Here is a 55,153-nt window from a genome sequence, read left to right on the forward strand (position 1 = left end):
CAGGGCCACACCCGCCAGGCCGACTGGCAGGCGCGCTTCGAGCGCTACGCCGAGGCCCACCCGGCACTGGCCCGCGAGTTCCAGCGCCGCCAGAAGGGCCAGCTGCCCAGCGAGATCACCAGCGAGGCGCTGATCGAGCAGGCCCAGGAGAAAGGCGACTCCATCGCCTCGCGCAAGGCCTCTCTCAACTGCCTCAACGAACTCGGCCCGCAGCTCCCCGAGCTGCTCGGCGGCAGCGCCGACCTGGCGCCCTCCAACCTGACCTTCTGGAACGGGGCCAAGGCCATCGCCAAGGACGACGCCGGCGGCAATTACCTGCACTACGGGGTGCGCGAGTTCGGCATGGGCGCGATCATGAACGGCATCGCCCTGCACGGCGGCTTCGTGCCCTATGGCGCCACCTTCCTGATCTTCATGGAGTACATGCGCAATGCGGTGCGCATGGCGGCGCTGATCGGCACCCGGGCGATCTACGTCTTCACCCACGACTCCATCGGCCTGGGCGAGGACGGCCCCACCCACCAGCCCATCGAGCAGCTCACCACCCTGCGTGCGACGCCCAACCTCTGCACCTGGCGCCCCTGCGACGCCGTGGAGACCGCGGCCGCCTGGGATGCCGCGCTGAAGCGCCACGCCGGCCCCACCGCCCTGGTGCTGTCGCGCCAGACCCTGCCGCACCAGGCGCGCAGCAAGCCGCAGCTGGCCGAGATCCAGCGCGGCGGCTACGTCTTGAAGGACTGCGACGGCACCCCCGAGCTGATCCTGATCGCCACCGGCTCCGAGGTCGGCCTGGCCATGGACGCCGCCGCCGAGCTGGAACAGGCGGGCCACGCCGTGCGCGTGGTCTCCATGCCCTCGACCGACCGCTTCGACGCCCAGGACGCCGCCTACCGCGAACGCGTGTTGCCCCGGGCGGTGACCAGGCGCCTGGCCATCGAGGCCGGCCACGTCGATGGCTGGTACAAGTACGTGGGCCTCGACGGCCGGGTGATCGGCATGACCACCTACGGGGAGTCCGGCAAGGCGGAAGACCTGTTCCAGCACTTCGGCTTCACCGTGGAGAACGTCGTCGAGCAAGCCAACGAGCTGCTGAAGGACGACGTCCAACGGCCGCGGAAGGCAACCACCGAGTAACGCGACGACGTCGCAACTGTCTGGCGGCACGACACCGTGCCGGGTAAAATGCACGCGACCGCGGCCAAGCCGCGGTCATTGTTCTCAGGGCGGGGTGAAAGTCCCCACCGGCGGTGATGGCCCCTTTCGCCTCAGCCCGCGAGCGCCCGGCAGCGCACAACCCCAGGGTTGCCAGCGTGCCGGGGTCAGCAGATTCGGTGTGATTCCGAAGCCGACGGTGATAGTCCGGATGGAAGAGAACGGCTCCATTGACGGGTGCTCATGCCCGGCGATTGGTTCCGCATGCCCTGATTCTGGTTATGCAAACGAGGAAGACCATGAATCAGTCCACCCCCAGCCACACCCCACACATCGCCTTCATTCAGGCCGGCTGGCACGACGATATCGTCGGCCAGGCCCGCGAGGCCTTCACCACCACTCTCGCCGAGAGGCACGGCATCGAGGCCGACCGGGTCGAGGTGTTCAGCGTCGCCGGCGCCTACGAGATTCCCCTGCAGGCCAAACTGCTGGCCAAGAGCGGTCGCTATGACGCCATCGTCGGCGCCGGCTTCGTGGTCGATGGCGGCATCTATCGCCACGACTTCGTCGCCCAGGCGGTGATCGACGGCATGATGCGGGTCCAGCTCGACACCGAAGTACCGGTGCTCTCGGTGGTGCTCACCCCGCACCACTTTCACGAGCACGCCACCCACATGTCGTTCTTTCACGAGCACTTCGTGACCAAGGGGCGCGAGGCCGCCGACGCCTGCGCCATGACGCTGGAGAACCTCCGCCAGGCCCGTCGACTGGGCGACTGATGACGGCGCGGTTTCCCACAGCCACCACAACGACCCTGCCCGGCGCAAAGCCGGGCAGTGTCGTATCAGATGGGATGGGCGTGCCCAGGTGTTTCCCCTATTGCTGCGCGAGCACGAAGGGGGCAGTGTAGCGATCCACGTTCTCCGCGGTGACGAGCATGCAGTCGAAGAGCTGTTTCTCATCATCAAGACCGGTCTCGCCAGTGCGGATGAACTCGTCTGCTATGCGAATCGCCTGCTCGGCGAAGATGGCCACCGGCTGCAGGACCGTATAGGCCATCTCGCCGGCCCTGACCGCATCGACCGCGTCGGGCGAACCATCGAACCCACCGACCACCACGTCGTCAAGCTTGCCGGCTTCCTTGAGGGCCGCGATCGCACCGAGCGCCATCTCGTCGTTGCCGCTGATCACCCCCTGAACGTCGGGATTGGCCTGCAGCATGCTTCGCATCTTCTGGTAGCCCTGGGTACGGTCCCAGTTGGCGACATCGAAAGCTGCCTTCTCGAGGTCGGGGTACTGACCGAGCACGGTTTCGTAACCGTTGGAACGCGTCGCGGCGTTGTTGTCGGAGGGTGCTCCCTTGAGTTCGACGTATGTCGCCGCGCCGTTGACCTCTTGTGCCCACTGCTGGGCGCCCAGAGCCGCCCCCTGGGCGTTGTTGGAGACGAGCTGGGCCTTGGCCAGTCCCTGCTGGTTGATCTCCGCATTGACGATGAACACCGGGATACCGGCGTCGACCGCCTTGCGTACGGCCCCGATGGAACCGTCGGCGTTGGCCGGGTCGAGGATGATGGCCTTGGCCTGGTTGGTGATCGCGGTATCGATCTGCCGGCTCTCGGTGTTGGTATCCCCCTTGTGGGAACTCACGTTGGCCACATAGCCCAACTCCTCGGCGGTCTCGCGGGCGATCTTGCCCTCGGTGAACCAATAGGGGTTGGAGGTATCGTTGACGATGATCGAAATGAGCCCCTGATCCTGGGCCGAGGCGGCGCCGGCGAAGAGCGGGGCGCTGATGGCGAGGGCGGCGATCAGCAGGCGCTTTCCAGTCTTGAACATGGTGAACCTTCCTTACTGTTGTGGTTGTGATGCCGATTCATCGGCTGGGCTTGCCACAGCGGTATCCGCACGTCAGGCCGCGGTACCCTGTGGTGAGGAAGACATCTGATGCTGCGAGGAAGACGTCTGGTGTTGTGGGGGTGGCGTCTGACCGCCGGCTGGTACCGAGCGCTTCTTCTTGCGGCCCGAGTATTGAATGCTGTTGAGCAGCACGGCGAGAACGATGACGGCCCCTGTGAATACGGTCTGCCAGTAGGACGAGACGCCGATGATCACCAGCCCGTCGGACAGGAAGCCGATCACGAAGGCCCCGAGCAGCGTGCCCTTCACGGTGCCACGGCCGCCGGTGAGCGCCGCACCGCCGATGACCACGGCAGCGATGGCGGTCAGTTCGTAGGTGGTACCCGCCGTCGGCCCTGCCGAGGTCAGCTGCGACGACAGCACCAGTCCGGCGATGGCGGCGCAGATCCCCGACAGCACATAGACCGCCACCTGCACGCGCTTGACCGGTACCCCGGACAGTTCCGCTGCCCGGGCATTGCCGCCGGTGGAGTAGACCCAACGACCGAAGGGAGTGCGCGACAGCGCCAGCATGGCGGCGATGGCCACGGCCGCCATGATCAGCACGCCCATCGGAACGCCGAACAACCGATTGAAACCCAGCCACTCGAAGCCGGTATTGCCGAGATCCGCGCTGCCGCCGAGGTGGTTGTAGGTGAGGCCGTCGGTCATCAGCAGGGCAACGCCGCGGGCCACGTAGAGCATGCCCAGGGTGGCGACGAAGGCGGGGACCTTGAGGTAGGCAATGAGTACGCCGTTGATCACACCGACGAACGCCCCCAGCGCACAGGTCAGGACAACGACCGCCCACACCGGGGGATACACCACGACGCCGAAGGCCTCGAACGATACCCCCTGCATCAGGAAGCCGGCGAAGACGCCCGTGAGTGCCAGAGTCGAGCCCACGGACAGGTCGATGCCACCGGTGAGGATGACCAGCAGCATGCCGATGGCCAGCAGGCCGAAGATCGCCACATGCGATGACATGGTCAGGAAGTTGTTCGCCGAGAAATAGAACGGCGACAGGATCGAGAAGATGAGGATGATCGCGATCAGGGCGAAGAACGCCCTGCCCTCGAGCAGCAGGCGTCCCAGGTCGAGGCCGCCACCGGACGAGCCCGGTCGTGTGGTAGCTGTGGCTTGGCTGACGTTGGTCATTGTTATGAACTCCGCTATTGATGGGGATCAGGCGACCACGGCTTCACCCGAGGCGGCCATGATCTCTGCTTTGGTGACGTCGGGGCCGAACTCCGCCGCGATCCTGCCGCGACTCATCACGACGACCCGATGCGCGATGCTCAGGCATTCGCCGACCTCGGAGGTCGAGAAGACAACGGCCAGCCCCTGCTGTGCGCCCTCACTGAGCAGCCGGAACACCTCGGCCTTGGCACCGATGTCGATGCCGCGGCTGGGCTCGTCGAGCAGCACGACCCGGGGATGCGTCGCCAGCATCTTGCCGATGACGACCTTCTGCTGATTGCCGCCCGACAGCGAACCGATGTCGGCCCCACCGCCGTCGGTCTTGATATGCACGTTGCGGATGGAGGCTTCGACGACCTCCTGCTCCCGACGACGCGAGGTGAAGAGCCACTGGGTGAAGGCGCCGATGCTGGCCAGCGAGAGGTTTTCGCCCACCGACATCGTCTGCACGAGTCCGTCGCGCTGGCGGTCTTCGGGCACCAGCACCAGGCCCTGCTCGATGCGCTCGGCGATGCTCAGGCCCGAGACGTCGCGACCTTCGAGCACGACGCTGCCCCCCGTCAGGGGGATGCGGCCGGCGACGCTTTCGAACAGCTCGGTGCGTCCGGCGCCCATCAGGCCGTAGAGGCAGACGATCTCGCCGGCCCGCACGTCGAGGGATAGCCGATCGACGGCCGACCGGTCAGGTACCGAAGCATCCGCGACGGAGACTTCACGCAGCGACAGCGCGACGTCTCCCATGGGGTAGCCGGTGGGCGGTGCACCGAGGTCGAAGCCCTCGCCGACCATGTGGCGCACGATCCACTCCAGGTCGATGTCTCGGCGTGGGGCGTAGGCCGTCATGGTGCCGTCGCGCAGCACTACCGCATGGTCGGTGATCGTGAGGGCTTCCTCGAGGTGGTGGGAGATATAGACGATCGAGACGCCGCGGCTCTTGAGGTCGCGGATCACCCGGAACAGCACCTCGACTTCCGAAGCCGAGAGCGCCGAGGTCGGCTCGTCCATGATCAGGATGCGCGAGTTCGCCGACAGCGCCCGGGCGATCTCGACGATCTGCTGCTGCCCCAGGCGCAGGTCCTCCACCAGGGTCAGCGGGTCGATGGGCTCATCCAGCTCTTCCATCAGCCGCCGCGTCTGGCGCCCCTCCTCGGCATAGTCGATGCCGGTCGCCCCCCCCCCCCAGCTCGCGTCCCATGAAGATGTTGTCGCGCACGCTGAGGTTGGGGGCGAGACTCAGCTCCTGATGGATGATCGAGATGCCCAGGCGCTGCGCCTCGGTGGTCGAGGCGACACTCACCGGTCGGCCATCCAGGAGGATCTCGCCCGATGTGGGCGGAAGCACACCCGACAGGATCTTCATCAACGTCGACTTGCCGGCTCCGTTCTCGCCGAACAGGGTGGTGACCTGGCCGCGATGGACATCGAAGTTCACCGACTTCAGGGCATGGACGTTGCCGAAGGACTTGGCGATGTGACGTGCCGAGAGGATGACCTCGTCGAGGCTGTCTTGTGCTTGTAATGTCTGGTTCATGGCATGCTCATCCGTCATTCAAGGAGACCTGGCTCACAGCACGGTCAGCCGGACCGGCGTCACGAGCCAGTTGTGCGGATTGATCAGCTGGAAGACACCGGTGACCGAAACGGTCTTGCCGGTCAGCTCACCGGTATCGATATCCGCGAGCACCTGCGCCTTCATCTCGTCGTTGAGCGCCGCGCCGGCGTTCTGGTACTCGATCTGGTTGGTGAACTGGCCGAATTGGATAGTGCCGGTGGCGTCCCGCAGGTCGGTGCCATTGATGGCCGGTCCGGTCTGCATGCGGATCGTCAGATCGTCGGGGACGCCTTCGACATCGACCGCGTAGATGCCGCCCTTGCCTTCACCGACCACGCCGGAGAAGCTCACGGGCATCACCGGGCCGATGCCGGCCGCTACGCCATGGCGCTCGCCGGCTGCCGCCTGGTCCTCGGCGATGGCGGTCGCCAACAGGCTGGCTTCGACAGCACGCTCCTCGACGCTGGCCCGCACGATGGGGAACTGCTCCGCGCCGAAGCGTTCAGCCACGAAGCCGTCAACGCTCAGCTCCGCTTCCGAGCCGATCGTCACGACCTTGGTGTCCAGGGCGATGGCGCCCAGCAGGACGATCGCGATACCGATGGCCACGGCCAGGCCGCGACCTCTCCTGGGGTACGGCAGCGGTACGGCGTTGGTTGATGCGTTCATGGTGGAAAAACCTCTTGTTGTTGGAATGTCTGCGCTGGCGCAAGCGGTGAGCCGGGCTCAGGAGGTGACCACGCTGCCGCGACTGGTACCGGCTCTGGCGCTCGGGGGAGCCTCGACCTCCTGTGCCACCCAGGCCGCGACCCTCTCGACCTCCGCCTCCCCCATGACCAGATAGAGCTTGGTGCGTCGCTCGAGGAGGTCCTCGGCGCTGCGCGCCCACTCGTGGTCGATCAGGTAGCGGGCTTCGGCGGCGTAGAGGTCGGCGCCCAGGTGCTCGCCCAGGTCCGCGTAGCCCCTGGCCGCGCCGAGGATCCGTCGGGCGAGGGTGCCGTAGAGGCGGGCGTAGCGGGTGGCGGTGGCCGCCTCGAGCCAGGGGTAGTCGCGCTTCAGTCCTTTCAGGAAGGCCGCGAAGTCGGCCCCCGGCATGTCGCCGCCGGGCAGCGGCGCGGACTCGTTCCAGCTCTTGCCCATCGCCGGAAAGTAGGGGGCGAGCTTTTCCAGGCCGTGCTCGGCGAGCTTGCGGTAGGTGGTGATCTTGCCGCCGAACACCGACAGCAGCGGCGCCTTGCCGTCTGTATCGGAGACGTCGAAGACGTAGTCGCGGGTCACCGCCGAGGGGTTGTCCCGGGCGTCATCGAACAGCGGCCGGATACCGGAGAAGCTGGTCAGGATGTCGTCCCGGGTATAGGGCGTCTTGAAGTAGCGATTGACCACGCCGAGCAGGTAATCGATCTCCCCCTGATCGATGGCCACCTCGTCCGGGTCGCCCGCATAGACGATGTCGGTGGTGCCCACCAGCAGCTTGTCGCCCTCGTAGGGGTTGACGAAGATCACCCGCTTGTCGTCGTTCTGCAGCAGATAGGAGTTGGCGGTGGCGTAGCGTTTGGGCAAGACGATGTGGCTGCCCTTGACCAGCTTGACCCTGTCCTGGCCCCCCTGGGCGAAGGTGCCCCTGAGCACCTGGTCCACCCAGGGGCCGGCGGCGTTGATCACCGCCCTGGCGGCGAGGGGGGTGACCTCGCCGCTCTCGGTGTCGGTGAGTTCGACCTCCCAGTGATCGGCCCGCCGGGTCGCCCGGGTGCAGGCGGTACGGGTGAAGACCCTGGCCCCGAGGCGCGCGGCGTCGAGCGCATTGAGCACCACCAGGCGGGCATCGTCCACCCAGCAGTCGGCGTATTCGAAGCCCTTGGGGTACTCCTCCCTGATCGCCTCGCCCTCCGGGCAGCGACGCAGGTCGAGGCCACGGCTGCCGGGCAGGAGGTCGTCCTTGCCGCCCAGGTGGTCGTAGAGGAACAGGCCGGCGCGGACCAGCCAGGCCGGACGCTGCTCGGGGCTGTGGGGCAGCACGAAGCGCATCGGCCAGATGACGTGTGGCGCCTGCTTGAGCATGACGCTGCGCTCCTTGAGCGCCTCGCGCACCAGGCGGAACTCGTAGTACTCCAGGTAACGCAGGCCACCGTGAATCAGCTTGCCGCTGCGCGACGAGGTGCCCTGGGCCAGGTCGTCCTTCTCGCACAGGGCGACGGACAGGCCGCGGCCGGCGGCGTCCCGGGCGAAGCCGGCGCCGTTGATGCCGGCCCCGATGATCAGCAGGTCATATTGAGGACGGCGGTCGTGCCTCCGGGGCATGGCGGATGGGTCGGACATTCTTGCCTCCAGTGCGGGGAATATCGTGAGCCGCTTCAGCGGTCGGCGGTGACGCGCTCGAGGTGGCGCCAGAAACCGTCCGAGGTGGTGTGGGAACGGCGGTAGACCCCGAACAGCCGCTCGTAGAGGTTCTGCAGGGCGGGGTCGGGCGCCACGCTCTCCTCGGCCAGGAAGGGAGTCACCCAGGTCCGGCAGGCCTCGGCCAGGTCGCGGTGGTGCCCCAGGCACAGGCTCGCCACCATGGCGGCGCCGGCCGCGCCGGTCTCGCCGCGGGTCAGAGTGCGCACCGGCACGCCCATCACCGAGGCGAGGATGGTGCACAGCGTTCTGCTCCGGGCGGCGCCGCCGGTCAGCCGCAGCTCCTCCGGGTGGGCCTCCAGGGCGTGGTAGCAGTCGCGGGCAGCGAAGGCGATGCCCTCGTAGATGGCCCGCGCCATGTGCAGATGGTTGACCTCGGTGGAGAGTCCCAGGAACTGGGCCCGGGCGCGGGGGTTGAAGAAGGGGCCGCGCTCGCCGTTGGCGCAGATGAAGGGGTGATAGATCACCCGTCCCGGCTCGGTGGTGGCCAGCGCTGCGTCGAGCCGCGGCAGCAGCCCCTCGGCGGTCAGCGGCGCCTCCCCCAACGCCTCGAGCATCGTGTTGAGCCCCTTGATGAACCACTCCAGGTTGAGGGTGGCGGCCATGTTGGAGCACAGCTGTACCCAGGTGTCGGGTGCCACGCAGGGCATGGTGTAGCAGGAGTGGTTGCTGAGCACGATGTCGCGCGGATCCTCGCGCACGCAGAGGTGGGCCCCGGTGGTGCCGATGATGCTGCAGGCCACCCGCCTGCCGGGTTCATAGACGCCGGCGCCGAGGCCGGTGGCCAGCATGTCGACCGGCGCCAGCACCACCGGGGTGCCCACGGCCACGCCGATCTCGCGGGCCACCCCGGCGCTGAGGGCGCCATGTTCACGGCTGCCGTCGAGGATCCGCGGCAGTCGCTCGCGGTGCCCATCCAGACCGAACGCCTCGAGCACCTCGTCCGAATAGTCGCCGCTGCGGAAGTCACCGTAGGTCCACAGCGCCTCGGCCGGGTCGGTAGCGCGATCGCCGGTCAGGCAGAAGTAGAGCCAGTCCTTGCAGTGGAAGATGGTGGCCGCCGCGGCGACGCGCTCGGGTTCGTGACGCTCGAGCCAGCTCAGCTGGCCGCTCTGGATCGACTGGTTGAGCCCGGTCCCGGTGCGTCGGTACGCCTCGGGCCCGGTGCGGGTCGCCCGCCAGTGGGAGACGATGTCGCTGGCGCGGCTGTCGAGCCACAGCAGGGCATTGCCCACGGGCCGACCCTCGGCGTCGATCATCCAGGTGCCGTCGCCCTGACCGGTCACCGCGATGGCGGCCAGCCGCGGAGCGAGCGCCGGGTGCTCGGCAAACAGGCGCTGGAGCGTGGCCCGGGCCGCCGCCCAGGTGCCCGGCAGGCTCTGCTCGACGCCGCCGTCGGGGCGGGTCTCGAGCCGATTCTCGCACTGGGTCTTGGCCAGCTCCCGGCCCTGGCGATCGAAGGCCACCGCCTTGATCACCGAGGTGCCCGCATCCAGGCCGACGATCACGTCATCGGCATGGGGCCCCTCGGGGGCAGGCTGGAAAGCGTGAGCGCCGCCCTCGTTGTCGGTCATGGGCGTGTCTCCTGATGTTGTCGTTGTAGTAATCGTTTTCGTTGTCGTGATGCCGTGGGCCTGGTGTGGCTAGGTAGCGCCCTCGTCGAGCAGGGCGAGCACCTGGCGGGCGACGACCTCGTCGGTGATCAGGCCCTTGAGCAGGCCACTGCGCAGCACCGAGAGGGTGGCGCGTACCTTCTCTTCGCCCCCGGCGACGGCGACGATATGGTGGTCGCGCAGCTGTTCGAGACTCAGTCCCAGCGTGCGGCTGTTGATCTCGCAATCCACCTGGTGGCCCTGGGCATCGAGGAACTGGCCCAGCAGTTCCGCCTCGGCACCGGCCTCGTGCAGCCGGCGCGCATCCTCGGCGTCGATCTCCCCGAGCTCCATGAGCAGGGAATGGCCCTGCGACGGCACCGCGCCCAGCCCCACCATGGTCAGGTCGGCGGCGGTGGCGAGCTTGATCACGTCCTGGACGCTGCGCTGTTCCATCAGCACGCGCTTGTGTTCGGCCGTATCGGCGAACAGCGGCACCGGCAGCAGGTAGCCCTCGCCGCCGGTCTTGTCGACCAGACGGTGGATGACGTCGTAGGGGTTCAGGGCCATCTTGCGCACCACGCTGCCCAGCACGGGGACCATCTTGAGTCCCGAACAGTCCATCTGCGGCAGGCAGTTGACCATCTCCGACAGGCTGCGGCCCCAGCCCAGCCCCAGCACCTCGACGCTCTTCGCCTCCAGGCGGCTCTTCAGGTAGTAGGCCGCCGCCATGCCCAGATTGGCGAAGGGATTGACGCCCTCCTCGGCGGGCATGGCGGGCACCACGGCACAGACCTCGAGGTTCATGCGCCGCTTCAGCTCGTCCTCCAGGCTCAGCAGAGACTCGGGGGATCCCTTGATGAAGACCTGGACGGCGCCCATCTCGTGGGCCGCGGTGATCAGCCGATGCACCTTCATGCGCGACACCCTCAGCCGCTCGGCGATCTGTGCCTGGGTGTAGCCCCCCGCATAGGAGAGCCAGGCCGCCCGCAGGGCGAGGTCGGTTTCGCTGTGACTCGGGGGGGCGTTCTTCATGTTCGACTCTCTCCTTTGATATTTTGTTCGGCTACTGTTAAAAATAACGCTAGAGGAGGTTCTCGAGGCTGTCAAGGCGTTTCCCACCCTGCCACGACACGCTCGCAGGCCCTCGATACCGGGGCCGTCGGCACCACCCCGGACCCCGACCAATCAACGACAAAGCAGGAGGTCAGCGTGCTCAAGCTCGCCGCCAATCTGACGTTCATGTTCACCGAGGTGCCCTTCCTGGAGCGCTTCGCCCGGGCCCGGGCCGCGGGCTTTCGCTTCGTGGAGTTCCACAATCCCTACCCCTTCTGCGAGCGCCTCGAGGCGATCCGCGACGCCGCCACCCGGGCGGAGGTGGAGATCATCCATTTCAACCTGCCGGGGGGCGACTGGGAGGCGGGGGAGCGCGGCATCGCGGTGCTGCCCGAGCGCACCGCCGACTTCAACGAGGGGCTCGAGACCACCATCACGATGGCCGGACGGCTGGGTTGCGGCCAGCTCAACTGCCCGCTGGGCTATCCGCCACCGGACCTGCCCCGGGCACTGCAGCGCCAGACCCTGATCGACAACCTGCGCCATGCCGCCGAGGCCACGGCCCAGGCCGGCATCCGCCTGCTGGTGGAGCCGCTCAATCCCCTCACCCATCCCGGCTATCCGCTGGTCAACACCGCCCAGGCGGTGGCCCTGCAGGATGCCGTCGACCATCCCAACCTGTTGATCCAGTACGACGTCTATCAGATGCAGCGCTCGGAGGGAGAGCTCATCGAGACGCTGCGTCGCCACGACGAGCGCATCGGCTTCGTCCAGCTCGCGGACAACCCGGGGCGCCACGAGCCCGGCACCGGCGAGATCAATTACCGCTTCCTGTTCGCCGAGCTGGAACGCAGGGGCTTCGATCGCTTCATCTCCCTGGAGTACTCCCCCAGCGGCACCACGGAAGACGCATTGCACTGGATCCGGGACTACGGCATCCGGCACGCCTGAGCCCTGTCTGCCCTCGCGCCCACAATCGACCCCACCACCGGAGCACGCCATGACGACGCCATTCTGGGTAGGCACCAGTTGGAAGATGAACAAGACACTGGGCGAGGCCGCCGACTACTGTGCGGCCCTGCACGACGCCGAGCTGCTGCGCGATCCACGCCTGCAAGGCTTCGTGATCCCGCCCTTCACCGCCCTGAGCGAGGTATGCCGGGCGCTGGCCGACACGCCGGTGATGGTGGGGGCTCAGAACATGCACTGGGCCGATTCGGGCGCCTACACCGGGGAGGTGTCGCCGCTCATGGTCCAGGATTGCGGCGCCGATATCGTCGAGCTGGGGCATTCCGAGCGGCGCGAGTCCTTCAACGAGACCGACGCGGCGATCAACCGCAAGGTCAAGGCCGCCCTGGCCCAGGGCCTGCGTCCGCTGATCTGCGTCGGCGAGACCGCCGAGGAGCGGGAGCTGGGCGTGGCCGCCGACACCGTGATTCGCCAATGCCGGATCGCCCTCGGTGGCGTTTCGCCCCGCGACCTGGATCGCGTGCTGATCGCCTACGAGCCGGTCTGGGCGATCGGCGAGCACGGCACCCCCGCCACGGCCGAGGACGCCGGCTGGATGCACCGCCGCATCCGGGAGGCGCTGCCGACGACGGTGCAGGGCGTTCCCCTGCCGGTGCTCTATGGCGGCAGCGTCAGCCCGGACAACTGTGCCGAGCTCGCCGCCCTGCCCGAGGTCGCCGGCCTGTTCATCGGACGCAGCGCCTGGCGACCCGAGGGGCTGCTGGGGATCGCCGAGCGGGCGCTGGAGGTCCGTCGCGGCCTGGCGTGACCGTCGGGGGAGCATGAAAAACCCCGGCCAGGTGGCCGGGGGCGAGCAGCGCTTTGCTCAGGACGAGGAACGAGGGGCGGCGGTCGGGGCGTCAGCCCTTGACGCCGCCGGCGGTCAGCCCGCCGATGATCCAGCGCTGGCAGATCAGGAACATCAGGGTAATCGGTAGGCCTGACAACACCGCGGCGGCGGCGAAGTTGCCCCAGCGCTGGTTGTGGTCGGCCAGGTACTGCTGGGCGCCCACGGCCAGCGTCAGCTTGTGCTCGTCGACCAAGAGCACCGAGGCCATGGGGTATTCCATGATGCTCATCACGAAGGCGAGGATGAATACCACCATCAGGATCGGCACCGACAGCGGCAGCAGGATGTAGCGGAACGCCTGCCAGGTGCTGGCGCCGTCCACCATGGCGGCCTCCTCCAGCGAGCCGTCGATGGACTCGAAGTAGCCCTTGATGGTCCAGATATGCAGCGCCACGGCGCCCAGCGAGGCGACGATCAGCGAACCGTGGGTGTTGATGCCGAGTGCCGGCACCAGCTGGCCGAGGCGGTCGAAGAGCGCGTAGAGCGCCACCAGCGAGAGCACCGCCGGAAACATCTGGAAGATCAGCATGCCCTTGAGGATCGGTGCCTTGCCCTTGAAGCGCATGCGGGCGAAGGCGTAGGCGCTGGTGGTGGAGAGCAGCACGATCAGGGCCGACGACACCAGTGCCACCTTCACCGAGTTCCACAGCCACAGCAGCACCGGGAAGGGCGGCTGGACGACGCTGCCGTCGGCCCGCTCCCAGGGGATGCCGAAGGCCAGCGCCCAGTGCTCCAGGGAGAAGCGTTCGGGGATCAGGCTGCCGGTGGCGAAGTTGCCCTCGCGGAAGGAGATCGAGATCACCAGCAGCAGCGGGAAGACGATCAGCGAGACGAAGCCGATCAGGGCGAGATGCGCGCCAAGCCGTCGGGCGCGGATCGAACGGGGTTGGACCATGGCCATGGCGATAGCTCCTTTGATCGTGTGAATCAGACCTTGACCCTGGAGAGGCGCAGATTGAGCCACGACAGGCCCGCCACCAGCAGGAAGATCAGGGTGGCGATGGCCGCCGCCAGGCCGAAGTTCTGGCCGGCATCCTGGAAGGCGATGCGGTAGGTGTAGCTGACCAGCAGGTCGGTGGTGCCCGCCGGGGTGCTGGCGCCGAGGATGTCCGGGTTGCCGCCGGTGAGCAGGGCGATCAGCACGAAGTTGTTGAAGTTGAAGGCGAAGGCAGCGATGAGCAGAGGCGTGAGCGGCTTCAGGATCAGCGGCAGGGTGATGCGCATCAGGTTGGTGAGCGGCCCGCCGCCATCCACCGCCGAGGCCTCAAAGAGGTCGCGGGGGATCGACTGGATCAGCCCCATGCAGAGCAGCAGCATGTAGGGGTAGCCGAGCCAGGTGTTGACGACCAGCAGCATGGTGCGGGCCAGCCAGGGGTCGGTGAACCACTCGGGGCGGATGCCGAACAGCGTCTCGAGGATCATGTTCACCTCGCCGAAGTGCTGGTTGAACATGCCCTTGAAGATCAGGATCGAGATGAAGGCCGGCACCGCGTAGGGCAGGATCAGCAGCGTGCGGTAGATCGCCTTGCCCCTGAGCTGCTCCCACTGCAGCAGCGAGGCGAGCACGAAGCCGACGATCAGGGTGAAGAGCACGGTGAGGCCGGCGAAGGCGAAGGTCCAGACGAAGATCTGCACGAAGGGACCGCGGATGTCCGGGTCGGCGAAGATGCGAGTGTAGTTGTCGAGTCCCACTGCCACCGGCCACCCCGGCGTGATGCGCTCGCCGTCGTCGGCGACGAAGAAGCCGATCTCGGGATCCGGCGTCAGCACCCGGTCGTCGCGGCGATCATAGAGAGTGCCGTCCTCACGGGGTTCATAATGGTCGAGCATGGGGGCGAAGTGGCGCAGGCCCGCCAGGCGCAGCTCGAGCCCCTCCGGGGTGGTCAGGGTCAAGGCCTGCAGGGCACTGCGCGCCGCGATCACCTCGCGCATCGCCAGCGGCTCGCTCTCGGGGGCGGCATCGGCGGGCTGGATATCCAGGTGGTGCGCCGCTTCGTCACCGAGTTCGATGGGGCCGGTCACGAAGCGGTTGGCTTCCTCCAGGGCCGCCTCCGGCTCGCCGTCGGCCTCACCCTGCAGCTCGGTCTCGCCCTCGCGCTCCAGGTAGAGCCGCACCCGGTCACCCTCGCGATAGAGGCCGAAGGCGAAGGCGGCGCCCTCCTCCTGGTAGGTGCGGGCCAGCAGCTGGCCGCGCACCCGATCCTCGCTGAGCAGGTTGCTGGAGCTGTAATTGCTGAAGCTGATGCCGAAGGTATAGAGCAGCGGGAAGATCACGAAGACCCCGAGCCCCGCCAGCGCCGGAAAGATGTAGCGGTGGCTCATCAGGCTGCGCTTGGTGAAGACCACCGCCATGGCGGTGCCGAGCACCAGGAACAGCAGGGCGAACATCCACTGGCCGTTGAGATGGAAGGCCAGCACCAGCCATAGCAGGGCGATCACCAGGGTGGCGATCAGGGCGCGGCCGGCCCAGCGGGTGTAGCGTTCGGTGGGATGGCGCGAGCGGTGCCGGGGCAGGCCGCGGGAGGCGTTGGTGGTGTACATGGGCATGACCTGTGAAACGAGCCTGCAGGGGTGCCGGCGGGGGGCCGCCGGCGTTGCGTGGCGTGAAGGGCGTGCTTACTGGCGCATGCGGCGGGCTGCAGCGTCCAGGGCTTCCTGGGGCGACTGGCGGCCGCTGCCGATGTTCTGCAGCGCCGGTTCCATGGCGGCCCAGAAGGCGCCCATCTCGGGGATGTTGGGCATCGGCATGCCGATCTCGGCGTTGGCCAGGGTGGCAGCGATATTGGGATCGCTCTCCAGCGCCTCCTGGTAGGCGATATGGGCCACCGCGCCCAGCGAGCCGTCGGAATTGAAGGTGCGCAGCCCTTCCTCGCTGAGCAGGTAGTTCTCGAGGAACTCCACGGCCAGGAAGTCGTTGGGCGAGGCGGAGCTGATCATCGCCGTCATCACCCCGAACATCGGCCGGGCCCGCTCGTCGCCCACCTTGGGCAGCAGCGCCACGCCGAAGTCGATGCCGCTGCGCTCGAGGTTGCTCCAGGCCCAGGGGCCGCTGATCATGGTCGCCACCTCGCCGCGGTTGAAGCGGGTGTCGGCGAGGTTGTAGTCGGTGCCACGGGGCAGCACGCCGCTCTCGATCAGCTCGACCAGCAGTTCCGCGCCCTGGGCGGCGCCGTCGTTGTTGACCCCGATATCGGCGACATCGAAGCCGTCCTCGGTCTGGCGGAAGGGGTAGCCGCCGTTGGCCGCCAGCAGGGTCCAGCCGTAGTAGGGCTCGCTGTAATCGAAGAGGATCGCCTTCTTGCCCTGTTCGGCCAGTTCGGCGTCCAGGGCCGCCAGCTCCTCGAAGCTCTCCGGCGCCTCGTCGACGAGCGCCTTGTTGTAGATCAACCCCAGCGACTCCACCGAGATCGGGTAGCCGTAGGTCTCGCCGTTCCACAGGGCGGCGTCCCAGGTGAAGTCGAAGTAACGTTCACGGAAGCCGTCGCTGGGCGAGATCGGGGTGAGCAGGCCGCTCTGGGCCCATTCGCCCAGGCGGTCGTGGGCCCAGATCACGATATCCGGGCCCTGGCCGCTGCCGGCGGCCTGCTGGAAGCGGTCGGTGAGATTGTCGGGGTGGACGATCTCGATGGCGATGCCGGTGTCGGCGGTGAAGCGCTCGGCCACCTCGCGGATGCCCTCGGGGCCCTTGTTGTCGCCCATCCAGATGGTCAGGCGGTCGTCGTCGAAGGCCATGGCGGGCAGCGAGAGGCCGGCGGTGAGGGTCGCGGCCAGCAGGGGGAAGGCGAAGCCTTGGCGTGTGGTCATGTCGATAGCCCCATTATTGTTGTGAAGCGTCATGATGGAACGGCGTGCCTCTGCAGCGCGGCAGCGCCTTTTGTGATCGCATCAAGACTCGCCAATCCGTGGCGACGATGCCTCCTCCTCCCCCCGGTGGCAGGAGGCGTAAGGCAAGGGCGTAGGCCATGCTGTGGTCAGCCTGCCCCACGGTGGTGCGTCGCGCATGGCGGCTATACTAGGATGAAGTCAGCCGCACGAGGATCGGCCAGCCCGCCAGGAGGGCACTCCGCCGTGATCACTACCGGCAGGAGGGGAGGCGCGATACCGACGGCGGCAGCGTCCTGAAAGCGAGCCAAGGCTCCGCTGATGACACGCAACCACTCGAGCGGAGCCGGGAGTGAGCCGGCTTGATACGCGCAGAGAACGTCACCAAGCTCTTCGGCCCCAACCCGGCGTCGGCCCTGCCGCTGCTGGAAGCAGGCAAGGGCAAGAGCGAGATCCAGGCCGAGACCGGCCATGTGCTGGGAGTCCACGATGTGAGCTTCGCCCTGGAACCCGGCGAGGTGTTCGTCATCATGGGGCTCTCGGGCAGCGGCAAGTCGACCCTGATTCGCTGCATCAACCGACTGTTCGAGCCCACCGCCGGGCACATCTTCTTCCAGCACCCCGACGAAGGGGAGCTGGACATCACCCGGCTGTCGCCGGAGCGGCTGCGCCAGCTGCGCAAGTACCACATGAGCATGGTCTTCCAGCACTTCGCGCTCTTCCCCCACCGCTCGGTGCTCGCCAATGTCGCCTATGGCCTGGAAGTCCAGGGTCGGGCGCCGGCCGAACGTCAACGCCACGCCCGGGAGATGCTGGAGATGGTGGGGCTGGGCGACTGGGGCCACGCCTACCCGGCCGAGCTCTCGGGGGGCATGCAGCAACGGGTCGGGCTGGCCCGGGCGCTGGCCACGGATGCCAGGGTCCTGCTGATGGACGAGCCCTTCTCGGCCCTGGACCCGCTGATCAAGGTGAACATGCAGCAGGAGCTGAAGAAGATCCAGGCGCAGTTGGGCCGCACCATCCTGTTCATCACCCACGACCTCGACGAGGCGATGCACATCGGCGACCACATCGCCATCATGGAGGAGGGCGCCGTGGTCCAGCTCGGGACACCCGAGGAGATCCTGGTCAATCCGCGCACCGATTACGTCGCCCGTTTCGTGGAGCATGCCGACCCCACCGGGGTCATCACCGCCGGCACCATCGCCCTGCCCTTCGATACCCGAGCCTTCCCGCCGCTGGCACAAGCCGATGGGGTGAGTTTCGTCGCCAGCCGCGACTGGCCCGACCTGCAATACGGCCTGGACGACCAGGGTCGCCTGCGCCGGGCCAGGCTGGGCGACACGGAGCTGGAGATTCAGCCGCTGGAGACCGTGCTCGAATCCGGGGTCCAGGGAGCCCGTCGCGAAGACCTGCTGATGCAGTGCCCACGGGAGACGGTGTTGCGCAAGGTACTGCGCGGCCGCACCCGCTCCGCCCTGCCGGTCCTGGTGACCGAGCATGACGGCCGGGTCTCGGGACTGATCGACGAGCCGCAGCTGATCAGGGGTATCCTGGAGAAGCGCGGGCCGGCAGCCGGCAGCGAACCGCGGCCCGCCCGGGAGGAGGTGTCATCATGACCGAGATCCTCGAGTTCCTGCGCCAACTGATCGTCGACCCCTTCGGGTTGCTCGAGGCCCTGCCGGTGCGGCAGTGGATCACCGACGTGGTCAACTGGATCGTCGGCAACTTTCGCGACTTCTTCCGCACCTATGTCAGCCCGCCGGTGCGGGGCGTCATGGACTTCACCCAGACGACCCTGGCGGCCATCCCCCCCGGGCTGTTCCTGATCGGCATCTTCCTGATCGGCTGGCGGGCCGCCTCCTGGCGGGTGGGGCTGTTCAGCCTGATCGCCTTCGCCCTGGTGGGCTTCATAGGTGTCTGGGATGCCCTGGTGGTCACCCTGTCGCTGGTCGCCACCGCGGTGCTGTTCTGCACGGTCATCGGCCTGCCGCTGGGCATCCTCTGTTCGCGCAGCGACCGCTTCGCCAACGCCATGCGCCCGATTCTGGACATCATGCAGACCACCCCACCCTTCGTCTATCTGGTGCCGGCGGTAATGCTGTTCAGCATCGGCAACGTGCCTGGGCTGATCGCCACCATCATCTTCGCCATGCCGCCAATGATCCGCCTCACCAACCTGGGCATCCGCCAGGTGCGCCAGGAGTACATCGAAGCGGCGGTGGCCTTCGGCTCCACGCCGCGCCAGATCCTGTGGAAGGTGCAGTTTCCCCTGGCCATGCCGACCATCATGGCCGGGCTCAACCAGACCATCATGCTCGCCCTGTCCATGGTGGTGATCGCCGCCATCATCGGGGCCGGCGGCCTCGGCCTCGAGGTCTACGCCGGGCTCGAGCGGCTCAATATCGGCCAGGCCTTCGTCGGCGGCATCGGTATCGTGCTGCTGGCCATGGTCCTGGACCGCATCACCCAGGGGCTGGGTGAAAAGGGCCCCGGCAGGAACGGGCGCAGCGGCCCCTGACCGGGAAGGAGGTGACACGACCGCGCAGACGACCGATGACACCGGGACAGGGCAGCGATATCCCTGTCGTTCTCAACACGCAGCCTGTCGGATTTGACCGATCGTCGCGAGAGACACGGATTTCGCGGTAGCGGCGTCAAGTCCGACAGGCTGCCAGGGAGGCTGAAGCGATGAAATACCATGCCCGTACTTTGCGTCCGCTGAAGTGGGCCGTACTGGCCGCCGCCGCGGCCTGGGCCCTCACCGCCACCGAGAATACGGCTGCCGACCAACCCGGCGAGGGCGTGTCGGTGCAGCCGGCCATCGCCACCTGGACCTCGGCGGTGCCCGTGAGCTGGGTGTTCGTCGAGCTGCTCACGGAACTCGGTTACGATGTCCAGACCCCCATTTCGCTCTCCAACCCGGTCGCCTACCTGGCGATCACCGAAGGCGACGCCCACTACTGGCCCAACGGCTGGTTCCCGCTGCACAACCCGCAGCTGCCGGACGACTTCGACGACGTCGCCACCCTGTTCGATCCCCACTGCCCGGCCTGCGGCATCCAGGGCTACCTGGTCGATATCCCCTCGATCGAGGAGTACGAGATCAGCGGAATCGACGATTTCACCCGCGACGAGGTGAAGGCCGCCTTCGACACCAACGGTAACGGCAAGGCCGACCTGTTCGGCTGCCCCCCGGGCTGGGGCTGCCACGAGGGCATCAACGCCATGCTCGACAAGTTCGAGCTGCGCGACCATATCAACCACGTGGATGCCGGCTACGCCGCCAACTTCGCCGAGGCCCTGTCGCGCATCCAGAACGGCGAACCGGCGCTCTACTACACCTGGGGCCCCAGCGCCTGGCTGCTGTCGCTGGTGCCCGGTGAAGACGTGATGTGGATCAACGCCCCGGGCATCGTCGAGGACGAGGCCGAGCGGACTGAGGGTGTCGAGGGCGCGGTCAGCGATCCCGTCGAGATGGGCTTCGTGGCCGCCGATATCCAGGTCGCCGCCAACAACGCCTTCCTCGAGGCCAACCCGGCCGCCGCCGAGCTGTTCCGTCAGGTGCGGTTGCCGCTGGAGTGGATCAGCGAGGTGGATGGCGCCATGGACGAACAGGATCTCACCGACGACCAGATCCGTCCGCTGGTCGCCGAGTGGATCGATGCCAACCGCGAGATGGTCGACGAGTGGCTCGCCGCGGCCCGTGCCGCCGCCGAGTGACCCGGGATACCGGGCGTTCCGGGGCACCACGCCTCGGGCGCCCGGCTTCAGGGCGCGGCACGAGCCAACGACGCGTCAGGCGAGATGCGCACGATACCGCGCAGCAAGCGCCCGAGTATGTCGGAGCCCGTGAGGATCCGCTTCTCGTCGGCCCACAGCAGGATCACGTCCTCGTCGAGGACATCGTCTCCGCGGTGCGACGGCCGCACGCGGAAACGCCCGATCACCTCCCCCAGCGGGATGGCCGGGTCCTGCACCACGATGGGATGATGGCAGTGGGCCAGCGGGCGAAACTCGTCGGCATCGAACAGCGCCGCGCGCAGGAAGGCGTTCACGTCGACCACCAGCCGCGGCTTACCGGCCTCGTCCACCACCACCGCACGGCTCTTGCCACAGGCCTGCAGGCGGCGCAGGAAGGCATCGTGGCGGGTCCTTTCGATGTCGGGAAACACCGGGCGAGACCCGGCGAAGGGCAGGACGAAGACGCTGCCGGGGTCCAGCGGCTCCCCCTCGCGACCGAGTGGCACGTCGTCCAGGGTCAGGAAGTTCATGGCACCGCGCCCCTCGACCCGGTCGATCTCGGTCTCGGTAGCCTCCATGTGCAGCCGAATCAGCTGGTGCAGGTCACGCTCCCTGAGGAAGGGTAGCGCCTCGGCCCCCAGCCAGCGGTCCAGCACCCAGGAGGTGGGACGAGCCACCGGCCACAGCAGCCACTGGTAGACATGCATCATCGGCGCCAGCAGCGCCGCCATGCGCATGGCATGTCGCGAGCAGAAGGCCTGGGGCAGGATCTCGGCGCACAGGGTGATCACCACGGTGGAGAACAGGAAGGCCGCCACCGCGCCCAGCGCCGACCCGGAGAGCAACGCCAGCAGCACGTTCACCGCCACATTGCCCCACAGGATGGTCACCAGCAGAAAGTTGGCATCCTGGCGCAGCCGCTGCACCCGCCGGGCCCGCCGGTTGCCCTTGCGCGCCTCGAGTTCCAGTTCCAGCTTGCTGATCGAGAAGAAGGCGAGGTTCAACCCCGAGAACACCGCCGACTGGCTGAGGCAGAGGAGGATCCCGATCCAGGTCAGCACGGTCATGGCGATGGCGCTCCTTCGCTTGGCGGTAGCCTCAGCGAAGCATAACCCGAGAGCCCCGAACAGCTCAGCAGCAGGACTCGAAGCGACTTCCGGTAGCCCCGCCCGGGAAAGGCCGCCATCCTTGATCCAGCGCAGGCCCGGCCGGCCCGTTACTGGGCTAGAGTGGAGGTAGCGCCCGCATGGTACATGGCACGGCGGCAGTCAGTCGGGCAGGGCCAATCGGCGCGAGGTTCCCATGGACAAGAAGCACCAGATCAACATCTACTACATCTTCGCCGCCATCATCTTCTTCCTGCTGCTCCAGAACCTCTTCCGCAACGTGCAGACCGTCGAGCCGATCCCCTACTCGGAATTCACCCGGCTGCTCGAGGCGGGGCAGATCGCCGAGGTCGAGGTCGGCCCGGACCGGATCACCGGCACCTTCACCTCGCCCCGGCCCGATGGCCGCACCGACTTCTCCACGCAGCGCATCGAGCCGGCGCTGGCAGAGGAGCTGTCGCGTCATGGGGTCGTCTTCGACGGCACCCGCGAGAATCCCTTCCTGACCACGCTGCTCGCCTGGGTCCTGCCGCTGCTGCTGATCTTCGTCCTGTGGAGCTTCATCATTCGCCGGCTCACGGGGAGTCAGGGGCTCGGCGGGATGACCACCCTGGGCAAGTCCAAGGCCAGGGTCTACGTGGAGACCTCCACCAAGGTCACCTTCGACGATGTCGCCGGGGTCGACGAGGCCAAGGAAGAGCTGAAGGAGGTGGTCGCCTTCCTGCGCGACCCGGAGCGCTACGGTCGACTCGGCGCCCATGTGCCCAAGGGCATCCTGCTGGTGGGGCCGCCGGGCACCGGCAAGACGCTGCTCGCCCGCGCCGTGGCAGGCGAGGCAGGGGTGCCGTTCTTCTCGATCTCCGGCTCGGAGTTCGTCGAGATGTTCGTCGGGGTGGGCGCCGCGCGGGTCCGCGACCTGTTCGAGCAGGCCAGCAAGACCACGCCCTGCATCATCTTCATCGACGAGCTGGACGCGCTGGGACGAGCCCGCGGTGCGGGCATCCCGGGCGGGGGTCACGACGAGAAGGAGCAGACCCTGAACCAGCTGCTGGCGGAACTCGACGGCTTCGACCCCTCCTCGGGCATCGTGCTGCTCGCCGCCACCAACCGGCCGGAGATCCTCGACCCGGCGCTGCTGCGGGCGGGCCGCTTCGACCGCCAGGTGCTGGTGGACCGCCCCGAGCGCCAGGGCCGCCTCGCCATCCTCAAGGTGCATATCAAGCGGATTCACCGCCTCGCGGCGGATGTCGACCTCGACCACCTGGCCTCGCTGACGCCGGGCTTCACCGGTGCCGACCTCGCCAACCTGGTCAACGAGGCCGCCCTGCTGGCCACGCGCCGGGATGGCGAGTCGGTCACCATGGCCGACTTCACCAACGCCATCGAGCGCATCGTCGCCGGCCTGGAGAAGAAGAGCCGTCTGCTCAATGCCCACGAGCGGGAGGTGGTGGCCCATCACGAGATGGGCCACGCCCTGGTCGCGGCATCGCTGCCGGGCATGGACCCGGTACACAAGGTCTCGATCATTCCGCGCGGGGTCGGAGCCCTGGGCTATACCATCCAGCGCCCCACGGAAGACCGTTTCCTGCAGACGGCGAGCGACCTGAAACAACGCATGGCCGTGCTGATGGGCGGACGTGCCGCAGAACGCCTGATCTTCGACGAAGTCTCCACCGGAGCCGCCGACGACCTGGCCAAGGTCACCGAGATCGCCCGCCGGATGGCGACCCGCTTCGGCATGGCCGACGATGCCGGGCAGGTGGTCTATGAGGAGGAGCGCCAGGCCTTCCTGGGGGACATCTATGGCACGAGCCAGCCGCGGGAGTACTCGGAGGCAACGGCCAGGGAGATCGACCTCGCCGTGCGCCAGCTGGTCGACGAGGCCTATGCCCGGGCCACGGAGATCCTCGCCGACCGCCGCGCCGACCTGCTGGCCGGCGCCGCCCTGCTGCTCGAGCGCGAGACCCTGACGGCCGCCGAGTTCCCCCCGATGCTGCCCCAGCGCCCACGGCAGGATGCCCCGCCGCAGGAACGACGGATAGACACCCATGCCGACAGGGCCACCACCGGCCCGAGTGATGAGACCACCGACTGATCCGACGCTGCCAGCGCTTCCCCCAAGACGATCATGCCGCAGGCCATGGGCAGGCCGGCGAAATCCTGCCATTATCGACACCGGGTCATGACCCGCCATCTTCACGTCGACCGGAGTCACCATGGAGTGGAACCTCGCCTATCTCTGGCTGGCCATCGCCCTGCTGCTGGGCCTCGCGGAACTGATGTCCGGCGGCCTGGTGCTGCTGGCACTGGGCGTGGCCGCCGCCCTGACCGCCGGCCTGGCCGCCCTGGAGCTGTCGCTGCCCTGGCAGCTGCTGGGCATGGGCATCTTCTCGGGCCTGCTGGTGCCGCTGGCGGTGATGGTGATCCGGCCCCGGTTCTCGCCCCGTGGCGTGGCCTACGGCACCACCGGCACCGGCGTGGAGAAGCATCGCACCTACACGACCCTCAAGCGCGACTTCGACGGGGCCACCGGCATCAAGATCAATGGTGACTTCTACCGCCTGCGGGTGGTGGAAACCGGCGCCAGCGAGCTGCCGGCAGGCACTCGGGTGACCTTCAAGGCGTTCGACGGCACGACCGCCCTCGTCTCGCCCGTCGCCCCCGATTCCTCCACAACAAGCGTCTCATCCACACCACACAGGGAGCAGTGAACATGGACCTACCCATCAGCCCGGGCCTGATTCTCAGCCTGATCGTCGTCGTCATCGGTATCCTGATCATCGCCAAGGGGCTGGTGATCGTGCGCCAATCCGAAGTCATGGTGATCGAGCGCCTGGGGTCGTTCAATCGGCTGCTCGAGAGCGGGATCAATATCATCATCCCCTTCCTCGAGCAGCCCCGCGCCATCACCATGATCCGTTACCGGAAGATGGGCGATGACTATCACGCCATCACCAGCGACGAGGTCCGCATCGACCGCCGCGAGACGGTGATGGACTTTCCCGGCCAACCGGTGGTGACCACCGACAACGTTACGGTGACCATCAACGGCGCCCTCTACTACCAGATCATCGATCCCAAGCGGGCCGTCTACGAGGTCGAGAACATGAGCCAGGCGGTGGAGGTGCTGGCCAAGACCACCCTGCGTTCGGTGGTCGGCAAGATGGAGCTCGACAAGCTGTTCGAGTCGCGCGCCGAGGTCAACAACGAGATTCAGGCCGCCATGGAGGAGCCCGCCTCCAAGTGGGGCGTGAAGATCTCGCGGGTCGAGGTGCAGGACATCGCCATGCCCGAGGAAGTGGAGACCGCCATGCGCCTGCAGATGGCCGCCGAACGCAAGCGCCGCGCCACCGTGACCGAGGCCGAGGGCGAGAAGGCCGCGGCCATCGCCAAGGCCCAGGGCCAGCGCGAGTCGGCGATCCTCAACGCCCAGGGCGACAAGGAGTCGGCCATCCTGCGCGCCCAGGGCGAGCAGGAATCGATCAAGCTGGTGCTCAATTCCATCGGCGACAGCGAGGAGAACAAGCGCACCGTGGTCGGCTACCTGCTGGGCCAGAGTTACATCAAGGTCCTGCCGAACATGGCCCGGGAAGGGGAGCGCGTCTTCGTGCCCTACGAGTCCAGCGCCCTGCTCGGCTCCATGGGCATGTTCCGCGAGATGGCCGGTTCACCGGAAGACGCCGTGGCCAGCCACCTGAGGGCCGTCGGCAACCAGAGCGGCCTGCGCGGCGGCGTGGTCGGGGGGGCCGCCACGGGCGGCTGAGCGAATGCCGCACGCCGCGAACGCGAGGCAAGCCCTGGCCGATCGCGGCGTGCGGCGTGCCGGCGAAGGGCATAGCGGCCTCATCGATACCCGTCATGACCCTAGTCATAATCGATATTTCAATAATTAATGAACTCATGTAACAATGAAACACATGAACGATGAGCTGATGGTCAAGCGACTCGGCGCCCTGGCACATCCCGTGCGCCTGGCGATCGTGCGGGCACTGGTACGGGCCGGTCCCGCCGGCCGGCCGGCCGGTCAACTGGGGGAATCCCTGGGCATCGCGCCCAGCGCCCTGACGTTCCACCTGCAGAAGCTGGCCCACGTCGGCCTGGTCAGTTCACGCCGGGAAGGGCAGTTCATGATCTATAGCGCGGCTTTCAGCGACCTGCTCGATCTGGCGGATGGCCTGGTGGGCGCCTGCTGTGCCGACACGCCCGAGGCGTGTGGCCCGCGCTGCCCCACGGCAAGACGGTGACGTCGGCTCGCTCACGCCCATTCGGATCGAGGAGTTCAGCATGCATGATGTCCAACCATCCGGCCGTTCCTGGCCACGCGCCATCGGAATCGGGCTGATCGTTTCCCTGCTCACGGCGCTGGTGATGGGTACCCTGATGGGGCTGGGGGTCTCCCCCTTCCCCCAACCGCCCTCGCTGGCCTTCGCCGAAACGCTCCTGGCACGCAGCCTGCCGCTACCCGTCGGCTTGCTGTTCCACACCGTCTACGTGACCTTCTGGTGCGTGGTGTTCGTGCGTTTTTTCCCGCAACGCAACATCAAGACGGCCCTGGGGCTTGCCGCGGCGCTGTGGCTGGTGATCCTGGTGATCTTCTTTCCGGTGGTGGGCTGGGGGATCGCCGGGCTGGGTATCGGTCCCCGGCTGATTCCGGCCTCCCTGCTGCCACACCTGCTGTTCGGGATCCTGCTGTGGGGACTGGACGCCTACCTGCCGCGCAAGCCCACCGACACGACATAGGCCATGGCACCGATGACTCCGATAGCGACAGAGACGCTGCGCGCCTGGCAAGTACAGGGCCGCGAGTTCGTGCTGATCGATACCCTGCCGGCGAAGAGTTTCGCCAAGGGCCACCTCCCGGGGGCCATCAATATCGTCTCCGATGACATCCTGGCGCGGGCCCCGGCGCTACTGCCCGACAAGCACATCCCCATCGTGGTCTACTGTGCCAGCACGACCTGCAAGCGCGCCGGCCGATCGGCCGAGCGCCTCGAACGCCTGGGCTACACGCGGGTATACCACTATGTCGGCGGCAAGCGAGACTGGGAAGCCGCGGGCTACCCCTTGACACCGATCTCCGACGAGACCGCCTGACGGCGGTCCGGGCTCATGGGACAGCCGTCAGGTCGGCGGCGCCCCCAGGCGGCGGATCATGATGGTCACGTCCTCTCCCCGGTAGTTCAGTGCCTCGTGATCCCGCCAGCCCAGCCGGCGGTAGAGCGCCTGCCGATCCGGGGTGAACAGGTAGCAACAGGCGAGGCCGCTCGCCGCCACCTCGGCCTCGACCCGCCGGACGAGGCACGAGGCGATGCCCTGCCCTCGCCTTTCGGGCAGCACGAACACCGACGCCAACCAGGGGGTGAGCCGACGACGCACGCTCATGTCGTCGGCCACCAGGCTGGCCGTGCCCACCGGAGTCGCTCCCCCCCTCTCGTCATCGACCAGGGCCACGAACACCGACGGCACCCCGGCCGGGCCGCACTCCTCACGCAGTCCCACCCGCCGCGAGGTCGGTGTCTCGCCAGGCGTCAGGTGACCCCACTCGGCATGGGTCCAGGCCGCCACGGCGGCGATATGGGGCGAGTGGGGGCTCAGCCGTTCGATCCGCGGGGTGGCCGTCATCGTCGTCACTCCGTTGCATGTCGGCCCAAGATAACAGAAAGGCACCGGCCTGCCAGCGGGCGGACCGGGGCCTGGCGCGATAGTCGTCTCAACCCAGCTGGAAGGGATAGACGCTGCCCAGCTTCAGGATCCGGGCGAGTTCGTCCAGAGCGGTAAGTGTCTCCACGGCGAGCTGCGGATCGGCGAGATCCTCCGGTGCCAGGCGGTCGCGGTAGTGGCGCTCGACCCAGGCGGTGAGCTCACCGTAGAGCGCCTCGTCGAGCAGTACCCGGCCGGAGAGTGCGGCACGCTCGGCCTCGCTAAGCACCACCCGCAGGCGCAGGCAGGCGGGGCCGCCGCCGTTGCGCATGCTCTGCTTGACGTCCTTGACCACCACCTCGGCGATGGGGTTGTGGCCCGCGAGCAGATGATCCTGGAGGGTGCGCCACACCGCCTCGCGCTCCTGGCACTCGCCGGGCACCACCAGGGTCATGGAGCCGTCCGGGTTGCTGAGCAGCTGCGAATTGAACAGGTAGGACGCCACGGCATCGTCCATGCTCACCGCTTCCACCGGCACCCGCACCGGAATCAGGGGCGTGGCGAGCTTGGCGCGCAGCTCATCGAGCACCGCCTGCTCGTCGAGGAAGGCCAGCTCGTGGTAGAGCAGCACCGGGCCATTGCCCACCGCGATGACGTCGTTGTGGAAGACCCCGGCATCGATGGCGTCGGGGTGCTGCTGGGCGAACACCGTCTGGACCTCGGTCAGGCCGTGCTGGCGGGCCACCGCCTGGCTCGCCTCCAGGGTCTGGCGGGCCGGGAACCGCTTCGGTGCCACGCTCTCCTGCGCCCCCCAGCCGAAGGCCTCGCGGCCGTAGACGAACAGGTGTACGCCGGGCTCGCCGTGACCGTCGCAGAGCCGGGTGTGGTTGGCCGCCCCCTCGTCGGAAAACGCCGGGGTCGCGGGCAGCACCGGGTGATGGGCGAAACGCGCCTCGTCACGAAAGATCGCCGCCAGCACCCGGGCAGTGGTCGCCGGCTCCAGGAAGCGATGGAAGCTCGACTGCAGGTTGGCCGGGGTGAAGTGCACCCGCCCATCCGGGGCGTCGACGCTCGGCGTGACGGTGGCGGCATTGGCCGTCCACATGCTCGAGGCCGAGCAGACCGCCCGCAGCAGCTGGGGCGCCTCGCCCGCCGCCCGGGCCAGCACCTTGGCATCGCTGCCGGCGAAGCCGAGCGAGCGCAGCGCCCCCAGGTCCGGGCGCTGCTGGGGCGGCAGCACGCCCTGGGCGTAGCCGGCGTCGAGCAGCGACTTCATCTTGGCCAGGCCCTGCAGGGCGGCCTCCTTCGGGTTGGCCACCAGTCCCTCGTGGGTCATGGAGGCGACGTTGCCCAGCGCCAGACCCGAGTAGTTGTGGGTCGGCCCCACCAGGCCGTCGAAATTGACCTCACGGTAGTTCATAACACGACTCCCGGCGGCAGTTGATCGGGTAGATGCAGGTCTTCACTCTCCATCGAGGCCACCGGATAGGCGCAGTAGTCGGCCGCATAGTAGGCACTCGGGCGATGGTTGCCGCTGTCGCCCACCCCACCGAAGGGGGCGTCGCCGGAAGCGCCGGTGGTCTGGCGGTTCCAGTTGACGATGCCGGCCCGGATGCGCAGCAGGAAGTCGTCCCAGTCGGCGCGCTCGCCGCCGATCAGGCCGGCGGAAAGGCCATAGCGGGTGTCGTTGGCCAGCCGGATCGCTTCGTCCCAGTCGCGGTAGCGAATCACCTTGAGCAGCGGGCCGAAGTGCTCCTCGTCGGGCACCGCCAGGCCGGTGACGTCGATCAGCGCCGGCGTGAGCAGGCTGGTGCCCTCCTCGAGGCGCGCCATGCGCGACAGCACCACCCCGCCCAGGGTCTCCAGCTCGTCCTGGGCCTCGAGCAGGCCGTCTGCCGCTTGCGGGCTCACCAGGCCGCCATAGAAGGGGGCCGGCTCCGCGAACTGGCCGGCGACCCGCAGCCGCGAGATGGCGTCACTGAGGGCATCGAGCAGGTGATCGCCGACCTGCCCCTCGGGCACGATCAGCCGCCGCGCACAGGTGCAGCGCTGGCCACCGGACAGGTAGGCCGACTGCAGGATGGTCAGCACCGCGGCGTCCTGGTCGGGCACGTCCTTGATCACCAGCGGGTTGTTGCCGCCCATCTCCAACGCCAGGATCTTGTCGAACCGGCCGGCAAGCTGCCGATGCAGGATCCCGCCCACCCTGGCGCTGCCGGTGAACAGCAGGCCGTCGATGCCGGGATGGCCGGCGAGCGCCTGGCCCACCGGGGCGGCCCCCTGCACCAGGTTGATCACGCCAGCGGGGAGCCCGGCCTCCTGCCAGCACTGCAGGGTGAGGTCGGCGGTCAGCGGGGTCTGCTCGCTGGGCTTGAACACCACGCTGTTGCCGGCCAACAGGGCCGGCACGATATGGCCGTTGGGCAGGTGGCCGGGGAAGTTGTAGGGGCCGAACACCGCCATCACGCCATGGGGGCGATGCCGCAGCACCGCCGCCGCCTCGCCGAGATCGCGACGGCGCTCGCCGGTACGCTCCTGATAGGCGCGGATCGAGATCGCTACCTTGCCGATCATCGCCCCCACCTCGGTGCGCGCCTCCCACAGCGGCTTGCCGGTCTCGTGGGCGATGGCCGTGGCCAGGTCCTCGCGATGCGATTCCAGTACCCCGCGGAAGCGCTCCACCAGCGCCTGGCGCTGCGCGAACGGGGTGCGGGCCCAGGCCGGGAAGGCCCGCCGCGCCGCGTCCACCGCCGCCCCGACCTGCACCTCGCCGGCGGCGTTCCCGTCCCACAGGCGCTCATCGGAAACCGGGTCGTGCTTGGCGAAACGCTCGCCCTCGCCTTCCTGCCAGTGGCCACCGATCAGCAATTGCCGTCTCGCCTTCATCACGCCTCCTCCTCGCTGTCCAGTAGGCGCAGGGTATCGCCCGCCACGACCTCGAGCCGCCGCGCCTCTTCCTCGCTCAGTGTCACCACGCCATGTGCGTCGGGCCCGCGCCCCACCCAGGCGGACCGGAAATCCGCCATGCCGGTGGTCGCCGCCAGCCAGCGGGGGCGCGGGGCGGCGGGCTCGGCGCCCGCCTTGATCTCCACCCGGCACTGGCGCGACAGACGCACGCCGCGTACGTCGTCGATGTAGGCCTCCACCGTGGGGCCGCCGTCGAAGATGTCGATATAGCCTTCCCAGCGCAGGCCCTCCTTCTTCAACATCGCCAGTGCCGGGCGAGTCTGCTCGTGGACCTGGCCGATGCAGGCCCGTGCCTCATCCGAGAGGAAGGGGGTGTAGATCGGGAACTTGGGCATCAGCTCGCCGATGAAGCTCTTCTGCCCCAATCCCGTCAGGCGATCCGCTTCATCGAAGTCGAGCGGGAAGAAGTGACTCCCGAGGCAGTGCCAGAAGGGGCTCCTGCCCTGCTCGTCGAAGACGCCGCGCATCTCCGCCAGCACCTTGTCCGGGAAGCGGTCCCGGAACTCGGCCATGAACAGCCAGCGCATCATCGACAGCAGGGCGCCGTTGCGCTCATGTCGATGCTCGGGCCCGCGGTACGCCTGCCGCAGGAACAGCGAGGCCACCTCGGCATCGCCGGTGTGGTCGGAACTCAGGAACAGCGTATCGATGGTGCGGTGCATGTCGAGCTGTACCGAGGAGTGGGCCAGGGTGCCCAACCGGTAGTGATAGAAGGGCACCTCGCGCCCCACCTGCCCCTCGATGGCACAGCAGCCGGCCAGCCGGCCCTGGGCCTCGTCCTCGAGCACGAAGAAGTAGAGCCGCTGGTCCTTGGGGGTGCGTTCCTCGAAGGCACTCACCGCCAGGGCGATCTTGGCGGCCAGGAAGTCGCGGTTGTCGGGCAGCGAGGTGAAGCCCACGCCGGTTTCCCGGGCCAGGGCCTGCAGGTCGTCCAGGTCGCCTTCGGCAATGGGTCGAATGCGCATCACAGCTCCCCCTCGTCATAGCCCGGGTCGTGCTCGCCCGCCCCCGGCAGCGCCAACGGCGCGGCGAGCACGGCACGTCCCTCCTCCACCCCCAGCAGCTCGGCGTGTTCGGGCGAGAGCATCAGCTGGCCGGTGGGCGACAGCGCATAGCGCGCCACCACGCAGCGGAAGTCCGCCAGGCGCTGGTTGGCGACCATCGCTGGCTCGGCATCGGGCAGCGCATGCTCCGGGCGGATGCGCACCGGATGCCAGGCGGCCCGCCGGAAGCTGGCGAGCCGCTCGCGCTCACCCTTGATCACCGGGCCGGCATCGAAGATGTCCACGTGACGCGAGCGCAGGAAGCCCTCGGCCAGCATCTCGGCCAGGGCCTCCTCGTGGTCAGGGTGCTCGCGACCGATGGCGGCCCGGGCCTGGGGGGTGAGCAGCGCCAGGTAGAGCGGGAACTGCGGCATCACCTCGGCGATGAAGCTCTTCGAACGCACCCCGGCCAGGTAGTTGATCTCCTGGTAGTCGCGCACGAAGAAGTGGCGCCCCACGCTGTTCCAGAACGGCGATTCGCCACCGTCGTCCAGGAAGCCGGGGAAGGCCATCGCCAGGATATCGGCGAAGCGCTCCGGGTACTGGGCGATGAACATCAGGCGCGCCCGGCGCAGCAGGCTCTCGGCACTGGTCCCCTTGTAGCGCGGATCCAGCGACAGGGCGCACAGTAGGCTCGCCTCGGAGACCTCGTGGGAGAGCGCCAGGGTCTGCACCTCGCGACGCACGTCGAGCTGCTGCGAGGCGTGGATCAACGTCTCCTGGCGATAGGTGTAGTAGGCCTCGCGGGCCCCGGCCTGGGCGCGCACGGTGGCGGTGCCCACCACCTCGCCGCGCTCCAGGTCCTCGAGCACGAAGGTGTAGTGCTCGTCGCCGGGAAACTCCACCTCGTGGCCGAAGGCCTGGCGAGAGCGAGTGATGCGCTCCTCGAGGCGGTCGCGGTGGGCCGGCAGGTTGGTCAACCGCGGGGTGGCGGTTCCGGCCAGCCGCTCCAGGGCCGGCAGGTCGGCCGGGTGGACGGGACGTACGACCAGCATGGTGGGGCCTCCGGATCGGGATGCATCGTCTTCCATGGCGGGGCCGCGGCTCACTGCGCCGCCACCAGTCGCGCCACGGCCCGTTCGAGGCGCGCCATGCCTTCCGCGATGTCGGCCTCGGGAATCACCAGCGACGGCGCCAGGCGCAGCACGTTGGGTCCGGCGATCAACGCCATCAGCCCCTCCTCGAGGGCCAGAGGCAGGATGTCCTTGGCCCGCCCTTCATGGTCGGGCGCCATCTCCGCCCCGATCAACAGCCCCATGCCGCGGATCTCGCGGAACACGCCGTGCTTGCGGTTGATCGTCTCGAGGTGCTCGCGGAAGAGGTCGTGGCGCTGCTTCACACCCGCGAGCACCTCGGGGGTATCGATGAATTCGACCGCCGCGAGCGCCACCGCCGAGGCAAGCGGGTTGCCGCCGTAGGTGGAGCCGTGGGTGCCCAGGGTGAAGACCCCGGCGACGGCATCGGTGGTCAGCATGGCGCCCACCGGGATGCCACCGCCCAGTGACTTGGCGCTGGTCAGGATGTCCGGCGTCACGCCGTACTGCTGGTAGGCGTAGAGCGAGCCGGTACGGCCGGCGCCGGTCTGCACCTCATCGAAGATCAACAGGGCGTCGTGGGCATCGCACAGGTCGCGCAGCCCCTGGAGAAACTCCGGCGTGGCGGGCACGATGCCGCCCTCGCCCTGCAGCGGCTCGACCATCACCGCGCAGGTGTCATCGTCGATCAGGTCGCGAACACTGTCGAGGTCGTTGTACTCGCCGTGGACGATGCCGCCGGGCACCGGGCCGAAGCCGGCGGAGTACTTGGGCTGGCCGCCGACGCTGACGGTGAAGAGGGTGCGACCGTGGAAGGACTGCGCGAAGGAGACGATGCGGTGCTTGTGCTCGCCATGACGGTCGTGGGCCCAGCGCCGCGCCAGTTTCAGGGCCGCCTCGTTGGCCTCACCGCCGGACGAGCAGAGGTAGACCTTGTCGGCGAAGGTGCGCTCGACCAGGCTACGGGCCAGGGCCAGCGCGGGTTCGTTGGTGTAGACATTGGACAGATGCCAGAGCTTGCCCGCCTGCGCGGTGAGGGCCTCGACCAGCACCGGATGGCAATGGCCGAGAGAGTTGACGGCGATGCCGCCAGCGAAGTCGATGTATTCGCGCCCCTCCTGGTCCCACAGGCGGCTCCCCTCGCCGCGCACCGGGATCGCCTTCTGGGGGGCGTAGTTGGGCACCATGTAACGGTCGAAGTCGGCGCGGGTCGGGGTCTGGCTCATGTCGGTCTCCACTCCATCGGTCAGGAATCACTGGATGAGACTCGAGTATAGGGAGCGGCGTCGTGGGAAGCTTTCAGCAATGGGACCCCAACTTGTGAAAAAGCCGCGGGGGAAACGACCGGGCCGGGCCAGGTCGCCCGATGCCGCCGGTTCAAGTCGCCCGATGCCGCCGGTTCAAGTCGCCCGATGCCGCCGGTTCAAGTCGCCCGATGCCGCCGGTTCAAGTCGCCCGATGCCGCCGGTTCAAGTCGCCCGATGCCGCTCCGGCCGTGGCGAAATGGTGCACCAGACCCCGACGACGACCACCAGGCCGCCGATGACCTGGGCCGGCAGGATGCGCTCCCCGAGCAGCCACCAGGCACCGAGCATGGTGAAGACCGGCAGCAGGTTGAGGTAGATCGACGCCCGGGTCGGCCCGATATCGGCCAGGGCGCTGTTGTAGAGCAGCAGCGCCACCACCGACGGGAAGATGCCGAGATAGGCCAGCCCGGCCAGTTCCTCGCGGGTGAGCCGCGGGATCACCTGCCAGGCCCCTTCCATCAGGGCGATGGGGGCGAGCGCCAGGTTGGCGACGATCAGCATCACCAGCAGGCCGCCATAGCGCGGGAAGCGCGCCATGTGCTCCTTGACCAGCAGCGAGTACCCCACCCAGACGAGCACCGCGAGCAGCATGATCAGGTCGCCGGGGTTGACCCCGCCCGGCATGGCCACCATCCCGCTGCCGGCGGTGATGACGGCGATGGCCCCGGCCAGCGACAGCGCCACGCCGAACCATTGCAGCACCCGGAAGCGCTCGCCGAGCAGCAGCACGCTCAGCAGCAGGGTCACCACCGGGATCAGGCTCTCGAGGATGGCGACATTGGTCGCCGTGGTGAACTTCAGGGCGGCATAGATCAGCGCATTGAAGAAGGCCACGCCGGAGAGCGCCAACCCCAGCAGCGGTCGCCAGTGACGCCGGAACACCGGCCAGCCGCGCCTGGCCTGGTACCAGCCCAGCGGCAGCATGACCAGCAGGGCGATGAAGACCCGGCCGAGGGAGATGGTGAAGGGAGGCAGTGTCTCCAGCGCCTTGCCGACCAGGATGTTGCCGGCGAAGATCACCACGACCAGCAGCAGGAACAGATGGGGCCTCAGGGCAATCAAGCAGCCTCCCGGGGCGGATGCGTGTTCAGGACAGACGCTCTTCCCGCGGCGTCATGCCGAAGTGGTTGCGGTAGGCGGTGGAGAAGTGGGCCGCCGAGGAGAAACCGGTCTGCAGGGCGATCTCCCCGGCGGGGCGGTCGCTCTCGCGCAGCAGCTTGCGCGCCTGCTGCAGCCGCAGTCCCAGGTAATACCGGCTCGGCACCGCCTGCAGGTACTTCTTGAACAACCGCTCGAGCTGGCGCCGCGAGATGCCCAGATGCTCGGCAAGCTCATGGGTGGTGAGCGGCTCCTCGATGTTGGTTTCCATCAAGGACACGGCCTCGATCAGGCTCTCGGGGGCATGGCCCAGCCGCGAGCGCAGCGAGACCTGCTGGGGCTCGTCGCCCATGCGGATGCGCTCGAGCACGAAGTGCTCCGACACCCGCTCGGCCAGCTGATCACCCTGCTGGCTGCCGATCAACGTCATCATCATGTCCATGGCCGCGGTGCCACCGCCACAGGTCAGACGGTCGCGGTCGATCTCGAACAGCTGCTGGGAGAGCCGCACCCGGGGATAGGCGCGGGCGAAGGCGTCGAAGCGCTGCCAGGGCAGCGTGGCCCGGTAGCCGTCCAGCACCCCGGCCCGGGCCAGCACCTCGGTCCCGCCACCGATGCCGCCCAGCATCACGCCCCTGGCCGCCAACCGCTTCAACCACTCGAAGAGGGACTCGGGCACTCCCGACGCCAGTGGCCCCGAGGCACAGACCAGCAGCAGGTCGAGCCCGGCGAAGGCCTCGCCGGCCTGCCCATGGGGCAGCAGTACCTGCTGGGAGCCGCTGGTCACTGGGCGGGCGTCGAGGCCGAAGGTGGTGAGGCGATAGAGGGTCCGGCCGGCGAGCTGGTTGGCCACCGCCAGTGGCTCGGTGGCGCAGGCCTGGGCGAGCAGCGAGAAGCCGGGCAGCACCACGACACCGACGTGCCGCGTCAGGGTCGGCGTGCGCGAAGGAGAAGCGGAGTCGGACATGCGAAGCGGAGCCTTGGCCGGGCAAAGGCTTATCTTACCCAAGGCCGGAGCGAACCACAGCCCCGCCGCGCAACGGTTCGGGATCAGGCGCTACCGGGACGGTCGGCCCGGTAGCGGGAGGTCAGTCGAGGCCGCCGCTGAAGATCAGCATTGCCGCCACCACCAGGCCGAGGACGACGATGACGATGGGCAACACGCGATGGAGCCCGTGGGAGGGGGCCTTCGCTTCGGGTTGCTCTTCATCCGGCTCGGGGTTGTCATAGTCCTCCGGAGTGCGCTGTCCCATCACGTGCGCGCGTTCTTCCTCCGGGGTCTTGCTATCCCTGGTATCCATACGGACCTCCTGCTCATCCCGTCGATGGGTGGCAAGGCACGTGGCCGACGCGACGCCGGGTCAGGGTGCCCGCCTACAGGTTTACGACATCGAATTCCACCACGGGATCCACATCGGCGTCATAGTCCACGTCGTCGCGCTCGAACCCGAACAACTTGAGGAATTCGTGCTTGTACCCAGCATAGTCGGTTATCTCGAACAGGTTCTCGGTGGTCACCCGCGGCCACAGGGCCTTGCACGCCTGCTGGACATCATCGCGTAGCTCCCAGTCGTCGAGGCGCAGGCGGCCGGCCTCGTCGGTGGCCATCCTGCCGCCCCGCCCTTGAGATGAATAGAGACGCTCCCCGAACAGGCGGTTGAGCTGCTCGATGGTGCCCTCGTGCAGGCCCTGCTCCTTCATCACCTTGTAGACCATGGCGATGTAGAGCGGCATCACCGGGATGGCGGCACTGGCCTGGGTCACCACCGACTTGAGCACCGCCACGTTGGCTCCCCCCCCGCTGGCCTTGAGCCGGGCGTCGATCTCGCCGGCGGCCCGGTCGAGGTCCTCCTTGGCCTTGCCCAGGGCGCCGTGCCAGTAGATCGGCCAGGTGATCTCGGTCCCGATGTAGCTGAAGGCCACGCTGCGGGCGCCAGGGGCCAGCACGCCGGCCTTGTCCAGGGCATCGATCCACAGCTCCCAGTCCTCGCCGCCCATCACCGCCTTGGTGTCCTCGATCTCCTGCTCGGTGGCCGGCTCGACCTCGGCCTCGATGATGGTGTCCTTGTTGGTGTCGATGGCGGTGGCACGGTAGGTTTCGCCGATCGGCTTGAGGCTGGAGCGCTTGAGTTCACCGCTGTCGGGCAGCTTGCGCACCGGCGAGGCGAGCGAATAGACGACCAGGTCCACCTGGCCCAGGTCCTGCTTGATCAACTCGATGGCCGTGTCGCGCGCCTCGTGGGAGAAGGCGTCGCCGTTGATCGACTTGCTGTAGAGCCCATCGGCCTTGGCGAACCTGTCGAAGGCGGCGGCGTTGTACCAGCCGGCGGTGCCGGGCTTCTTCTCGGTGCCCGGCTTCTCGAAGAACACGCCGAGGGTGTCGGCACCGTAGCCGAAGGCGGCGGTGATGCGAGCCGCCAGGCCATAGCCGCTGGACGCCCCGATCACCAGTACCTTCTTCGGCCCGGCACTCTTGTCCAGGCCACGGGCACGGGTCGTCTCGATCTGCTCGAGTACGTTCTTCTCGCAGCCGACGGGGTGGGTGGTGGTGCAGATGAAACCGCGAACCTTGGGTTTGATGATCACGACAGACCTCGCTGATGGGTGTCGGGCAGGGCACCGGGCCTCGCCCGTTGATTCGGATTGGCAGTGGCCACATTCTAGCGACCGTGCCCCATCCTGTCCGCCCTTGAGCCGCGCTCTCTGCTGGGGCAGGATGCACTTCCCGGGCACGACCTCTTGCTGGAGGCACGATATGGATGCACAGACCCTGGTCGACGAGCGCGGCGAACTGTGGCTGACGCTGGCATCGCTGTGGCTCGAACGCGAGCCCGGCGAGCGCGACTATGCCCACATGGTCGAGGTGATCGAGCGCCACGAGCTGACGCTGCACGAACTGGAGTGGGTCTTCCGTCTGGAACTGGCGCCGGTGCTGGCGCGCCATCAGATGTCGGTGGCCGGCGAATGGCGCCAGTTCGACGACCACAAGCTGATGAAGCAGCTGGTGGCCCACAACCTGCGCCTCAAGGGCTGGCGCCGCAAGAGCTGGGCGCTGTTCTCCGGGCTCACCACCATGATGACGCGTCACCGCTGGAACGAGCTGATGGTGCGGCTGATGGTCGAGCGCGGCGAGATGCCCTGACCGAACGACCTTCAGGGCTCATCGAGGGCCTTTTCCAGGGCCTCTCTCAGCTCCGCCTCGCCGTCCCGGGGCGAGAAGCGGCGAATCACCCGGCCATCGCGGCCCACCAGGAACTTGGTGAAGTTCCACTTGATCAGGGTGGTTCCGAGCATCCCAGGCGCCTCGTGCTTGAGTTCCACGAACAGCGGGTGAGCGTCGGCGCCGTTGACCCGGACCTTCTCCATGAGCGGAAAGCTGACCCGGTATTCCCGCTCGCTGAAGGCGCAGAAGTCCAGCGCCGACTCCGGCGTCTGGTGGCCGAACTGGTTGCAGGGAAAGGCCAGGATGGTGAACCCCCGGTCGCGATAGCGGCGATAGAGCCGCTCCAGCTCCCGCAACTGAGGGGTGAAGCCGCAGCGACTGGCCACGTTGACGATCAGCAGCACCTGGCCGCGCAGGGCACCGAGGTTGAAGGGCTCACCGCGATAGTTGCGGCATTGATGGTCATGAATGGACATGATCGAAACTTCAGCCGTGATGAGACCAACGATGCCACGCCCGCAGGCCGGACGCCAGCCTCTCCCCTTCTCGGGCGCTTTTCTCGCCAGGAATGGAGCGCCACGAAACGCGCCCCTGGCAGAGCGCCTCACGACGAGGCGGGTATCCCGCGCCGCCTGAGACGCCGACGCACCTCGGCCACTCGGCGGGCCAGTCGACGTTGCCGCTCGCGGCGCTCCGCTCTTCCCAGCGGGGCATAGGCCAGCCGTTCGAGATGGCGGGCACACTCCTCCAGCGCCGGGCCAGCCGCTCCCGCCCGAGGAGCGATGCGCCGCAGGTGCGCCGCCGGGGACTCGCCGGGTGCCGGCCCCAGGCCCCGCCGCGCCAGCCAGGCCTGCAGGGCCAGCAGCAGGGCCCGTTCATCGCGACCGTGCCGATGCTGCCGCCAACCCCAGCGGAGCAGCCACGCCAGCCCAGCCAGCCCTCCCGAGGCGGCCAGCAGGGTCAGGCCGGCCGTCAGCCTCCCCCGCCCCGGCGAGATCTCGACGAACCAGGCCCAGAGGGCCTCGAGTCGCTCGCCGATCCGCCCCATCAGCGCGGCGCGCGATGCGCGCTGATAGCCGATCACCCCGCGCTGCCAGCGATACTCCAGGCGCTCCCACTCCAGGCGCAGGGGGTTGGCCCAGCCCAGCTCCCGCAGACGCAGCGACGAGAAGGGCGCATCGGCGAGGAAGGCCTCCCGACCGTCGCGGATCGCCTGGGGCCCCTCCTCGATGCGTTCCGGGGCGATCGCCGCGGTGGGGTCCAGGCGCTGCCAGGCCCCGTCCAGCCACACCTCGGCCCAGGCATGGGCGTCGTAGTCGCGCACCGTGAAGTGACCGTCGGGATGCCGCTCGCCGCCCAGGAAGCCGACCACCACCCGGGCCGGCATCCCCACCGCCCGGGCCAGTACCACCATCGCCGAGGCGTAGTGGGTGCAGTAGCCGGCGCGGCTCCCGAACAGGAACTCGTCGACCCGGTCGGCGGAAGTCAGCCGTGGTGGCGAGAGCGTGTAGCGGAACGGCGCCTCACCGAAGCGCGCCATCACCGCGGCGAGGAAGGCGTGGGCATCGCCGCCACTCTGGCGCCACAGATGCTCGGCCAGCTCCCGGCTGCGCGGATTGCCCTCTGCCGGCAGCATCGCCTGCCAGGCGGGCCCGGCCGGATCGGGGCTGGACGGTGCCGCGCCACTGCTCGAGAGGCGCAGCAGGCTGCGGGAGCTCAGCGGCATCGTTCCCTCGAGGGTGCCGTCGGCGAGAAAACGCTGTCGGCTGTCGCTGATCAATGGCGTCCCCAGCGAAGGTCGCCAGGGCCGGCTGTCGGGTTCGAGCAGCAGTTCGGCGGTGAAACGGGGCGTACCCCCCGCCTCCCAGGGGGAACGCTGCCCCTCCTGTACGAAGTGCTCGACCGGGCGTCCCAGGGCGGTAGAGAGCTCACGCGGCGTGGCTCGGTACCAACGGATGCCGTCGAAATGGGAGAGGGTATAGACCCGCCAGTAGCGCTCATGGGGGGACGGCTCGCGACCCTCGAAACGCGCCCGGAAGGCCCGGGCATCGCTGCGCGACAACTCGGCGATGTCGCCGGGAGCGATCTCGTCGGTGAGGCCGGTGGAGGCCCGCTCCATCTGCGGCAGGCTCCACAGCGGCCCGACCCGCGGAAAGGTGACGAACAGCAGCGCCATCAGCGGCGCCGAGAGCCCCAGCAACCAGAGTGTCTCCCGCCACGCCTGGCGTGCCCCGACGGCACCGCTCAGCCACACCAGTGACTGCACCAGCCAGGCCAGCGCCAGCAGGGCGGCACCGGACATGAGGAGGCCCTGGTCGTGCAGGAAAGCCACGGCAGTAGCGATCATGCCGATCATCACCACCACCCGGGCATCGCGGCGGTCGTGGGTCTCGAGCAACTTGAGCAGATAGACCCCGAGCAGCAGGCCGATCAGGCCATCCATGCCGTACAGGGTGCCGAACTCCAGCCATAGCACCACCAGCAGGCCTGCCACGGCGGTGAGCCGCAGCAGCATGCCGGCCCGTGGCAGGCGGCGTCGCAGCTGCAGGTATCGGTAGCCCGCCACCGCGACGGCGAGCCCGGCCAACCAGGCCGGCATCCAGGGCAGATGCAGGAGCAGCACCAGGCACTGGCCGACGAACAGTTGACGCAGCATGGCCGCGCTCAGGGCGCGGCCGTCGGCCAGCACCGCCGGGGCCGAACCGAGGCCCTTCCCGGCGCGGCGGCGACGCATCAGCCCGCCGCCCCCGGGTCCGGATCGAAGCGCGCCAGCGCCTCCAGGGCCAGCCGCCGCTGGCGGGTCCCCTCGCCCTGGGCCAGGGTCAGGCCGGGCAGGCGCAGTCCAAAGCGGTCACCGGCCCGATGGTGGGCCAGCACCCGGGCACAGAGCACGGAGAGGCGTCGCTCGACATCGCCCTGACAGGCGTCGTAGTCGAGCCACAGCTGCTGGCGAGGCGGCACGCTGAAGGCCTTGGCGGCAAGCACGCCGGTGCGGCTCCACTGCTTCCAGGCCAGCCGGGCGGGGCTGTCACCGGGTTCGGCGCGGCGTAGTCCGGCGAAGTCGCTGGCGTCCAGGCCGGGGCCGGCGCGGCGGTGCATCGGCTCGTCCTCGCCGAGCGGGCGGGGATAGACCAGCAGCCGGTCGCTCGGTTCGAGCCAGGCCAGTGCTCGCACCAATCCCAGTGGCCAGCGGCTCTCGATGCGCAGCAGGGGGAGCGGCTGCACCCCGCGACGGGGCGCCGCCAGCGCCAGGGTGGTCTCGCCACGCCCCTCGGGCAGTTCCGCCCGCGCCGAGGCCTCACCGGCATGCAGCGCCAGGGCGCTCCGCGACCGCCCACCCTCCAGGCTCACCCCGAGGCGGGCCTCCTGTCCGGCGAAGACCTCCTCGGGCAGGCGCAGGGCGACCCTCACCCCGAGCAGGTTGCGCCAGGTTCGCAGCAGCGCCACTACCCCCAGAGAGAACAGCCAGAACGCCAGCGCATAGGCGAGGCTGTTCTGGTAGTTGATACCGAACAACACCAGTACCACCACCAGCACCACCCAGCCCAGCCCGAAGCGAGTCGGCAGCAGGAACAGGCGCCCCTGCGGCAGGGGCGCTTCCAGCGGCGCCGTCAGGCGACCGAGCCAGCGCCGGCGCAGGCGTTCCCGCCAGCTCGCGGCGCCCCGCACCGACATGGCGACGCTACCCCATCACCGGCACGCGGGCGAGCAGATGGCGCGCCAGGGCCTCGCCCTCCTCGCGCCGCCCGCTGCTGAGCCGATGCCCTGCCACCGCCACCCAGACCGCCTGGACGTCCTCCGGGAGCACATGGTCACGCCCTTCGAGCAGCGCCCAGCCCCGGGAGGCCTGCAGCAGCGCCAGCACGCCACGGGTGGAGAGCCCCCAGGCCAGCTCCGGGTGCTCGCGGCTGGCCGTCGCCAGCGCCTGGACATAGTCGAACAGCGCCTCGGCCACGTGGATGTCGGCCAGGCGTGCCTGCCAGGCCAGCAGCCGCTCGGCATCGAGCAGTACCGGCAGCGACGCCAGCTTCACCCGACCGGCCTGGCCGCGCAGGATCTCCCGTTCGGCACGGGGGTCCGGGTAACCCAGCGAGAGCCGCATCAGGAAGCGGTCGAGCTGGGACTCCGGCAGGGCGAAGGTCCCCGCCTGCTCCTGGGGGTTCTGGGTGGCGATGACGAAGAAAGGGTCGGGCAGCGAGCGGGTCTCGCCCTCCACCGTCACCCGCCCCTCCTCCATCGCCTCGAGCAGGGCGCTCTGGGTCTTGGGCGTGGCACGGTTGATCTCGTCGGCCAGCACCACGCCGTGGAACACCGGGCCGGGATGGAAGGTGAAGCATGCCTCGCGGGGATCGAACACCGAGACCCCCAGCACGTCGGCGGGCAGCAGGTCGCTGGTGAACTGCAGGCGCTGCATGTCAAGCCCGGTGACCCGTGCCAGGGCCTGGGCCAGGGTGGTCTTGCCCAGGCCCGGCAGGTCCTCGATCAGCAGGTGGCCGCGGCACAGCAGGCAGCAGAGCGCCAGGCGCACTTCCCGGGACTTGCCGAGCACCACCCCCTCCAGGGCAGCGATCACCGCCGCGAGGCTGTCGATACGTGCCTGGCGATTCATGGCACCGGCTCCAGACCCTCGGCCGCGAGCAGCGCCTCCACCGCCTGGCGGGTGTCGGGCGTCACCCCCTCCAGGGCAAGGGCCTCGGCGGGCGGCAGCCAGAAGGCATCGGCGACCTCCTCGGCCTGCAGCGTCAGGGGGCCGTCATGATCGACCCGAAAGAGGCTGCCGAAGATATGATGGCCGCCCTGGGCATGGACGAACTCCAGCACATGCTGCAGCGGCACGCCGCGAATGCCCAGTTCCTCGGCCAGTTCGCGGCGTGCCGCCACATGGACCGCCTCGCCGGCTCCCACCACGCCACCGGCGGCAAGGTCGAGCCCGCCGGGGAAGACCTCCTTGGTCTGGGTGCGGCGTTGTACGCAGATCTCGCCACGGCCGTTGCGCACCACGATGTAGGTGGCCCGATGCCAGAAGCCCAGGCGGCGCATCTGCACCCGGGGAGCGCTGCCACAGGGACGGTTGCGGGCATCCACCAGTTGGATGCTCTCGTCGGCGATGAGCGGCGCGGGCAGCGCCTCGGGCCGGAAGGCGTCGGTCATGGCATTCTCCCTGCGAAATGTCTTCAGCCTAACCAGTCCCGCCGACAGCGTCACGCGCGTTGACCCGGCGGCGCCCGCCCACCATGCTCGAAAGAGGCAGGCACCACGGAGCGCTCGCCCATGTCCGACCATGCCCCCCGCGCGCGACTGGCCACCCACGAGGTGACCAATCAGCCCCTCCCCGCCGGAGATCGCGACCTGCTCGCCTCGGATCTGCCCCTGCGCGAGGCCCTGGCCCGGGACGCCCCCGACTGGGTCGCCAGGCGCCTCGCCGCCCTGGGCCGCGAGACGGGCAGCGAGCGGGTCCAGGCGCTGGGCGAGGCGGCCAATCGTCACCCGCCGGAGCTGCGGCTCTTCGACCGCCATGGCCGACGCCTCGACGAGGTGCACTACCACCCCGCCTACCACGAACTGATGCACCTGGCCATCGACCACGGCTGGCACGCCGTGGCATGGCAGGAGGAGGGCCGCGGCGGCCACCAGGCCCATGTCGCCGCCCTCTACCTGCTGACCCAGGCCGAGCCCGGTTTCTGCTGCCCGATCACCATGACCCACGCCGCCATGCCGGTGCTGCGCCAGTCGTCACGCCTGGAGTCACGCTGGGCCAGCGGGCTGCTGGCCTGGGATTACGACCCCCGCGCCCTGCCCGCCGCCGACAAGAGCGGGCTGACCTTCGGCATGGCGATGACCGAGAAACAGGGCGGCAGCGACGTGCGCAGCAATTCCACGCGAGCCGAACCCCTCGCTGCCACACGAGCCGACCCCCTCGCCGCCACGCGAGCCGAATCCCTCGCCACCACCCGTGCCGCCCCCGCTGTCGACGGCTGGCGGCTGACCGGCCACAAGTGGTTCTGCAGCGCCCCCATGTCCGACGCCTTCCTGACCCTGGCCCGCAGCGACGAAGGCCTGAGCTGTTTCCTGGTGCCGCGCTTCACCCCCGACGGCGAGCGCAACGCCATCGAGCTGCAGCGGCTCAAGGAGAAGTGCGGCAACCGCGCCAACGCCTCGGCGGAGATCGAGTATCGCGGCGCCTGGGCCGAGGCAGTGGGCGAACCGGGCCGCGGCGTCGCCACCATCCTGGCCATGGTCCAGCAGACCCGCCTCGATGCCGCCACCGCCCCGGTGGGGATGATGCGCCAGGCGCTGGGCGAGGCGTGGCGCCACGTCCGCGAGCGCCACGCCTTCGGCCGCGCCCTGGCCGAGCAGCCGCTGATGCGGCTGGTGATCGCCGACCTGGCACTGGAGGTCGAGGCCGGCCTGGCGCTGGTGATGCGCACGGCGAGGGCCTTCGACGGCATGGCCCAGGAGCACGAGCGCGCCCTGGCCCGGGTGCTCCCGGCATTGGCCAAGTACTGGCACAACAAGCGGGGGCCGGGCTTCATGGCCGAAGCCATGGAGTGCCTGGGTGGCATCGGCTACGTGGAGGAGACGCCGCTGGCCCGGCTCTACCGCGAGGCGCCGGTGAACTCGATCTGGGAAGGGTCGGGCAACGTGATCTGCCTCGACCTGCTGCGGGTGTTCTCGCGTCACCCGGAGGCGGTGGCCGCGCTGCGCACGGAACTCGCCCAGGCACAGGGCCAACAGGCCGACTTCGACCGCGCCCTGGCCGGGCTGGAACGCGACCTGGTCCGCCCCGCGGAGGAGCTCGAGTCCCGGGCACGCTGGCTGACCCAGCGCCTGGCCCAGTGTCTGCAGGCTTCCCTGCTGCTGCGCCATGCCCCGACCGAGGTGGCCACGACCTTCTGCCGCGCCCGGCTCGGTGACGAGGCCGGACCCGCCTACGGGATACTGCCCAGCGACGCACCACTGGCGGCGATCCTGGCGCGGATCGGCAGTTGAGTGCGAGCGAGCTCGGGGATCGCCTCGGCCGGCACCGGCCGTGACAGGCCGAAGCCCTGCACATGGGTGCAGCCGAAGCGCTCGAGCAGCGCCAGACAGCTCAGCTCCTCGACCCCTTCGGCCACCACGCGGATGCCGAGCCGGCGACCGAGCAGGGCCACCGCCTCGACGATGGCGGCATCCTGGGACTCCTCGTGCAGGTGACGCACGAAGCTGCGGTCGACCTTCAGCTCGCTGATCGGCAACAGCTGCAGCCGCGACAGCGAGCTGAAGCCCACGCCGAAATCATCCACCGAGACTTCCATGCCGTTGAGGTGCAACCGGGCGGCGACCTCGCTGCCCAGCAGCTCGTCGTCCATGGCCGCGGTCTCGGTGATCTCCAGCACCACCAGCGGCGGCTCGCCCGGCGCACGGTGCCGGGTCAGCGCCAGCAGGTCGGGACACATCAGGTCATCGGCGGTGACATTGACCGACAGCGACAACAGCAGGCCCATGCCGCTCCACTGTTCGGCATCGGCCAGGGCCTGCTGCAACACGTGACGGGTCAGGCGCTTGCTCTGGGCGGGGGTGAGCAGCGGCAGGAAGCTGGCCGGCCCGAGCAGCCCGATCTCGGGATGGGCCCAGCGCACCAGCGCCTCGACCCCGCTCAGGCGGCCCGAGGCGAGTTCGAACTGTGGCTGGTAATGCACGGTGAGCTCCCGTCGCTCGAGGGCCCGTTCCAGCTCCTCGGAGCTGAAGACCGGGTCGCCCTCGACCTCCGCCGGCGCCTCGCGGCCGACCCGCAGGCTACCGAGCCGCTGGCGTAGCTCGGGCAAGCGCATGGGCTTGTCCAGCGAGCCCAGCATCTGCAACCCCAGGGTCCGGCCGACGCGCTCGGCGATGCGCACGATCTTGCGCTCCACCCCACTGAGCAGCAGGACCCGCCCCCGATAGTCGCGCTCGGCCAGCCGTCGCAGCATGGCGATGCCGTCCGGCTCGCCGAACTCCAGACCCATGACCACCAGTTGCGGCTGACACTGGGCGATCTCGTCCAGCAGCAGGGCTCCCTGCCGGTAGTAGCGACTCTCCATGCCCAGTACGTGAAGCTGATGCGACAGGACGGCGGCCACGTCGGGGTCTGTTTCCAGAACCACCGCCAGTGCCCGCGTCTTGTTCGACAGATCGTTCATCGGCAGGATTTCCGGTCAGGCAACAGGCTTGAGCGTAGCACCGACACCGGGAGGAGACACCTGCAGAAACTGCCCTGTATCAACGTTCCCGTCATGAGCCGCCGAGCGGTCCGGCCACCACCCGCAGTGCCAGCGCCAGCAGCAGCACCCCGGTGATGCGATTGATCCAGTGGGCCCGGGTCTGCAGCCAGGGCAGTACCCGGGAATGCGACAGGCTCACGGCCACCAGCACGTACCAGCCGCCATCGATGACCATCGCCGTGAGTACGATGACGGCCTTGGCCGCAACACTCATCTCCGGGGTGACGAACTGGCTGAGCAAGGCGACGAAGAACAGGATCAGCTTGGGGTTGCCCAGCGCCACCAGCACACCCTCGCGGGCGGCCTGGCGCTGGGTGGTAGCCATGGCGGACGTCTCGAGGGCCCCGGCGCGCCCGGCGCGCAGCGCCTTGAGGCCGAGCCAGGCCAGGTAGCCGGCCCCAGCCCAGGTGATCGCCTGGAACAGCAGAGGAAAGCGCACGACCAGTGCCCCCAACCCCCACACGGTCAGCAGCGCATAGAAACCGACGCCAAAGGCATGGGAGACCGCCGCCGCCACGCCCGGCGCGCGCCCGCCCCCCAGGGTGTGACGCAGTACCAGGGCCAGGCTGGGGCCCGGTGACATGGCGCCCATGGCACAGATCGCCACCAGAGACATCCATAATGAAAAGGGCATGCACCGCCTCCTGAATCCCGGGCATTGCCTGAAAGGTCGGCAAACGCAGGTCGTGTCATGACGGCATCGACCAACAAAAACAGCCCCCCACCCGCGCGAGGTGAAGGACTGGCGTCGTCTTGCATCATAGGGCTTTGGTCCCGGCTTTGATAGCCCTGCCGGGGGTACACCCGTCAGGGAGGAACGGCATAAACGATCTCTGGACACGCACCCGCCAAGTGAGCGAAGCGGCCCTGGCCAGCGGTGTGCTGCAGCCCATCGCCACCGAGTGCCTGACGCTGCACGAGCACGGGGTCCCCTTTGCGATCCGGGTCCTCGCCAGCCTGGCCGACAAGGAGCGGGCCCGGGAACGGCTGACCCGTGCCGAACGGCAGGATGTCGATCCCTTCCTGCCGCCCGACCCGGCGCTGCTGGTCAGCGAAGCGGGGCCGGCGCACCTCTGTGTGCTGAACAAGTACTGCGTGATCGAACACCACCTGCTGCTGGTCACCCGCGCCTACGAGCCCCAGCATCGGGCGCTGAATGCCGCGGACTTCGCCGCCCTCGCGGCCTGCCTGGCCGACGGCCCGGCCCTGGCCTTCTACAACAGCGGCCCCGAGGCCGGGGCGAGCCAGGCACACAAGCACCTGCAGTTGCTGCCACGCAGCGACGCCATGACGCTGCCCTTCGAGCCGCTACTGACGCGGGCGGCCACGCGGGGCGCGTCCGTCGCGCCCGAGCTGGCGTTCACCCACCGGCTCGTCGCGCTGCCCGACGGGCTGCTCGCCCGACCGGCGCAGGCGGCGGGCTGGCTGCATCGGTGTTATCGGGAGCTGCTCGAGGCGCTGCAGCTGGCGGTGGACGCCGACGGCAGCGTGACGCACCCCTACAACCTGTTGCTGAGCGAGAGCTGGCTGATGCTGGTCCCGCGCCGGCGCGAGCGGGCGGGGACGGTCTCGATCAACGCCCTGGGCTTTGCCGGTGCTCTGCTGGTCAAGCGTCGGGAGCAGGCCGAGGAACTGTGGCGCGCGGGGCTGATGCAGGCCCTGGTGTCGGTGGCCGGCTGCCCCCGAGATACCGCTCTCGGGAGCACCCGATGCGGCGGCTCACGGCGCCCCTCGCCGACCGGAAAGCCGAGGAACACAGGGTAAGGGAACAGTGTTTACAAACACTGTTTTTATACTACCCTGAGGATAGGAACCATGTCAGGCGCAGGCTCGACTCCCGCCGGCAACAGGCCGCAAGAGCCTCGCCTGCAGATCAGGAAAGCACCCTGCGCCAGCACCCGGCACAGGTTGCTTGAGGAGGGAAGCCGTCATGACCATCAGCCTTGTCATCCCGCTCGCCCCCAACTGGCAGCACGTCCATGCCGACTGGTGGCAGGACGATCAGGGCAACGACATCCATCGCGTCGAGATCGATGACGACGCGCTTTACCACTGCCACCTCGCCGGATCGCCGCTGCCGTGGGATGCCGTGGCCACCAGCCTGGACGAGGCCATAGCAGTCACCTCGAAGGCCTCTCGGCATGGCCGGCGGGCAACGCCGCGATGCTCCGCCAGGCCGAGGTAGCCGGCCCGGGTAAGCGCCTGGAGCAGCGGCGGGACGTGCACGACCAGCGCCCAGACCGCCGCCAGGGCCATCCCGTGTGAAAATGGCAGGCATCACCGCCTGCCCCCGGCACGCTCCGAAAAGTCGGCGAACGCAGCCGTGTTGTGGAAAACCTAACGGTGAAACTGTCCTTCCCGCTCCGGCTGCCACAGGATGGCATCGATGCGCAGCCTGGCCTCGCCGCCATCGGGCAGCGGCCAGTCGATGACATCGCCGATGCGCAGGCCGATCAGGGCCGCCCCCACCGGCGCCATCACCGAGATGCCATCCTCGCTGCCGGCCAGCGAATGCGGATAGACCAGGGTACGGATCATCCGACGGTTGCGGGTCAGGTCGGTGAACTGCACCCGGCTGTTCATGCTGACGACATCCTCGGGGATATCCTCGGGGTCCAGCACCTCTCCCCGCTCGAGCTCCTCTTCCAGGCACTCGGCGACAAAACGATCCTTCTCGCCCGCCTGGTCGATCAGACGTTGCAGCCGCTCGGCATCGAGCCGGTTGATGATAATGGGGGGACGCGACGACATGGGAACTCCTCGAACCGATCAACGGTATCTTGATGCTGTGCTTGCCAGCCAACGAAAAACAGCCCTCCCCCCGAAGCGGGGGAAGGACTGCGATGCCCCTACACTACGCCATTCCGCCGCACCTGGACAGCCCGACAGCCTCCCGGCGACTGCAATCCCACCGACGGTGCCGCTACACTGTCGGCACACCCCGCCATGGAGCGCTTCATGCACGTCCGCACCTTCGCCTTCGCCCTGATGCTGCTGGGATTCGTTCTGGCGGTCTTCGGCTGGCTGACGACCAACCCTGCGGCGTTCGTGGGGCTCACCCTGATCGCTCTCGGCGTGATCCTGCTCTGGACCCGGAAGCGCGATGAAACATGAAGTCACCGATGAGCCGCCCCACGAGCATCCGGCGGACCTGACCGGCCTGCTGGCCCGCGTGCAGCAGGCCGGCCAACGGCAGGAGAGCGTCAGCCTGGACGCCGTGCTCGACAGCGTGGGCCGGCGCTCCTTTGCCCCCTTCCTGCTGCTCGCCGGGCTGATCACCCTGGCCCCCATCGTCGGTGACATCCCCGGGGTCCCCACCCTGATGGCCCTCCTGGTCGTGTTATCGGCGGTGCAGCTGCTGATCGGCCGAGAGCACATCTGGCTGCCACGCTGGCTGCTGGAGCGTCGGGTCCCCCGCAAGCGTTTCGTGCAGACCCTGCGCTGGATGGAGCGCCCGGCACGCTGGGTCGACCGCCTGCTCAAGCCACGGCTCACCCGGCTGACCCGGCCGCCGGCCCACCTGCCGGTAGCCCTGACCTGCCTGCTGATCGCCCTGGCCATGCCGCCCATGGAACTGGTGCCCTTCACCGCCACCGGCGCCGGCCTGGCACTCACGCTGTTCGGCCTGGCGCTGCTCGCCCATGACGGCCTGCTGGCCCTGTTGGGGTATCTGCTGACGGCGGGCACCCTCGGCGTGGTGGTCACCACTATTGTCTGAAGGCGCAGGTGAGGAGTGACACGAGTCACGAAACGAAGGAAAAGGACAGGGAGAAGATACAGAATGGATGGTACCGGCGGTCGGACTCGAACCGACAAGGGCTTGCACCCGGCGGATTTTGAATCCGCTGCGTCTACCAATTCCGCCACGCCGGCAGCGCGTCGCATTATACGTGGCGGGCGGATCAGGTCAATCGGGACGCCTGACTTCGCGCGCGCGAAACGGTATCCTAGGCGGCTTGTCCAGACGGTCCAGTCGCCGTCGCCTCGTCAACCTACGCCTTTCTCGAGTCCCCGATCCGCATGCAGCGTGCCGATTTCCATTACGAGCTTCCCGACGAACTGATCGCCCGTTACCCCTCCGAGCAGCGCAGCGACTGCCGCCTGCTGTGCGTCGACGGCGTCACCGGCGCGCGGGCCCACCGCCGCTTCCCCGATCTGCTGGAACTGCTCGAGCCCGGCGACCTGCTGGTGTTCAACGACACCCGGGTGATCCCGGCGCGGCTGCACGGCCACAAGGCCAGCGGCGGCAAGGTGGAGATGCTGCTCGAGCGCCCGCTGGACGCCCACCGCGGCCTGGCGCACCTGCGCTCGAGCAAGTCGCCGAAAGCGGGTGCCGAGCTGATCTTCGAGGGCGATATCCGCGCCGTGGTGGAGGGCCGTCGCGATGCCCTGTTCGAGCTGCGCTTCCTCGGTGAGACGCCGCTGATCGCGCTGCTCGAGCGGCACGGCCATATGCCACTGCCGCCCTATATCGACCGCTCCGACGAGCTCGCCGACCGCGACCGCTACCAGACCGTCTATGCCCGCCGCGATGGCGCCGTCGCCGCACCCACCGCCGGGTTGCACTTCGACGAACCGTTGCTCGAGGCCCTGACCGAGAAGGGCGTGGAGAGTGCCTTCGTCACCCTGCACGTGGGCGCCGGCACCTTCCAGCCGGTGCGCGCCGACGACATCCGCGAGCACCGCATGCACAGCGAGTGGATCGAGGTGAACGAGACGGTGTGCGAGCAGGTGCGCGCCGCGCGCGCCCGTGGCAACCGCGTCATCGCGGTGGGCACCACCAGCGTGCGCTGCCTGGAGAGCGCCACGAGCCCCGACGGCGAGATCGCTCCCTTCAGCGGCGAGACCGACATCTTCATCTACCCGGGTTACCAGTGGCGCTGCGTCGATGCCCTGATCACCAACTTCCACCTGCCGGAGTCGACCCTGCTGATGCTGGTAGCGTCCTTCGCCGGTTTCGACAATGTGATGGCCGCCTACCGCGAGGCAGTGAGCGAGCGCTATGCCTTCTTCAGCTACGGCGATGCGATGTTCCTGACCCGCAAGAGTTCCTGACCCCCAGACGCGCCGAGTTCGATATCGAGATGCCCATGCGTAATGAATGCTTCATGTCCTTCGAGCGGCTGGCCAGCGACGGCCGGGGCCGTCGCGGTCGCCTCACCTTTCCCCGAGGCACCGTCGAGACCCCCGCCTTCATGCCGGTGGGCACCTACGGCACCGTCAAGGGCATGACCCCGGCGTCGGTGGAGGAGATCGGCGCCGAGATCATCCTCGGCAACACCTTCCACCTGTGGCTGCGCCCCGGCATGGAGGTCATCGAGGCCCACGGCGACCTGCACGACTTCGCCCAGTGGAACAGACCGATCCTCACCGATTCCGGCGGCTTCCAGGTCTTCTCGCTGGGCGCCATGCGCAAGATCACCGAGCAGGGCGTGCACTTCCGCTCGCCGGTGGACGGCGCCAAGGTGTTCATGGGCCCCGAGGAGTCGATGGCGGTACAGCGCTCGCTGGGCTCCGACGTGGTGATGATCTTCGACGAGTGCACCCCCTACCCGGCCACCGAGCAGGAGGCCGAGTTCTCCATGCAGCGCTCGCTGCGCTGGGCCGAGCGCTCCCGCGAGGCCCACGGCGCCTCCCCCGCGGCGCTGTTCGGCATCATCCAGGGCGGCATGTACCCGGCGCTGCGCGAACGCTCGCTGGCGGGGCTGCTGGACATCGGCTTCGACGGCCTCGCCATCGGCGGCCTTTCCGTGGGCGAGCCCAAGGAGGAGATGATCCGGGTGCTTGACTACCTCCCCACCTGGATGCCCGAGGAGATGCCGCGCTACCTGATGGGCGTGGGCAAGCCCGAGGACCTGGTGGAGGGGGTGCGACGCGGCATCGACATGTTCGACTGCGTGATGCCCACCCGCAATGCGCGCAACGGTCACCTGTTCACCGCCCAAGGCACCGTCAAGATCCGCAATGCCAAGCACCGCCACGACACCCGCCCCCTGGAAGAAGACTGCGACTGTTACACCTGCCGGCATTTCTCCCGGGCCTATCTGCATCACCTGGATCGCTGCGGCGAAATGCTCGGCTCGATGCTCAACACCATCCATAATCTGCGCCACTATCAGCGCCTGATGGCCGGTTTGCGCGGTGCCATCGAAGCGGGTACATTGGCGAACTTCGTGGAAGGCTTCTATGCGCAGCGCGGGCTGCCGGTACCTCCCGCTCCGAATTGATCCACGGTCGGCACCCGGGGCATGATGCCCCGTGCCGACCGTGGACCCGTCTCAGACGACTCGCTTCCTAATTTCCGTTTCTGACAACCCAGGAGACACATCCAGATGCTGGACTTCTTCATTTCCCCGGCCATGGCCCAGGACGCCGGCGCCGCCGGTGGTGGTATCGCCCAGATCGTCATGCTGGTCGGCTTCGTGCTCATCTTCTACTTCCTGCTGTGGCGCCCCCAGGCCAAGCGGGCCAAGCAGCACAAGCAGCTGATCGGCAGCCTCTCCAAGGGCGACGAGATCGTCATCGGCGGTGGCATGCTGGGCCGTATCACCAAGGTGAGCGATGACAGCGAGTTCATCCGCATGGAGGTCGCGGATGGCACCGAGGTCAACGTGCAGAAGAATGCCGTGGCTGCCGTGCTGCCCAAGGGCACCATCAAGTCCATCTGACCCGGGCCTTCTCGGTCTCGCCGGATGCGGCCTCCCCCGTATCCGGCGAGGCCGCCCTTCGGCCACCGCAATGGAACTCGCCGGTGGCCATGACGTCATCACGTCAGCCTCCTATTGTCAGCAACCAAGGGCAGGGCCCGCATGCTCAACCGTTACCCCCTGTGGAAGTATCTGCTGATACTTGTCGTACTCATCGGTGGCCTGGTCTATTCGCTGCCCAACCTCTTCCCCGAAGACCCGGCGGTGCAGATCAGCAGCGCCCGTGGCGATGCCACCGTCGATGCTCGCCAGCTCGCGCGCATCCGGGACTCCCTGGATGAGGCCGGTATCGATATCAAGGCCGTGGAGAGCGAGGACACCAGAGTCCTGATCCGCCTCCTCGATGCCGATGAGCAGATCAATGCCCGCGACCGTATCGCCGCCCTGCTCGGCGATGAGTATGTCGTGGCCCTCAACCTGGCCGAATCCACCCCGGCCTGGTTGCAGTCGCTCTCTGCCTCGCCGATGACCCTGGGCCTCGACCTGCGCGGCGGCGTGCACTTCCTGCTCGAAGTGGACATGGACGCGGCCCTCGAGCAGCGCCTGGAAGTCAATGCCAGTGCCATGCGCGAGCTGCTGCGCGGCGAGCGCATCCGCTACCGTGACACCGAGATCGATGGCCGCACCCTCTCCATCGCCTTCACCAACGCCGAGGATCGCGATGCGGCACGGCGACTGATCAGCCGCGAGTTCCCCGACTTCGAGTACGCCAGCGAAGGCGAGGAGCGTGGCGCTCGCCTGGTCATGACCATGACCGAGCAGGCGGTCGACGAGCTCCAGGACTACGCCATCAACCAGAACCTCACGACCCTGCGCAACCGGGTCGACGAGCTGGGCGTGGCCGAGCCCATGGTCCAGCGCCAGGGCCCCGCCCGCATCGTGGTCGAGCTCCCCGGTGTGCAGGATACCGTAGCCGCCAAGCGCGTGGTGGGCGCCACCGCCAACCTGGAGTTCCGCCTCGAGGCGCGTCCGGATACCCCGGAGATCGAGACCGAGACCTTCAGCTTCCGCAACAACGAGTCGCGCCGCGCCGACCTGATGCGCGACGTCATCATCACCGGTGACAGCGTCTCGAGCGCCAGCCACAGCTTCGACGAGAACGGCCGCCCCCAGGTCAACATCAACCTGGACGGCACCGGCGGCACCCTGATGAATCGGGCCACCCGCACCAATATCGGCCGCAACATGGCGGTGCTGTTCATCGAGCACAAGACCCGCGACCGGGTGGTCGTCGAGGACGGCGAGGAAGTGACGGTGCGCGACCCCTACACCGAGCGCGGCATCATCAGCCTGGCTACCATCCAGAGCGCCCTGGGCAACAGCTTCCGCATCACCGGGCTCGACTCGCCCACCGAGGCGGCCGAGCTCGCCCTGTTGCTGCGCTCCGGCTCGCTGGCCGCCCCGATCTACTTCGTCCAGGAGCGCACCATCGGCCCGAGCCTCGGCGCCGAGAACATCAAGCGCGGCGTGATGTCGGTGCAGATCGGCCTGCTGCTGGTGGTGCTGTTCATGCTGATCCGCTACAAGGTGTTCGGCGTGGTTGCCAACATCGCCCTGGCACTCAACCTGACCCTGCTGCTGGCCGCGATGTCGCTGCTCGGGGCGACCCTGACCCTGCCCGGCATCGCCGGCATCGTGCTGACGCTGGGCATGGCGGTGGACGCCAACGTGCTGATCTTCGAGCGAATACGCGAGGAGCTACGCGGCGGTCTCTCGGTACAACAGGCGATCCATGCCGGCTACGAGCGCGCCTTCACCTCGATCATCGATGCCAACATCACCACCCTGCTGGTAGCGGTGATCCTGTTCTCGATCGGCACCGGACCGGTCAAGGGCTTCGCCGTGACCCTGTCGCTGGGGATCCTCACCTCGATGTTCACCGCCCTGCTGGTGAGCCGAGCGATGGTCAACCTGCTCTACGGCGGCAAGCCGGTCAAGAAGCTCTGGATCTAAGGCATTCACAACTGAGGTGGTCATGAAAACCCTCGTCAATCGACAATTCGACTTCATGGGCAAGCGCCGCGTCGCCTTCGCGATCTCCGGCCTGCTGATCCTGGCGTCGATCGTCTCGCTGGTGTTCCAGCAGCTCAATCTGGGGCTCGACTTCACCGGCGGCACCCTGGTGGAGGTCCGCTACGGCGTGGCGCCCTCGCTGGACGCGGTGCGCCAGATCCTCGAGGGCGCCGGCTTCCGCGACGTCTCGGTGCAGACCTTCGGCGCCTCCACCGAGGTATTGATCCGCCTGCAGCAGGCCTTCGATCCCGATGTGGGCAATCAGGTGGTGAGCCTGCTGCGCGCCGAGGGCGATGCCGTGGAACTGGTGCGCGCCGAATTCGTCGGTGCCCAGGTCGGCGAGCAGCTGCGCGACCGCGGCGGCATGGGCCTGCTGGTGGCACTGGGCATCGTCATGCTCTATGTCGCCTTCCGCTTCCAGTACAAGTTCGCCATCGGCGCCCTGCTGGCCCTGATGCATGACGTGATCATCGTGGTCGGCGTGTTCTCGCTGTTCCAGCTCGATTTCGATCTCACCGTGCTGGCCGCACTGCTGGCGGTGATCGGCTACTCACTCAACGACACCATCG

At 68.3% G+C, this 55,153-nt stretch carries 54 protein-coding genes, 1 tRNA gene and 1 riboswitch (1 of these 56 cut by a window edge); of the genes, 24 read left to right on the forward strand and 31 right to left on the reverse strand.

What is annotated here, in order from left to right; translation table 11 throughout:
• Both AC5W54_RS16650 and AC5W54_RS16655 read left to right on the forward strand, forming a co-directional pair.
• Positions 1 to 1,134: transketolase-like TK C-terminal-containing protein (locus AC5W54_RS16650; protein WP_495963217.1), on the forward strand; the 1,134-nt coding region annotated here is incomplete at its 5' end.
• 76 nt (positions 1,135 to 1,210) lie between these two features.
• Positions 1,211 to 1,379, forward strand: a riboswitch (FMN riboswitch).
• A 72-nt stretch (positions 1,380 to 1,451) separates the two neighbouring features.
• Positions 1,452 to 1,931 carry a 6,7-dimethyl-8-ribityllumazine synthase gene (locus AC5W54_RS16655; RefSeq protein WP_495963218.1) on the forward strand — a complete coding sequence of 160 codons (480 nt, stop codon included), beginning with the start codon at positions 1,452 to 1,454 and terminating at the stop codon, positions 1,929 to 1,931.
• 97 nt (positions 1,932 to 2,028) lie between these two features.
• Here AC5W54_RS16655 and AC5W54_RS16660 read toward each other — a convergent pair whose 3' ends face one another.
• The 8 genes from AC5W54_RS16660 to AC5W54_RS16695 form a co-directional block, all read right to left on the reverse strand.
• Positions 2,029 to 2,988 (reverse strand): D-ribose ABC transporter substrate-binding protein, encoded by a 960-nt coding sequence (locus tag AC5W54_RS16660; RefSeq protein ID WP_495963219.1) that lies wholly within the window; start codon positions 2,986 to 2,988, stop codon positions 2,029 to 2,031.
• A gap of 72 nt (positions 2,989 to 3,060) precedes the next feature.
• Positions 3,061 to 4,206: an ABC transporter permease gene (locus AC5W54_RS16665; protein WP_495963220.1), complete on the reverse strand. Its 1,146-nt coding sequence runs from the start codon at positions 4,204 to 4,206 to the stop codon at positions 3,061 to 3,063.
• A gap of 27 nt (positions 4,207 to 4,233) precedes the next feature.
• Complete coding sequence (locus AC5W54_RS16670) at positions 4,234 to 5,370, reverse strand: sugar ABC transporter ATP-binding protein (RefSeq protein WP_495963221.1); 1,137 nt, start codon at positions 5,368 to 5,370, stop codon at positions 4,234 to 4,236.
• On the reverse strand, positions 5,354 to 5,779 hold the full coding sequence (locus tag AC5W54_RS16675; RefSeq protein WP_495963222.1) for an ATP-binding cassette domain-containing protein: 426 nt from the start codon (positions 5,777 to 5,779) through the stop codon (positions 5,354 to 5,356). The genes AC5W54_RS16670 and AC5W54_RS16675 overlap by 17 nt, the downstream gene beginning before the upstream one ends.
• Positions 5,780 to 5,812: 33 nt before the next feature.
• Complete coding sequence (locus AC5W54_RS16680; protein ID WP_495963223.1) at positions 5,813 to 6,469, reverse strand: DUF2291 family protein; 657 nt, start codon at positions 6,467 to 6,469, stop codon at positions 5,813 to 5,815.
• 57 nt (positions 6,470 to 6,526) lie between these two features.
• Complete coding sequence (locus tag AC5W54_RS16685; protein ID WP_495963224.1) at positions 6,527 to 8,116, reverse strand: glycerol-3-phosphate dehydrogenase; 1,590 nt, start codon at positions 8,114 to 8,116, stop codon at positions 6,527 to 6,529.
• Between the two features lie 35 nt (positions 8,117 to 8,151).
• Positions 8,152 to 9,768, reverse strand: a complete 1,617-nt coding sequence (locus AC5W54_RS16690; protein ID WP_495963225.1) for an FGGY family carbohydrate kinase — start codon at positions 9,766 to 9,768, stop codon at positions 8,152 to 8,154.
• A gap of 69 nt (positions 9,769 to 9,837) precedes the next feature.
• Positions 9,838 to 10,821 carry a sugar-binding transcriptional regulator gene (locus AC5W54_RS16695; RefSeq protein ID WP_495963226.1) on the reverse strand — a complete coding sequence of 328 codons (984 nt, stop codon included), beginning with the start codon at positions 10,819 to 10,821 and terminating at the stop codon, positions 9,838 to 9,840.
• 177 nt (positions 10,822 to 10,998) lie between these two features.
• Here AC5W54_RS16695 and AC5W54_RS16700 point away from each other — a divergent pair, with 177 nt between their 5' ends.
• Both AC5W54_RS16700 and AC5W54_RS16705 read left to right on the forward strand, forming a co-directional pair.
• Positions 10,999 to 11,793, forward strand: coding sequence for a hydroxypyruvate isomerase family protein (locus AC5W54_RS16700; protein ID WP_495963227.1), 795 nt, complete (start codon positions 10,999 to 11,001; stop codon positions 11,791 to 11,793).
• Between the two features lie 49 nt (positions 11,794 to 11,842).
• Positions 11,843 to 12,619, forward strand: a complete 777-nt coding sequence (locus AC5W54_RS16705; RefSeq protein ID WP_495963228.1) for a triose-phosphate isomerase — start codon at positions 11,843 to 11,845, stop codon at positions 12,617 to 12,619.
• Between the two features lie 91 nt (positions 12,620 to 12,710).
• On the opposite strand, the gene malG is transcribed toward AC5W54_RS16705, so the two are convergent.
• The 3 genes from malG to malE form a co-directional block, all read right to left on the reverse strand.
• The gene (gene malG / locus AC5W54_RS16710; RefSeq protein WP_495963229.1) at positions 12,711 to 13,601 is read right to left on the reverse strand and encodes a maltose ABC transporter permease MalG; all 891 of its coding nucleotides are present in this window, start codon (positions 13,599 to 13,601) and stop codon (positions 12,711 to 12,713) included.
• A 26-nt stretch (positions 13,602 to 13,627) separates the two neighbouring features.
• Positions 13,628 to 15,241 (reverse strand): maltose ABC transporter permease MalF, encoded by a 1,614-nt coding sequence (gene malF, locus AC5W54_RS16715; protein WP_495963230.1) that lies wholly within the window; start codon positions 15,239 to 15,241, stop codon positions 13,628 to 13,630.
• Positions 15,242 to 15,316: 75 nt separating this feature from the next.
• Positions 15,317 to 16,504 carry a maltose/maltodextrin ABC transporter substrate-binding protein MalE gene (gene malE, locus AC5W54_RS16720; protein ID WP_495963231.1) on the reverse strand — a complete coding sequence of 396 codons (1,188 nt, stop codon included), beginning with the start codon at positions 16,502 to 16,504 and terminating at the stop codon, positions 15,317 to 15,319.
• 380 nt (positions 16,505 to 16,884) lie between these two features.
• Between malE and AC5W54_RS16725 the strand changes: the two genes are divergently transcribed.
• From AC5W54_RS16725 to proX, 3 genes are all read left to right on the forward strand, one after another.
• On the forward strand, positions 16,885 to 18,141 hold the full coding sequence (locus AC5W54_RS16725) for a quaternary amine ABC transporter ATP-binding protein (protein WP_495963232.1): 1,257 nt from the start codon (positions 16,885 to 16,887) through the stop codon (positions 18,139 to 18,141).
• Positions 18,138 to 19,043, forward strand: a complete 906-nt coding sequence (locus tag AC5W54_RS16730; RefSeq protein ID WP_495963233.1) for an ABC transporter permease — start codon at positions 18,138 to 18,140, stop codon at positions 19,041 to 19,043. Before AC5W54_RS16725 ends, AC5W54_RS16730 begins: the two co-directional genes overlap by 4 nt.
• Positions 19,044 to 19,213: 170 nt before the next feature.
• Positions 19,214 to 20,245, forward strand: a complete 1,032-nt coding sequence (gene proX / locus AC5W54_RS16735; RefSeq protein WP_495963234.1) for a glycine betaine/L-proline ABC transporter substrate-binding protein ProX — start codon at positions 19,214 to 19,216, stop codon at positions 20,243 to 20,245.
• A 47-nt stretch (positions 20,246 to 20,292) separates the two neighbouring features.
• Here the strand turns inward: proX and AC5W54_RS16740 are convergent, their stop codons facing one another.
• Entirely contained in the window at positions 20,293 to 21,333 is a 1,041-nt protein-coding gene (locus tag AC5W54_RS16740; RefSeq protein ID WP_495963235.1) for a DUF21 domain-containing protein, read from the reverse strand.
• Between the two features lie 235 nt (positions 21,334 to 21,568).
• Here AC5W54_RS16740 and ftsH point away from each other — a divergent pair, with 235 nt between their 5' ends.
• From ftsH to AC5W54_RS16770, 6 genes are all read left to right on the forward strand, one after another.
• Entirely contained in the window at positions 21,569 to 23,467 is a 1,899-nt protein-coding gene (gene ftsH, locus AC5W54_RS16745; RefSeq protein WP_495963236.1) for an ATP-dependent zinc metalloprotease FtsH, read from the forward strand.
• Between the two features lie 121 nt (positions 23,468 to 23,588).
• Entirely contained in the window at positions 23,589 to 24,083 is a 495-nt protein-coding gene (locus tag AC5W54_RS16750) for a nodulation efficiency, NfeD-like protein (protein WP_495963237.1), read from the forward strand.
• A gap of 2 nt (positions 24,084 to 24,085) precedes the next feature.
• On the forward strand, positions 24,086 to 25,135 hold the full coding sequence (locus tag AC5W54_RS16755) for an SPFH domain-containing protein (protein WP_495963238.1): 1,050 nt from the start codon (positions 24,086 to 24,088) through the stop codon (positions 25,133 to 25,135).
• Between the two features lie 154 nt (positions 25,136 to 25,289).
• A complete protein-coding gene (locus AC5W54_RS16760; protein WP_495963239.1) occupies positions 25,290 to 25,616 on the forward strand; it encodes an ArsR/SmtB family transcription factor in 327 nt (108 codons plus the stop codon).
• A 40-nt stretch (positions 25,617 to 25,656) separates the two neighbouring features.
• Positions 25,657 to 26,112 carry a hypothetical protein gene (locus AC5W54_RS16765; protein ID WP_495963240.1) on the forward strand — a complete coding sequence of 152 codons (456 nt, stop codon included), beginning with the start codon at positions 25,657 to 25,659 and terminating at the stop codon, positions 26,110 to 26,112.
• Positions 26,113 to 26,115: 3 nt separating this feature from the next.
• Entirely contained in the window at positions 26,116 to 26,466 is a 351-nt protein-coding gene (locus AC5W54_RS16770) for a rhodanese-like domain-containing protein (protein ID WP_495963241.1), read from the forward strand.
• Positions 26,467 to 26,493: 27 nt separating this feature from the next.
• Here the strand turns inward: AC5W54_RS16770 and AC5W54_RS16775 are convergent, their stop codons facing one another.
• The 10 genes from AC5W54_RS16775 to fabV all read right to left on the reverse strand — a co-directional run bounded on the left by AC5W54_RS16775 (position 26,494) and on the right by fabV (position 37,047).
• Positions 26,494 to 26,994, reverse strand: coding sequence for a GNAT family N-acetyltransferase (locus AC5W54_RS16775; RefSeq protein WP_495963242.1), 501 nt, complete (start codon positions 26,992 to 26,994; stop codon positions 26,494 to 26,496).
• A gap of 88 nt (positions 26,995 to 27,082) precedes the next feature.
• Complete coding sequence (gene astB, locus AC5W54_RS16780) at positions 27,083 to 28,432, reverse strand: N-succinylarginine dihydrolase (RefSeq protein WP_495963243.1); 1,350 nt, start codon at positions 28,430 to 28,432, stop codon at positions 27,083 to 27,085.
• Positions 28,429 to 29,898 carry a succinylglutamate-semialdehyde dehydrogenase gene (gene astD / locus AC5W54_RS16785; protein ID WP_495963244.1) on the reverse strand — a complete coding sequence of 490 codons (1,470 nt, stop codon included), beginning with the start codon at positions 29,896 to 29,898 and terminating at the stop codon, positions 28,429 to 28,431. Before astD ends, astB begins: the two co-directional genes overlap by 4 nt.
• Positions 29,898 to 30,944 (reverse strand): arginine N-succinyltransferase, encoded by a 1,047-nt coding sequence (gene astA, locus AC5W54_RS16790; RefSeq protein WP_495963245.1) that lies wholly within the window; start codon positions 30,942 to 30,944, stop codon positions 29,898 to 29,900. Before astA ends, astD begins: the two co-directional genes overlap by 1 nt.
• Positions 30,944 to 32,017, reverse strand: a complete 1,074-nt coding sequence (locus AC5W54_RS16795; RefSeq protein WP_495963246.1) for an arginine N-succinyltransferase — start codon at positions 32,015 to 32,017, stop codon at positions 30,944 to 30,946. The genes astA and AC5W54_RS16795 overlap by 1 nt, the downstream gene beginning before the upstream one ends.
• 50 nt (positions 32,018 to 32,067) lie before the next feature.
• A complete protein-coding gene (locus AC5W54_RS16800; RefSeq protein WP_495963247.1) occupies positions 32,068 to 33,282 on the reverse strand; it encodes an aspartate aminotransferase family protein in 1,215 nt (404 codons plus the stop codon).
• A gap of 243 nt (positions 33,283 to 33,525) precedes the next feature.
• Entirely contained in the window at positions 33,526 to 34,425 is a 900-nt protein-coding gene (locus AC5W54_RS16805; protein WP_495963248.1) for a DMT family transporter, read from the reverse strand.
• A 25-nt stretch (positions 34,426 to 34,450) separates the two neighbouring features.
• A complete protein-coding gene (locus tag AC5W54_RS16810; protein WP_495963249.1) occupies positions 34,451 to 35,428 on the reverse strand; it encodes a GlxA family transcriptional regulator in 978 nt (325 codons plus the stop codon).
• Between the two features lie 121 nt (positions 35,429 to 35,549).
• Positions 35,550 to 35,762: a hypothetical protein gene (locus AC5W54_RS16815; protein ID WP_495963250.1), complete on the reverse strand. Its 213-nt coding sequence runs from the start codon at positions 35,760 to 35,762 to the stop codon at positions 35,550 to 35,552.
• Positions 35,763 to 35,835: 73 nt separating this feature from the next.
• Positions 35,836 to 37,047 (reverse strand): enoyl-ACP reductase FabV, encoded by a 1,212-nt coding sequence (fabV, locus tag AC5W54_RS16820; RefSeq protein WP_495963251.1) that lies wholly within the window; start codon positions 37,045 to 37,047, stop codon positions 35,836 to 35,838.
• Between the two features lie 169 nt (positions 37,048 to 37,216).
• Here fabV and AC5W54_RS16825 point away from each other — a divergent pair, with 169 nt between their 5' ends.
• On the forward strand, positions 37,217 to 37,603 hold the full coding sequence (locus tag AC5W54_RS16825; RefSeq protein WP_495963252.1) for a DUF7079 family protein: 387 nt from the start codon (positions 37,217 to 37,219) through the stop codon (positions 37,601 to 37,603).
• 11 nt (positions 37,604 to 37,614) lie between these two features.
• Here AC5W54_RS16825 and AC5W54_RS16830 read toward each other — a convergent pair whose 3' ends face one another.
• From AC5W54_RS16830 to AC5W54_RS16850, 5 genes are all read right to left on the reverse strand, one after another.
• A complete protein-coding gene (locus tag AC5W54_RS16830; RefSeq protein WP_495963253.1) occupies positions 37,615 to 38,100 on the reverse strand; it encodes a glutathione peroxidase in 486 nt (161 codons plus the stop codon).
• 128 nt (positions 38,101 to 38,228) lie between these two features.
• Positions 38,229 to 40,358 (reverse strand): transglutaminase TgpA family protein, encoded by a 2,130-nt coding sequence (locus tag AC5W54_RS16835; RefSeq protein ID WP_495963254.1) that lies wholly within the window; start codon positions 40,356 to 40,358, stop codon positions 38,229 to 38,231.
• Positions 40,358 to 41,299, reverse strand: coding sequence for a DUF58 domain-containing protein (locus AC5W54_RS16840; protein ID WP_495963255.1), 942 nt, complete (start codon positions 41,297 to 41,299; stop codon positions 40,358 to 40,360). The genes AC5W54_RS16835 and AC5W54_RS16840 overlap by 1 nt, the downstream gene beginning before the upstream one ends.
• 7 nt (positions 41,300 to 41,306) lie before the next feature.
• Positions 41,307 to 42,233 (reverse strand): AAA family ATPase, encoded by a 927-nt coding sequence (locus tag AC5W54_RS16845; protein WP_495963256.1) that lies wholly within the window; start codon positions 42,231 to 42,233, stop codon positions 41,307 to 41,309.
• Complete coding sequence (locus AC5W54_RS16850) at positions 42,230 to 42,775, reverse strand: NUDIX hydrolase (protein WP_495963257.1); 546 nt, start codon at positions 42,773 to 42,775, stop codon at positions 42,230 to 42,232. Before AC5W54_RS16850 ends, AC5W54_RS16845 begins: the two co-directional genes overlap by 4 nt.
• A gap of 120 nt (positions 42,776 to 42,895) precedes the next feature.
• Between AC5W54_RS16850 and AC5W54_RS16855 the strand changes: the two genes are divergently transcribed.
• On the forward strand, positions 42,896 to 44,614 hold the full coding sequence (locus tag AC5W54_RS16855) for an acyl-CoA dehydrogenase family protein (protein WP_495963258.1): 1,719 nt from the start codon (positions 42,896 to 42,898) through the stop codon (positions 44,612 to 44,614).
• On the opposite strand, the gene AC5W54_RS16860 is transcribed toward AC5W54_RS16855, so the two are convergent.
• Both AC5W54_RS16860 and AC5W54_RS16865 read right to left on the reverse strand, forming a co-directional pair.
• A complete protein-coding gene (locus AC5W54_RS16860) occupies positions 44,554 to 45,783 on the reverse strand; it encodes an EAL domain-containing response regulator (RefSeq protein ID WP_495963259.1) in 1,230 nt (409 codons plus the stop codon). The two genes, AC5W54_RS16855 and AC5W54_RS16860, sit on opposite strands and share 61 nt — an antisense overlap.
• A gap of 91 nt (positions 45,784 to 45,874) precedes the next feature.
• The gene (locus AC5W54_RS16865; RefSeq protein ID WP_495963260.1) at positions 45,875 to 46,498 is read right to left on the reverse strand and encodes a LysE family translocator; all 624 of its coding nucleotides are present in this window, start codon (positions 46,496 to 46,498) and stop codon (positions 45,875 to 45,877) included.
• Positions 46,499 to 46,644: 146 nt separating this feature from the next.
• Between AC5W54_RS16865 and AC5W54_RS16870 the strand changes: the two genes are divergently transcribed.
• Together AC5W54_RS16870 and AC5W54_RS16875 are read left to right on the forward strand one after the other, a co-directional pair.
• Positions 46,645 to 47,628: an ATP adenylyltransferase family protein gene (locus AC5W54_RS16870; RefSeq protein WP_495963261.1), complete on the forward strand. Its 984-nt coding sequence runs from the start codon at positions 46,645 to 46,647 to the stop codon at positions 47,626 to 47,628.
• A 166-nt stretch (positions 47,629 to 47,794) separates the two neighbouring features.
• Complete coding sequence (locus AC5W54_RS16875; protein ID WP_495963262.1) at positions 47,795 to 48,049, forward strand: hypothetical protein; 255 nt, start codon at positions 47,795 to 47,797, stop codon at positions 48,047 to 48,049.
• Between the two features lie 152 nt (positions 48,050 to 48,201).
• On the opposite strand, the gene rnk is transcribed toward AC5W54_RS16875, so the two are convergent.
• A complete protein-coding gene (gene rnk / locus AC5W54_RS16880; protein WP_495963263.1) occupies positions 48,202 to 48,615 on the reverse strand; it encodes a nucleoside diphosphate kinase regulator in 414 nt (137 codons plus the stop codon).
• A 207-nt stretch (positions 48,616 to 48,822) separates the two neighbouring features.
• On the opposite strand from rnk, the gene AC5W54_RS16885 reads away from it, so the two are divergent.
• Complete coding sequence (locus tag AC5W54_RS16885) at positions 48,823 to 48,978, forward strand: hypothetical protein (protein ID WP_495963264.1); 156 nt, start codon at positions 48,823 to 48,825, stop codon at positions 48,976 to 48,978.
• A complete protein-coding gene (locus AC5W54_RS16890) occupies positions 48,968 to 49,582 on the forward strand; it encodes an exopolysaccharide biosynthesis protein (RefSeq protein WP_495963265.1) in 615 nt (204 codons plus the stop codon). The genes AC5W54_RS16885 and AC5W54_RS16890 overlap by 11 nt, the downstream gene beginning before the upstream one ends.
• Before the next feature lie 68 nt (positions 49,583 to 49,650).
• Here the strand turns inward: AC5W54_RS16890 and AC5W54_RS16895 are convergent.
• Positions 49,651 to 49,737 (reverse strand) — tRNA-Leu (locus AC5W54_RS16895).
• Between the two features lie 147 nt (positions 49,738 to 49,884).
• Between AC5W54_RS16895 and queA the strand changes: the two genes are divergently transcribed.
• The 5 genes from queA to secF all read left to right on the forward strand — a co-directional run.
• On the forward strand, positions 49,885 to 50,919 hold the full coding sequence (gene queA, locus AC5W54_RS16900; protein ID WP_495963266.1) for a tRNA preQ1(34) S-adenosylmethionine ribosyltransferase-isomerase QueA: 1,035 nt from the start codon (positions 49,885 to 49,887) through the stop codon (positions 50,917 to 50,919).
• 53 nt (positions 50,920 to 50,972) lie between these two features.
• Positions 50,973 to 52,091: a tRNA guanosine(34) transglycosylase Tgt gene (gene tgt / locus AC5W54_RS16905; protein ID WP_495963291.1), complete on the forward strand. Its 1,119-nt coding sequence runs from the start codon at positions 50,973 to 50,975 to the stop codon at positions 52,089 to 52,091.
• 105 nt (positions 52,092 to 52,196) lie between these two features.
• The gene (gene yajC / locus AC5W54_RS16910; protein ID WP_495963267.1) at positions 52,197 to 52,532 is read left to right on the forward strand and encodes a preprotein translocase subunit YajC; all 336 of its coding nucleotides are present in this window, start codon (positions 52,197 to 52,199) and stop codon (positions 52,530 to 52,532) included.
• Positions 52,533 to 52,673: 141 nt separating this feature from the next.
• Positions 52,674 to 54,524 (forward strand): protein translocase subunit SecD, encoded by a 1,851-nt coding sequence (secD, locus tag AC5W54_RS16915; RefSeq protein ID WP_495963268.1) that lies wholly within the window; start codon positions 52,674 to 52,676, stop codon positions 54,522 to 54,524.
• 22 nt (positions 54,525 to 54,546) lie between these two features.
• Positions 54,547 to 55,153 carry the 5' portion of a protein translocase subunit SecF gene (secF, locus tag AC5W54_RS16920; RefSeq protein WP_495963269.1) on the forward strand. It continues 320 nt past the right edge of the window, so only the first 607 of its 927 coding nucleotides appear in the window; the start codon lies at positions 54,547 to 54,549; the stop codon falls past the right edge of the window.

The organism is Halomonas sp. LMYGS-3 (assembly GCF_059509875.1).

Bases quoted from the DNA above. Each gene is read 5' to 3' on its own strand.
- astB (WP_495963243.1), bottom strand. From the start codon at position 28,432: ATGAACTACCGTGAGGTCAATTTCGACGGCCTGGTGGGGCCGACCCAC.
- malE (WP_495963231.1), bottom strand. From the start codon at position 16,504: ATGACCACACGCCAAGGCTTCGCCTTCCCCCTGCTGGCCGCGACCCTC.
- yajC (WP_495963267.1), top strand. From the start codon at position 52,197: ATGCTGGACTTCTTCATTTCCCCGGCCATGGCCCAGGACGCCGGCGCC.
- malG (WP_495963229.1), bottom strand. From the start codon at position 13,601: ATGGCCATGGTCCAACCCCGTTCGATCCGCGCCCGACGGCTTGGCGCG.
- AC5W54_RS16890 (WP_495963265.1), top strand. From the start codon at position 48,968: ATGAAACATGAAGTCACCGATGAGCCGCCCCACGAGCATCCGGCGGAC.
- AC5W54_RS16845 (WP_495963256.1), bottom strand. From the start codon at position 42,233: ATGAATCGCCAGGCACGTATCGACAGCCTCGCGGCGGTGATCGCTGCC.
- AC5W54_RS16775 (WP_495963242.1), bottom strand. From the start codon at position 26,994: ATGACGGCCACCCCGCGGATCGAACGGCTGAGCCCCCACTCGCCCCAT.
- AC5W54_RS16800 (WP_495963247.1), bottom strand. From the start codon at position 33,282: ATGAGCCAGACCCCGACCCGCGCCGACTTCGACCGTTACATGGTGCCC.
- AC5W54_RS16655 (WP_495963218.1), top strand. From the start codon at position 1,452: ATGAATCAGTCCACCCCCAGCCACACCCCACACATCGCCTTCATTCAG.
- AC5W54_RS16685 (WP_495963224.1), bottom strand. From the start codon at position 8,116: ATGTCCGACCCATCCGCCATGCCCCGGAGGCACGACCGCCGTCCTCAA.
- malF (WP_495963230.1), bottom strand. From the start codon at position 15,241: ATGTACACCACCAACGCCTCCCGCGGCCTGCCCCGGCACCGCTCGCGC.
- queA (WP_495963266.1), top strand. From the start codon at position 49,885: ATGCAGCGTGCCGATTTCCATTACGAGCTTCCCGACGAACTGATCGCC.
- AC5W54_RS16680 (WP_495963223.1), bottom strand. From the start codon at position 6,469: ATGAACGCATCAACCAACGCCGTACCGCTGCCGTACCCCAGGAGAGGT.
- AC5W54_RS16840 (WP_495963255.1), bottom strand. From the start codon at position 41,299: ATGTCGGTGCGGGGCGCCGCGAGCTGGCGGGAACGCCTGCGCCGGCGC.
- AC5W54_RS16670 (WP_495963221.1), bottom strand. From the start codon at position 5,370: ATGGAAGAGCTGGATGAGCCCATCGACCCGCTGACCCTGGTGGAGGAC.
- AC5W54_RS16855 (WP_495963258.1), top strand. From the start codon at position 42,896: ATGTCCGACCATGCCCCCCGCGCGCGACTGGCCACCCACGAGGTGACC.
- AC5W54_RS16755 (WP_495963238.1), top strand. From the start codon at position 24,086: ATGGACCTACCCATCAGCCCGGGCCTGATTCTCAGCCTGATCGTCGTC.
- ftsH (WP_495963236.1), top strand. From the start codon at position 21,569: ATGGACAAGAAGCACCAGATCAACATCTACTACATCTTCGCCGCCATC.
- AC5W54_RS16690 (WP_495963225.1), bottom strand. From the start codon at position 9,768: ATGACCGACAACGAGGGCGGCGCTCACGCTTTCCAGCCTGCCCCCGAG.
- astA (WP_495963245.1), bottom strand. From the start codon at position 30,944: ATGCGCATTCGACCCATTGCCGAAGGCGACCTGGACGACCTGCAGGCC.
- tgt (WP_495963291.1), top strand. From the start codon at position 50,973: ATGTCCTTCGAGCGGCTGGCCAGCGACGGCCGGGGCCGTCGCGGTCGC.
- proX (WP_495963234.1), top strand. From the start codon at position 19,214: ATGAAATACCATGCCCGTACTTTGCGTCCGCTGAAGTGGGCCGTACTG.
- AC5W54_RS16675 (WP_495963222.1), bottom strand. From the start codon at position 5,779: ATGAACCAGACATTACAAGCACAAGACAGCCTCGACGAGGTCATCCTC.
- AC5W54_RS16665 (WP_495963220.1), bottom strand. From the start codon at position 4,206: ATGACCAACGTCAGCCAAGCCACAGCTACCACACGACCGGGCTCGTCC.
- AC5W54_RS16770 (WP_495963241.1), top strand. From the start codon at position 26,116: ATGGCACCGATGACTCCGATAGCGACAGAGACGCTGCGCGCCTGGCAA.
- AC5W54_RS16750 (WP_495963237.1), top strand. From the start codon at position 23,589: ATGGAGTGGAACCTCGCCTATCTCTGGCTGGCCATCGCCCTGCTGCTG.
- AC5W54_RS16830 (WP_495963253.1), bottom strand. From the start codon at position 38,100: ATGTCCATTCATGACCATCAATGCCGCAACTATCGCGGTGAGCCCTTC.
- AC5W54_RS16885 (WP_495963264.1), top strand. From the start codon at position 48,823: ATGCACGTCCGCACCTTCGCCTTCGCCCTGATGCTGCTGGGATTCGTT.
- AC5W54_RS16865 (WP_495963260.1), bottom strand. From the start codon at position 46,498: ATGCCCTTTTCATTATGGATGTCTCTGGTGGCGATCTGTGCCATGGGC.
- AC5W54_RS16795 (WP_495963246.1), bottom strand. From the start codon at position 32,017: ATGCTGGTCGTACGTCCCGTCCACCCGGCCGACCTGCCGGCCCTGGAG.
- AC5W54_RS16850 (WP_495963257.1), bottom strand. From the start codon at position 42,775: ATGACCGACGCCTTCCGGCCCGAGGCGCTGCCCGCGCCGCTCATCGCC.
- astD (WP_495963244.1), bottom strand. From the start codon at position 29,898: ATGAAGGCGAGACGGCAATTGCTGATCGGTGGCCACTGGCAGGAAGGC.
- secD (WP_495963268.1), top strand. From the start codon at position 52,674: ATGCTCAACCGTTACCCCCTGTGGAAGTATCTGCTGATACTTGTCGTA.
- AC5W54_RS16825 (WP_495963252.1), top strand. From the start codon at position 37,217: ATGGATGCACAGACCCTGGTCGACGAGCGCGGCGAACTGTGGCTGACG.
- AC5W54_RS16875 (WP_495963262.1), top strand. From the start codon at position 47,795: ATGACCATCAGCCTTGTCATCCCGCTCGCCCCCAACTGGCAGCACGTC.
- AC5W54_RS16760 (WP_495963239.1), top strand. From the start codon at position 25,290: ATGAACGATGAGCTGATGGTCAAGCGACTCGGCGCCCTGGCACATCCC.
- AC5W54_RS16860 (WP_495963259.1), bottom strand. From the start codon at position 45,783: ATGAACGATCTGTCGAACAAGACGCGGGCACTGGCGGTGGTTCTGGAA.
- AC5W54_RS16740 (WP_495963235.1), bottom strand. From the start codon at position 21,333: ATGACCGTGCTGACCTGGATCGGGATCCTCCTCTGCCTCAGCCAGTCG.
- AC5W54_RS16695 (WP_495963226.1), bottom strand. From the start codon at position 10,821: ATGAAGAACGCCCCCCCGAGTCACAGCGAAACCGACCTCGCCCTGCGG.
- AC5W54_RS16730 (WP_495963233.1), top strand. From the start codon at position 18,138: ATGACCGAGATCCTCGAGTTCCTGCGCCAACTGATCGTCGACCCCTTC.
- AC5W54_RS16835 (WP_495963254.1), bottom strand. From the start codon at position 40,358: ATGCGTCGCCGCCGCGCCGGGAAGGGCCTCGGTTCGGCCCCGGCGGTG.
- AC5W54_RS16660 (WP_495963219.1), bottom strand. From the start codon at position 2,988: ATGTTCAAGACTGGAAAGCGCCTGCTGATCGCCGCCCTCGCCATCAGC.
- AC5W54_RS16815 (WP_495963250.1), bottom strand. From the start codon at position 35,762: ATGGATACCAGGGATAGCAAGACCCCGGAGGAAGAACGCGCGCACGTG.
- AC5W54_RS16810 (WP_495963249.1), bottom strand. From the start codon at position 35,428: ATGTCCGACTCCGCTTCTCCTTCGCGCACGCCGACCCTGACGCGGCAC.
- AC5W54_RS16765 (WP_495963240.1), top strand. From the start codon at position 25,657: ATGCATGATGTCCAACCATCCGGCCGTTCCTGGCCACGCGCCATCGGA.
- rnk (WP_495963263.1), bottom strand. From the start codon at position 48,615: ATGTCGTCGCGTCCCCCCATTATCATCAACCGGCTCGATGCCGAGCGG.
- AC5W54_RS16705 (WP_495963228.1), top strand. From the start codon at position 11,843: ATGACGACGCCATTCTGGGTAGGCACCAGTTGGAAGATGAACAAGACA.